Below are 57,671 nucleotides of genomic sequence, written 5' to 3'. Positions count from 1 at the left end.
CTTTGATAAAGTCCCAATGCAATGGTCTTTTTAAATTCTTCTGTCACCGTGATTTGTCTATAGTATTCTTCATCTTTTAAACTACGTCGATTCTTCCACTGAAAAATGAGTAATCCTAATAGAACCGCAATAATTAAATATTCCATATATTAACATCACCTCAATTGTAAGGATTATCACTTCAATTGAAAAATATACGGATATTAGTCAATAATTGATTTATAAAGGCAATAAATTTTAAAAGTGTTTGTCCTCCTTACATTTTATTTTTATTAGAAAACATTAAAAGGAAACTTGGGAAAACAGCTATAATAAGCGCTCTTTTTAGTATTATTTCTCATTATTATAAAACCAAATGAATGGGCGGCATGATGTAATAAGTTGCAACTAAATCTTACTTGTCTTGCCATAGGTATTAAAATTCGATCAATCAGTCTGAGTAGGTCGTGTGTTTATTATTAAGGTGAACACCACTATATCTTTCGTTTTGTCTATAGTCAGCACACCAGACACGTCGAATGTATCTCGCAGCTCATTTTAAAGAAAGGCAACTAACCCTATTGAGGTGACCCCCGAAAGTTAGAGTTTTATATTATGCAGCTAATTGGCTGGTATGGATACGGTATTGGACCGGACTCATGCCTGCCAATTTTTGCTTTATACGCCTTAGGCTTAATAAAAATAAATATAGTCAAAATTTTGCACCTTCTTTGTCAATTTAGGTTCCCTGTTTAAGGAAGCGTCACCGCTATAATAAAAGAAAGCGATTACAATTTTAGGGGTGGTGATACGGATGGAAACAAAAATTCAAACTGGACTAGTAAACAATGAAGCTCAAATTAAGTCTGTACCTAAGAAGAAAGTTAAATATAAGAGTTTATTAACGTACGCTGCTTTTGTTGGACCGGCACTTTTATTTTTCTTAGTTATTCAAATTCTTCCATTTTTAATGGGTGTCTATTATTCGTTTACCTCTTGGAATGGAGTTAGCTCAGTTGTTGAGTGGGTAGGAATCGAGAATTATAAGCAGATTTTTTCGGATGATAAGACTTTCTTTAATTCCTTCATGTTTACTACTAAGTTTATGTTTGCAGCTGTTATTATTAGTAACTTAATAGGTTTTAGCTTTGCTTTACTTTTAAATGCGGCATTAAAAACTCGTAATATCTTGCGAACGGTGTTTTTTATTCCAAACGTAATTGGCGGGTTATTACTTGGTTTTATCTGGCAGTTTATATTTGTAAAAGGATTTGCTTCAATTGGAAACATAACGGACATTGGATTTTTTAAAATGCCATGGTTAGGGGATGAAAAGACAGCATTTTGGGGCATTGTTATCGTATTTGCATGGCAGATTAGCGGATATATGATGGTCATCTACGTTGCTGCTTTACAAGGAGTAGATTCTTCGCTTCTTGAGGCTGCAAGAATAGATGGTGCTTCGAGCTGGACACTCTTAACGAAAATCATTATTCCATTAATTCTACCAGCCTTCACTATTTGTTTCTTCCTAACGATTTCTATGGCCTTTAAAATATTTGACTTAAATATTTCCTTAACAGGTGGAGGACCATTTAACTCTACGCAATCTGTAGCGATTAATATTTACCAAGAAGCCTTCCAAAACAATCGTTACGGGTTAGGAACAGCTAAGTCTATACTGTTCTTTGTAGTTGTTGCAATCTTTACAACCGTCCAAGTAAGGTTAACGAAGAAGAAAGAGGTTGAGGCGTAAATGGGCAATCAATATACAAAAAAGACGTTTGTGTTAGAGATTGTGGGAATAATTGTCGGTCTCATTTTTCTTATACCTTTTTACTTCGTGCTAATCAACTCGATCAAGCCATTTGCAGCTATTCTAATTGACGCAGCAGCCTGGCCGAAAGAATTTAAGTTTTCAAACTATGCAAAGGTATGGAATGTGATCAACTTCCCACGTGCTTTCTGGAATTCTCTCGTAATTACAGTCATGAGCAATATTGGTTTAGTCGTCATTAGTTCTATGGCTGCGTGGAAAATGGTCCGTACGCCAGGAAAGTTTAGTAAAATCTTATTCATTATCTTTGTATCAGCCATGGTCATTCCATTTCAAACGGTGATGATTCCTCTTATGAAGATTGGTGGCACGTTGGGACTAACAAATAGCCTTCCGGGTTTAATTATTATGTACTTTGGATTTGGTGTTCCAATTACCTTATTCTTATATCACGGGTTTGTAAAAACAGTTCCTGTTGAGATTGAGGAATCAGCTATGATTGATGGATGCAGTCAGTTCGGTGTGTTTTGGAGAATTGTATTCCCTCTTCTTAAACCGATAACTATAACAGTCATTATTTTAAATACACTATGGATTTGGAATGATTATCTGCTGCCACTCCTTGTTTTACAGGATCCTGAGTTACGCACGATTCCATTAGCCGCGAGCTCGTTCTTCGCTCAGTATACAAAGCAATGGGATATGGGTCTTGCCGCTTTAGTGCTTGGTATTACACCAATCATTATCTTCTTCTTATTTTTACAAAAGCATATTATTAAGGGTATTGCATCTGGATCTATTAAGTAGATATAAAGTTTCTGTATCAATTCTATTAAATGGATACAGAAACTTATATACAATTATTTATATTAAGGAGGTCAATCTTTTCATGAAACGAGTTCTTTTACTTTGTATGGCTTTCATTTTAGTTATTAGTTTTATTGCTGGTTGTTCTTCTAAAGACACTGCAAGCAATTCAGAAGGGGATTCTAAGTCAGGCGATGATGTTGTAACTCTTAATTTCTTCCAGTTCAAAGTGGAAATTGCTGACCAGCTTCAAGAGATGATTAAGGAGTTCGAAGCTGAGCATCCAAACATTAAGGTAAAGCTTGAAACAGTTGGTGGAGGTGCCGATTACGGTGCAGCACTAAAAGCAAAATTTGCTTCAGGTGAAGAGCCAGACATTTTTAACAATGGTGGTTTTAAAGAATTAGAGCTTTGGAAAGAGAAACTAGCAGATCTTTCAGAAGAGCCATGGGTAGAGCATGTACTTCCAATTGGTAAAGTTCCAATGACAGATGAAGAAGGAAAGCTTTATGGCATGCCAGTTAACTTAGAAGGATATGGCTTTGTATATAACAAAGATTTATTTGAAAAAGCGGGCATTACGGAGCCGCCAGCTACAATTGAAGAATTAAAAGCTGCATCTAAAAAGCTTAAGGATGCTGGCATCACTCCATTCTCTGCTGGTTATGGTGAGTGGTGGGTTATTGGACAGCATTTACTTAACATTCCATTTGCTCAACAGGAAGATCCAGTAGCATTTATTGAAGGACTTTATGATGGTTCTGAGAAAATTGTTGGTAATGAAAAGTTTAAACAATTTAAAGAAGTACTAGATACCGAGCTTAAATATGCAAATGATAATCCATTAACAACAGATTACAATACTCAAGTAACATTATTTGCATCTGGTGAAACAGCTATGCTTCAACAAGGTAACTGGACAGAGAATATGATTTATGAAATTAATCCTAAAATGAACATGGGCTTCCTTCCCATTCCGATTAGCAATGACGAGAGTGCAAATAGCTTACCTGTAGGTGTACCAAATAACTGGGTATTAAACAAAAATTCAGAGCACCTTGAAGAAGCGAAAACATTCTTAGAGTGGATGGTTACTTCTGAAACAGGAAAACGATATATCACTGAAGAATTTGCTTTCATTCCAGCATTCGATAACATTGAGCCGAAAGGTCTTGGTGATTTAGGGCAGTCTATTCTTGCCTACTCTAAAGAAGAGAAAACAATTCCTTGGACTTGGTTCAGATGGCCGGATGGAGCGAATAAAGAATTTGCTGCAACAATCCAAGAATACGCTGCTGGCAAGATTGACTATGACACAGTTCTTGAGCGATTCCAGCAGACGTGGGATAACTTAAAGTAAAAAGAATAATAGAAAGCATGTCCTACTAGGCATGCTTTCTATTAAATTTTGATGGAATATTTCGAAAAAAACTTTTAAGAGTGATGATTCTCATTTATTCTAATATATAAGTGAGACTGGGGAGGTCTGTCCCTTATGCTAAAGACAAGTATTCGAAATAAGCTAATTGTTTTATTGATGATCATGACGATTGTTCCATTTGGAAGTTCGATTGTTATTACATATTTGTATACGAAGAATTCGCTTGAGGATCAAGTGGTACTAGAGAGCAGCAATCTTTTGTATCAAGGAAAAGTGAATTTAGAAAGTTATATTAATGAATTGAATGGTTTAACTCTTTCACTCTATAATAATCCTGATTTTATCAATTACATGAGGTCACCAAGAAAAGAGAATAATTCCTTGACGATTGGTATTGTGAAGCACGTTGTGCAAACGCTTCTCTATACAGAAGACACCGTTAATGGAGTTCGGATCTCCTTTGCAAAGGATGATCGAGCGATTACTGCAACAAAGCGTTCCACAGTTGTTTTTTCTAATAGGATTATGGACTCAAATCGAGAAGCGTTTATGAGAGCTCAACGAAGCCCTTATAACATGTTCATAGAACCCACATATGCTCAGCAAGAGAAAAGTATTAAAAGCTCTAAAGACATTATCACCATTCACAGGGCATTCATGAATGTTCCGGAAGATGAGATACTTGCGTTTATTTCGTTAGAGATTTCACCTGATAAGATAGTAGATTTAAGCAGAAATCTATATAACAGTGAAACCGAAGAATTCTATCTTTTATCTTCAGAAGGAGAAATGATCTATAGCTCTGATATCGATGTTAACGACGATCAAAAGGATCAGAAGTGGATTTCACGAATTTTAGGAAAAAAAGAAGTTTCAGGTACGTTGGAGTGGAAAGAAGACTCCTTTAACGGTGTGATGATGTATGATCAGCTTTCTGCTTCAGCAGGTGGGTGGATTTTAGTGAAAAGGGTTCCTTTCACTAATTTGTATGAAAGTGCCTTTAGTGTTGCGAAGATCAACATCTTATTCGGAGTCATAGGATTATCACTTGTTGTGTTAGCTACTCTTTTCGTATCCTTTAAAATTACGTCACCAATTCGAATTCTGCTGCAAAATATTCAACAAGTAGAAGAAGGGAATATGAAGGTTCAAGTTGAATCCTTCGGGTCAGATGAAATCGGCATTCTTGGTTTTAGGTTTCAGCAAATGATTGAACGAATTAATCACTTGATTAACCGAGAATACAAACTTGAATTGGAAAATAAGACAAATCAATTAAAAGTGCTTCAATCGCAAATCAATCCTCACTTCTTATATAATGCATTACAATCAATCGGTACCATTGCATTAAAGAATAAAGTTCCGCAAATCTATTCATTAATTACACATCTCTCTAAAATTATGAGATATGGAATGAATATGGAAGAAGATGTAGTCACTCTAAAAAAAGAAATTAATTATACAAATGCCTATCTTTTATTACAAAAAGAGCGTTTCGGTGAGAAACTTGACTACATTGTGGAGATTGAAGACAAAGTTCAAGAAATAGAGGTCCCCAAAATGATTCTACAGCCTATTATTGAAAATTACTTTAAGCATGGATTCGATATTCGTGATGGAGTAGGGCGTATTTCCCTAAAATGCTTTCAGGAGAACGATCTATTAGTCATGATTGTGAGCGACAATGGAATAGGGGTAACAGAAAGTCGATTGAAGGATATTCATGAACATTTTCAAGCCGAAGCAAGGAACAAATCGGGAGAAGAAACGAATATTGGATTAAAAAATGTGTATGTCCGTTTGAAGCTCTATTATAATCAACGAGCTGAGATAACGTTAGAAAATCAAGAAGAGGGAGGCTTCATGGTAACCATGAGGCTGCCACTAAAAATAGAAGGAGAAGCGAATGAAAGCAATCATCATTGACGATGAAAAACATGTACGTGAAGGGTTACTTTTATTAGCAGAATGGGAAAAGCATGGAATTCACACGATTTTTGAGGCAGAAGATGGAGATGAAGCGATCGAGTTAATCATAAAGCACAGACCTGAAATTATTTTTACTGATATGAGAATGCCAAAAAGAGATGGAATCAACCTTTTAAAATGGCTTCATTCCTCAGATTTTAGAAGTAAAACCATTGTGGTAAGCGGGTACGATGATTTCGAATACATGAGAAACGCGATCTTTTATAAGAGCTTTGACTATATTCTAAAGCCCATTGAACCAGATGTATTGAATGAAACATTAGCAAAAGCCGTGAAAGAATGGAATGATCAAGCTCGTTCAAGAAAATCTCATGTTGAGGAAAACCGTGTCTTCAATGAAGTGAAGACTCTTTACTGGGATCGTTTATTTTCAAGTCTTTGTTCGAAGGAGGACATTTCAAAATCAATCGAAGAGAAAATTGATAAAGAGTTTGGAATTACCATTACAAATAAGCATAAGACGGTGGCATTACTATCAGTCAAGCCCCTTGCTATGAACTCATTTCAAGGTGATCAAGATCTTGCATTCTTTACATTGGTTAATGTAAGTAATGAATTATTAAAAAAGCAGAATGATGGAGTGTGTTTTCGAAATAGTAACAAGAAAGAAGAGCTCGTCATTCTTTTTTGGAATGATAAAAACATTTCGTATTTGTTAAGGGAAATCTCCTCGTTAATCTATCAATATAGCAAGGTTTGCTTGATTGTTGGTCTAGGGAAAAAGTCTAAGAATATAAATGAAGCGTATGAATCTGCCCTACAGGTTTTTTTAAAACATAACTTATTAAGTCAGAAAAAGATTGTCACGAATAAAGATGTGAAACCGAAACCCCTTCTACACTTACTAGATTACTCAAACGATTTAAAGTGGGCCATTCAATCAGGAAGTAATCACCAAATTGATTCTCAGCTTAATCAAATATTTACTATGTTAGAAATTGATTTCTCGCTCTCACAAGAACAAATACAAGTATGGGAAAATCAATTTGAATTACTAAGAAATAATTGGTTAAAAGAGTACCAAATTCATCATAAGACATCTTTGTATCGAGGCATGAATTATTGGAAGGAAGATGGCACCTTTTCATTTATGAAATTTAAAGAAGAAAAGGTGAGAGAGTTTAAAGAGTTAATCAATACTCTTTCAAATGTGAAGTATCAGAAAGAGAAAAATAATATGCAGCAAATTGAAGAGTATCTTCAGCAGTATTATCAAGAGGATATTAATCTTCAAGAAATAGCCGATCGATTTTTTTTGAGTAGGGAATACATTTCACGAAAATTCAAACAAGATTACCATGCTACCATAACCGATTATTTAACGAAGATTCGTATGGAAAAAGCGAAGAAATTGCTTGAAAATCCCTATTTAAAAATATATGAAGTGGCCTATGGAGTAGGCTTTCAAAATGAAAAGTATTTCAGTAAGGTGTTTAAGAAATACGTCGGATTCACACCAAACGAATTCCGGCATTCCGTATCTTCTAGATCATAATCTTTGGAGATTTTAACATCGATATCCAAAAGCTCCCCTTTACTCTTCTCCAAATAAGAACAGAATTTTCTGTTCTATTTGGAGATGGCCAGCAAGCGAAGCGCGGTAGCTATTCTTTAAATCTAATACATTAGAAAACAAGGAAAACTTTAGATTAAGACGAGTTTTTTAAAAAACGGTAACACTAAGGATATGGCAAAAAGATCAACACTTAGCTACTTAAATCGCGAATGTCAATGAAAGCGCTTGGCGCGATATTGATAACTTAAGATTGAAAAATACTCACAAAGAAACAAAAAAAGTGCTTGTCTATTCATTAAAAAAGGATGTTTTCTATTGGTCACATTGTGGTCACGAAATCAAAATAAATGGAGTATAGAAAAGGAAAAGAGAAGGAAAATAAAAAAATCGAAAACCATTATTTCAAGCGGTTTTGCGGAGGTTATGGGATAATGGAGTATAAACGCGTCCTTTCATCCTAAAAATAATATCTAAACACGACTATATTACTTTAAATAATATTATGTATTTCATTTTAAACAATACTCATATATAATATAGCTAATTGAATATAAATAACTAGGGGAGCCCAATAAGTTGGGCTGAGAAAGAAACACGATGAAGTTTCTTGACTCTTGGGACCTGATCTGGATCATACCAGCGTGGGGAAGTTAGAATAGACAATCTTCAATGCACTTATACTTCTGCATACATATTAGCCGGGTCCAACCATTTATGGTCCCGGCTTTTTGATGTACTTTTATAAGCTTTTCCACTTGTTATGTACTTTATCTCGTCCTTTATATTCAAAAAAAGGAGAGATTTATTATGTCAACGACTTCATTAAACGAACAAAATATTTCCATCATGTCTAGTTTTCCAGGAAGTAAAAAAGTATATGTAACAGGTTCGAGATCCGACATTAAAGTACCAATGCGTGAAATTGAGTTAAGCCCGACAACTGGTACGTTTGGTGAAGAGGAAAATCTTCCTGTACGCGTGTATGATACAAGCGGTCCTTATACGGATCTAAATTATTCTGTTGACATTTCAAAAGGTCTTCCTGCTATTCGAAGCACATGGATTCATGAACGATCAGATGTTGAAGAATATGAAGGTCGAGAAATTAAGCCTGTAGATAATGGGTATAAGGAAGAAAATGATCCTCGTGCCAATCATAACGTGTTTCCAGGTTTGAAGCGCAAACCATTACGTGCAAAAAAAGGGAAAAATGTCACACAGCTTCATTATGCAAAAAAGGGAATTATTACTCCTGAAATGGAATTTATCGCAATAAGGGAAAATATGAAACCTGAATTTGTGCGTAATGAAGTTGCAAAAGGTCGAGCGATTATTCCTTCTAATATCAATCATCCAGAGTCAGAACCTATGATAATAGGACGTAATTTTCATGTTAAAATTAACGCGAATATCGGTAACTCTGCTGTTTCATCATCCATCGAACAAGAGGTTGAAAAAATGACATGGGCGACACGCTGGGGTGCTGATAATATTATGGATCTATCAACAGGTAAAAACATTCATAAAACACGAGAATGGATTATTCGAAACTCAGCTGTTCCTGTCGGCACCGTCCCCATTTATCAAGCACTTGAAAAAGTAAATGGTGTTGCTGAAGATCTTACATGGGAGATTTACCGTGATACCTTGATTGAACAAGCTGAGCAGGGTGTTGATTACTTCACAATTCATGCTGGTGTTCTTTTGCGATATGTTCCATTAACTGCAAAACGGTTAACAGGTATTGTATCTCGTGGTGGATCTATCATGGCACAATGGTGTCTACACCACCATAAAGAAAGCTTTTTATATACTCACTTTAAAGAAATCTGTGAAATAATGAAATCTTATGATGTTGCATTCTCTTTAGGGGATGGTTTACGTCCTGGGTCTATTGCAGATGCGAATGATGAAGCGCAGTTTGCTGAATTAGAGACTCTTGGAGAGCTAACAAAAATTGCTTGGGAACATGATGTACAAGTGATGATCGAAGGACCTGGACACGTACCCATGCACCTAATTAAAGAAAATATGGATAAACAACTAGAAGTGTGTCAGGAAGCGCCATTCTACACACTTGGACCTCTTACGACTGATATAGCACCTGGTTATGATCACATTACATCTGCTATTGGGGCTGCCATGATTGGTTGGTATGGTACAGCTATGCTTTGTTATGTAACGCCTAAAGAACATTTAGGTTTACCGAATAGAGAGGATGTTCGTGTAGGGGTAATTACTTATAAAATTGCCGCCCATGCTGCTGATTTGGCAAAAGGACATCCAGGAGCACAAAAAAGAGATGATGCCTTATCAAAAGCTCGTTTTGAATTCCGTTGGAGAGATCAGTTTAATTTATCTTTAGATCCTGAACGAGCGATAGAATATCATGATGAAACTTTACCTGCAGAAGGTGCAAAAACAGCTCATTTCTGTTCAATGTGTGGACCAAAATTTTGTAGCATGAGAATCTCTCAAGATATTCGTAATTATGCGAAAGAAAACAAACTTGATACGAAGGAAGCTATTGAAACAGGTATGAAGGAAAAAGCTAAGGAGTTTAAGCAATCTGGAGGCGGCATATATCAGTAACTTTCTTGGGAGGTTATACGGATGAATGTTCAAAAGATTAAAGAGGAAATTACGCAAATGAAAACTAGCCTTACTTTTTTAGAGGAGAGTTTAAAGGGGATTCAGCAAAATTGTGATCATCGTTTTGATGGCGATCAATATTATGAAAAATGTTTGAAGTGTGATAAGGTAAATGTATTATATTATTAAACAAAAATCTCGACAAAAAGACACTCTCAACAAGAGGGTATTAATAAGATAGCCATGTAACCTTACCTTGATTAATAATCGGGGTAAGGTTTTTTAGTTTTTTCTATAAAAATTCCATAGTAAAAACTATTAATCACTTTTTATTATTACAAATGTAAGAGAAGGTAATTCGCCATTATTAGGATTTTTATTTCACATTCCAGAAGCAGGGCATGACTATTGTGAATATGATGAGGTTTATCTTTCAGAATGTTTTTTAGAAGGCTCTGTTAAATAGTATTGGTGATTTTCTCCTTAAATTAATAGAACGGGTTCGGTGAGAAAGCGATAACAGTCTTCGTGAAACTAGAAAACACCACTCTGAAGTGATGTTTTCTTAGAAACTATGCTTTCACTCGGAGAAGATTTACCTAATCAATGTTCTACCAGGCTTGATACAGAAACACTTTGTTTATTATTTGGTTCATCGAGAGGATGGATTGTAGTTGTTCCGTTTTGTTGATCTACATGCTCAATATAGATACGTGTTCCGTTATACGTTACATTAGCCATAGTCGGTGAATTAGTAATTTCTTGTGCTCGTTGTACGTCCATGTCACGACCTCCTTTCCGTATTAAAGCCATTTTAAGTATTTCCTCTGAACTACTTGTTATACGTTTATTTTAGAAATGATGATATTTGATTACCTTTTTTTGTATATTTCGGGCCAAATGCGACATAACAGAGAAAAAGAATTTAATCTCCTTCTTCAACTCCCTCAGTTTAATACGATTTACTCACCAATACTCGCTTATTTGGAAAATGTAGTGACCTTGCCTCAATAAAATAGACAGAAAGAATCCGTATTTCTCTTCTATTTACGTAGATTTACTATGATACCTTGTCCAACAGAAAAGGTGCTATGTATCCATTAGTAGAGTGAGTTCTCTTACAGTTGTAGAAGAGCTCAATATACTCAAATACTTTTTCTTTAGCTTCAGATCTAGTATTAAAATCATAGTCATTAAGCCATTCCATCTTAAGCTTACCCAAGAAGGACTCTATAAATCCATTACTGCTGATAGATATAGCCACCCCTCTTTGATTTGAATACGTAGTCCATATATGATACTTCCTGTTGCTCTGTTAATACCTATAACATGGTCTGCTGCAGCAATCAGTGAACTCCATGTAGGCTAAAATTATCCGACTATCAAAAAACAAAGAAAAATCAAAATTTAGTTAAGAAATATCATTAAGTATTAACTTAGTTTGAAATAATATTAAATTAGCTGGAAATTTGCAACATAACACATATTTTGAGTATTAAGGGAGGTGCATGGAGTTGCATGAAATTATTAATAAGAGAGGGGGAAAATGTATGAAGAAAAGGGGAAATTTAAAAGTTTATAAAAAAACAATTAGTTTATTTTTATCAGGCTCTTCGCTATTTAGTATTGAAAAAACTACTTACTAGTGTCTAGTAGTTTCTACCTTTTCTTGCTTGCCATCTGTATTACGTTACCTAACTAAGCTAGATTAAACCCCAGTCAGACTTTCAACTCTATTCTTTCAGCCATCATACTGTTTATGTAGTAACCCCGACAAATAAGAAAGAAGTTCTCATTCATTTAGGCAAAAATAGTAGAGAGAGGTAAAGATATGAATTTAGCAATTTTCAAGAAAACTAGTATTTTAACAGCAATTCTGCTGCTAATATTCTCCTCTCTTGCTTTTGCTGCAACAAACCCTGGAGGCCCGTCAACAAATGGAAAAACCAATCTCAGACAATCTTGTCATACCCTGAAGTGATAAAGATTCTAGGTGATATTGAACATTCCAGCAAAGGGAAAGTAGAAGTATTCACTTTAGATCAATACGGTAAATCGGAAGCAGACCGGAGCATTTATGCAGCCAAGGTTGGAACCGGTTCAAAAAAGATTTAGATTCAGGCCCAAATACATGGGAATGAAAAATTAGTGACAGAGGCCGCCCTTGACCTATTGAAAACATATGCAAGCAACAACTCCAAGGATGTTCAAAAAGTATTAGCTGAATCTACCCTATATTTTATTCCGATGTATATTCCTGACGGGGCGGAGATGAATACCCGTGGTACTAAAATCATGGCGACCGGCAAGTCCCTGGACTTGAATCGCGACTGGACTCTGAGTGGCGGCTTTGTCGCGAAAGAATCACAAGCTGTATACGCATACTGGGGAGATTTAAAGCCGACTTTGCTATAGACCTACATCAACAGGGTATCAAGCAAATGTATGGAACCAATGAAGCAACTGGAAAGCACCTTTAAAGAACATAAACAAAACCAAGGAATAGTTCAATGTCCATCTTGTGAAGGTATCATCGTAGAGAAGAAAACGAAGAAAGGGAGTAGCATTTAGGGTTGTTCCAATTATAAAGAAGGCTGCAAGGTAACTTATCCAAGTAAATTAGCAGGAAAGTCGCTCACTTATGAATGGCGCCAAACAAAGTGATTATAGTTCTTATAATCATATATTTAGTTTGAAGGAGGTAATTTAAATTGTTCAGTTACAGACCAAAAGCAAGAAAAGCAATGGTACTGTTGGTGCTAATTGCGATATTTGTTAATTTTGCGCCTTATGCTAGGGCTGCAGACAATGGAAATGGTACATACACCAATCCAATTATGTGGGGAGATTATCCGGACAATGACTTGATTAGGGTGGGAGACACATATTATATGTCATCAACGAGTATGCACCTATTTCCCGGAAGTCCAATCATGAGTTCGAAAGATTTGGTTAATTGGAAATATGAGAGCTACGCTGTTGACCGGATGGAAGGCGACATGTACGACCTAAAGAATGGGCTGAATGCTTACGACGAAGGTCCATGGGCAACCAGCTTAAGGTATCATAACGGTAAATTCTACTTGATGTACAACATTAATAGGGATGCGGCGTACGTGAGTATTGCAGATAGCGCAAAAGGTCCATGGACGATTTACAAGTTAGAAGATGAACTATACGATCCCGGACTATTTTTTGATGACAATGGAAAAGTCTACGTTGTACATGGTCAAGGTCAACTTTACCTAAGTGAGTTGGAAATTGTGAATGAAGAAACAGGTGAACTTTCTATAATTTCTAAGAGAGAGCCTGGAGCATCAAGAAATGGAAAGATGATCTACGATTATAAGGGTGGTTATTATAATGAAGGATCACATGTATATAAAATCGGTGAATACTATTACATCCTAAGTACGCCGACCTGGGATAAAGGTTCAAAGAAGGAAATAGCGATCAGAACAAAAGACTTGGCTAATGGTCCTTATGAAGTAAAGGATATCATGACAAGCTTTATGAATTTTACAGGAAATGGTATACACCAGGGTGGTATTGTAGATGTTCCTCAGGGTGAAGGAAAGGAATCAGAATGGTGGTCGGTCATATTCCAGGATCGAGGAAAGCTGGGACGTGTTCCAACATTGCAGCCCGTGTACTGGAAAGATGGATGGCCATATATGGGAGAGCTGGATGGAGAAAAAGCGGTTGTTACTTTAAAGAAACCTAATATACCAGGTTTGGGTACAACGGAGCCAAGGGCACCAGAAGCATCAGATGATTTCAGCAGCAGCGAGCTAGGTCTGCAATGGCAGTGGAATCACAATCCTGACAATGAAAAGTGGAGTCTTACGGAAAGACCAGGAAATATAAGACTTAAGACATCTAGTGTAACAAATTCTTTAGCCTATGCAAGAAATACACTTACGCAGAGAATCATTGGTCCGGACTGCATAGGAACTGTAAAGATGGATATAAGCCATATGGCTGATGGTGACCAGGCTGGATTATCTGTCATACAAAAAGATTCAAACTTCATTGGAATAAAGAATGAAGATGGAAAGAAGAGAATCGTTGTTCAGGACTTATGGACAGAAGAGGCATCCATTGATCTCCCAGAAGGAACAACTGATATTTGGTTTCGAGCTGAAACCCCAAGATTTGAGTACAGAACAGAGTTCTCATACAGCCTAGATGGAGTGAACTTTACTAGATTAGGCGGAAGATATGAGATGCGTTACGGAACATACGTCGGTATGCGTTTTGGTATTTTCAATTATGCAACAAAAGCCCTTGGCGGATATATCGATGTGGATTCGTTTGAACTGACAACGACTGAAAATCAAGGGAATTTATTTAGTGTAAATAAGAAGATTGATGCTGAACGTTATGATGATCAAAACTACGTTACAGATAAAAATCTTAATATAAACGCTAAAACGGAGTGGACAAATGATGATGTATACGACGGATATGACCAAAGTATGGCGAATATCAAAAATGGCGACTGGCTGCGTTTTGATCATATCGATTTTGGTAATGGGGAGGCAAAATGGTTTAACGCAAGAGTAGCAAGTGATAAACCAAACGGAACTATTGAGGTAAAACTAGCTGATGCAGAAGGAAACCCTGCTGAAACGATAGCCATACTACAAATTCCAAATACAAGTGATTTGAATGAGTATGTAAATGCTAAAGCAGAGCTTACAAGAGAAGTTACAGGTAAGCAAAAGATATTCTTAGTATTTAACGGCGCTGAAACGGAAATGTGCAAGCTAAACTGGCTTATGTTTGGCTCTGGTGATTATCCGGAGATTGCAGCAGTTCCTAGTAATGTTCAAGTAGATTCACCAAACAGCACGACGATTGATATCGCATGGGATGCTGTATCCGGAGCATTACAATATGATATCAAGATTGACAATAAGATTATAAGCAATGCAACAAGCACATTTTCAGAAACAGGGTTACTTGCTGGATCCACTCATACAGTACAGGTTAGGTCAAAGAACTATGCTGGTTTCAGTGAATGGAGTGAGGGTGTCAATATAACAACAGAAGCTGACCCTGAACTGATTCCTTCAAGTGGCATGACGGTAACTGCTTCAAGTGAAGAAACGCAAGCCGAAGATAATAAAGCAGCGAATGTCTTAGATGGAAACATAGATACAATATGGCATACCAAGTGGAGTGGTGGAAATACGCCTCCTCACACCTTGGATTTTAACTTAGGTGAAACATATGACGTTTATAAGCTTAAATATATTCCAAGACAGTCAGGCGGAGATAACGGTATAGTAACCAAGTTCAACATCTACACGAGCATGGATGGTGTTAACTACACCTTGGTCAAGGAAAACGGAACATTTGTAAACGATTCCATGCCAAAGACAGTAACATTTAGACCTACTCAGGCTAATTACCTAAGATTCGAGATATTGGCTGGTCATAATGGCTTCGGATCCGCTGCTGAAATTAACCTTTACCAAAATGTGGATCCGTCAGAAGAATATGAAGTAGTCGTAGAAAATGGTTCAGGTAGTGGAAATTATGCGAAAGGAGCCACTGTTGCAATAACAGCAAATGAAGCACCAGAAGACCAGGAATTTGATAAATGGATTACGGATAACAGCAGCGTTGTATTCGAAGATGCCAGTGCACAAGCTACCACATTTGTAATGCCTGGTGAAGCTGTTAAAGTAACAGCAACTTATAAGGATGTTACAGCATCAGACGAAACTGCACCAACATGGTCAGAAGATAAAGCATTAACGACTTCAAAGATTAGCAAGAATCAACTTACACTTTCATGGACAGCAGCAGCAGATGATACGGGGGTAACGAGCTATAAAGTTTACAAGAATGGAAGTGAACTAGTTACATTAGCAGGTGATATCACTAGCTATAAAGTCAAAGGCCTGTCATCTGACACGAAGTATACCTTTAAAGTTGAAGCATGCGATGCAGCAGGAAACTGGAGCGTGAATGGTCCGAGTGTAGAGGTGACGACTAAAGCTAAATCTCCGGGTGGTGGCTGGACACCATCAACAGATCCAGAACCAATACCGATCCAAAGCGCCTACACCAATACCAAAACCAGGAGATGATAATAAGAAATGAAATAACCAGAATGAATTAGTCGTTATTATCGATCGTTACTGGGTCTTGAAGTAATTTCATTGAACACAAAGGAGGTGATCCTGACTTAATGGCAATTGCACTAAAGGTTAATTAAAAGCAATTGAAAGTTAATGGATAAACCTAGAGGAGGTAAATCATGTCACTGTCAAAGATAATTAAAAACTTAGCAATTGTGGTAGCTTCTGCACAGATGATTAGCATTACAATTCCAGCATTTTCAGGAACTGCAGATGCTGCAGCTTATGATGGAATAATAGCATCAAATCAAATGAAAGTTGAAGTAGATCAGAATTTTCCAAGAGTAATAAAGTATGAGTTAAACAGCAAAGTATTAAATGGCTCAGAAGATGTATTAAACACAATAAGAATTAACGGAACAGACTATGTACCGAAAGTAACCTACACAGAAGCAGCAGATAATAAAGCTGACTATGTTCTAACCGTTGATGAGTTAAATGTAGAAATATTTCTATCCATAACAGTAGAAGAGAATACACTTGATTTTGAAGTAACAAAAGTAGAAGAAAATGGTACAACGAGAATACACACCATTGAAATTCCAAACCATAGCTTGGCATCGGTAAGAAGTACAGAAGCGGGCGCAGAATTTGCCGGTTCCAGAATGGAAACCGCTGTTTATAAAAAAGGTGATGTGTATCAACCTGTATCAGGTACTCCTACGGTAGATAGTACACCAAAAAACTATATGTACGCGTTCATTAACAATGATGAATTGGCAGCAGGTGTTTGGTCAAATGCATATGGTGATACAAATAAAGATGGAGATAATGACAACCACCGTATTGTTAAACAGACTACAGAGAAAACGGATTACTCCCGTACAGCTTTGTGGAGTGCTTCGTGGGTATATCGCGGAAATGAAATGCCTGATGATATAACGGAGCCATTACCACACGCTAAAGTAGTGATCACAGAAGATGCAAATGGTGATAGTCAAATGGACTGGCAGGATGCAGCTGTTGCATACCGTAATATTATGAACAATCCTGTTGGCAGCGACAGAATGTCCGAACTTGTTGTTCACCGTATACCAATGAACTTTGGTAGCCAGGCAACAAACCCATTCTTAAAGACATTAGATGAAACAAAAAAAATATATTTATCAACTGACGGGCTTGGACAGTTTGTGGAACTAAAGGGTTACCAAGCAGAAGGTCATGACTCGGCACATCCGGATTATGGCGGACATATAGGTGTACGTCAGGGCGGACAGAAGGATATGGATACACTTGTAAGAGAAGCACAGAGCTATAATGCTTTCATGGGTGTACATATTAGTGGTACAGGCGCTCACCCAGAAGCAAAGGCTTTTGATGATCAATTAGTTAATATCAACAAAGGCGGTTGGGACTGGCTTGACCCATCATATGACTTTGATGACCCAACATACCGTAGAGAAGTTTATACTGGCAACAGAATGAACCGTTTACAGATGTTAAAGGACGATGCACCAACACTTGACTTTATTTATGCTGATGCATGGTATGAACAGGGCTTTAATGGAAGAAGATTTGCAAGAGATGTGAATTCTTTGGGATGGACCCTTGCTACTGAGTTTCCCAATGTATTAGAAGATGAAGCCGTTTGGAATCACTGGTCAGTTGACTATGATTACGGTGGAAAACACACAAAGGGCTACAGCAGTGACATCGCAAGATTTGTAAGAAATAACCAGAAGGATACTTGGATAGTTCGTCACCCAATCCTCGGTGGTACTGAGGCAACAGATGCTGAAGGATGGCAGGGTAGAGTAAATTATGATGAAATGATCGATGTTGTATTCAAAACAAATCTACCAACCAAATATCTGCAAAGCTTCCCAATGACGAAGTACGATGTAACCAATAATGTGGGACGAGCTGAATTTGAAGGAAATGTTGTCGCCGAAAGGACAGAAGACGGAAAAAGAGTATTCACAAAAGATGGAAAGAAACTTCTTGAAGAAGATGTAACAATACAACAAGGAACAAGTGACGGTAACGTTTATGATGATGTAAGGTTCAATAACCTCCAATATTTGTTACCATGGTCCCCAAATGCCGATAAGACAGAAAGCGAATTGGCTGGTGCTGAAGAAAAACTATATCACTATAATGAAGTTGGCGGATCATCTACTTGGGAACTTCCAAATAGCTGGAACAATGTATCAACAGTTAAGTTATACACATTAACAGATACCGGTAAGAAAGATGAAAAAGTATTAAACGTAGTTGATGGCAAAATCACGATTGATGCAGAACCAAAACAAGCTTACGTTGTATACAAAGGTGATGTTTCTGTAACTGATGAAGATATGGAGTGGGGATTTGGAATGCCTACAAAGGATCCAAGCTTCAACAGCGGAACATTAGATCACTGGAAAGTAAAGAGCGGTGCTGCAACAGTAGAACGTAACAATCGTGGACAATATGAATTAGTAGTAAAAGAAAACAATAAAGAGACTGTATTAGAAACTAAATTATCAGGATTGAAGCCAGGAACATACTCAGCTTCAATATATGTTCAGGTTGGCAATACACCAAACCGTACAAATGCTAGCGATCCAAACACTGCAGGAAATGCAAAACGTAAAACGACTATTGGTGTTAAAAATTTCGGCGGAGCAAACATAACTAACTATACTGAAAGTTCACCGCTTAAAAACTATATCTCAGCTGACTCAAAGCACAGCACAAATATGCAGAGAATGAGAGTAGTATTTGATGTAGCAGAAGGACAGGAAACTGCAAAATTATACTTGCATGTAGCTCCAGGAACAGCGACTGTAACATTTGACGATGTACGCTCTGTACCTACAAAGAGAGTTGTTCCACAATCTTCAGATGTAGTATTAGCGGAAGACTTTGAAAATGTTGACCAAGGGTTGACTCCATTTGTTATAGCAGATGCTGACGGAGTAAGTGATCCACGTACTCATTTATCAGAATTACACGCTCCATACACTCAAAAAGGTTGGAATGGAAAAGCAGTTGATGACGTATTAAATGGCGAATGGTCCATTAAGTCCCATAAAACTGGTAGCGGTCTCATCATGAGAACATTACCGCAGACTTTAAGATTCGATAAAGGAACAACTTACGAAGTATCATTCAAATATGAAAGTCAGTTTGATAAGAAGATTAATTTCGTTGTTGGTAACGGTACTAAGGAAGTGATGAATGTACCAATGCCACAGGCAACCGTTCCTACACAGTTCACTGTTAAATTTACAGCAAGTACGGAAGATTTCTGGATCGGAACAAGAAATACTGCTGGAAGTTCAGCAGGAGACTTTATCCTTGATGATCTAGTGGTTAAGGAAGCAAAGGATGCTACAATTGAACCGCTGCCAATTGCACCTGTTGACTTATCTGTTATTCCTGTAGATGGTATCAAAGCAAGTGCAACTGGTTATCAAGAAGGTGATAACCCTGAAAATGTTCTTGATGGAAACACAGGTTCATTGTGGCACACAGCTTGGGATGGAAGCGATACATTACCACAATCCATTACTCTTGATTTAGGTAAAGCTTACAATGTAAACAGATTAGATGTAACTCCAAGACAGGAGACTAATAGTAGAGGAGAAGCAAGTGGTAATGGCTTCATTACAAAATATGACCTATATGTTAAGTATGCAGATGCTGAAGACTTTACTAAAGTTGTTTCAAGTGGAACATGGGAAAGAACAGTTGCTACAAAACAAGTAGCTATTGATAGTTCAAAGCCAATTACTCACGTTAAGTTAACTGCATTAGAAGGAATCAATCGATGGGCTTCTATAGCTGAGATAAGAGTTGCTCAAGAAGCTCCATCTATAACTGGACCAGATACCGTTGAGGTCAGCACATCAGTGGGAATGCACCCGGAATTGCCTTCAACAGTAAAGGCAACATTGAGCAATAACACAGAAATGGAATTGCCAGTTCAATGGCCAGCAATTGCCCCTTCAAAATATGCTGAAGAAGGATCATTTGAAGTAGTAGGACACATTAATGGCGTTGAAGCTGCAGCTATTACAGCTACTGTAACTGTAACGGCTAGTGAAGAAGTTGATATAGTAGATGCAAAAGTGATGAATGTTTACACTACAGTAGGAACTTCACCTGTTATGCCAGAAACTGCGAAGATGATCACATCAAATGGTACAGTTATAAATGTACCTGTAACTTGGGATAAAATAGCTAAAAATAGCTATAAGAATGTTGGATCATTCAGCGTAAAGGGTAGGGTAACAGGAACTAAAATAAAAGCTCAGGCTATTGTTATAGTTACAGATCCAAGGGCTACAATCACTGAAATTCCTAAGTAAAAGTAAATACAGTAATTGGTAAAATACCAATACTCCCAAGCATGCTTGAAGTAAAAAAGAGGTTTCACCGCAGGTACTTATAGATTAACTATCACTCTTGATGATGGAAAATCATATTCTGTGCAAATTAATCTCAAATAAATAATACTGTAGAGGAAAGAGGACGACTTTCTCTCTTTCAATGCTAGATTACGTGAATAAAAGGAGCCAGTGATTAAACTTGCTGGCTCTTTTCATGTCATATAGTAGCCTTGAGGAAGGCTGTTGATGAGTTTGTATCGAAGAAAAATACTGCAAATGTGACAATACTTCCTAAGACAGGCTCCTTTGCAGATACTAATATGTTAGTTGGGCTTGGACTAATCATCAGCACTATAGGCATTGGTTTATTCAGAAGAAGAAAAACTATAATGAGATAATTCTTTATAAAGAGCATTTACATTTTTCGTAGATGCTCTTTAATATTAATATTTATTACATATGCCATTTTATATTATTATTAAAATGAGGTGGTAATTAAATGATAAAGAGTAGAAGTATGTCGAAAAAGTTTATAAGCAGCTTTATTTTATTTATAGTTATACCCTTTATTGTCACTAGTGTTGTTGTTAATAAGCTTTATGAAGGAGTTTTGGTTTCTCACTACAATGAAAAGACTCATCAAAATATGGAACAGCTATCAATGGATATTGAGCTTGAGTTAAGGCGGATATACCTCAATGTAGCAAAGGTTTCAAATGAAAATGAACTATTACCCCTTGTAAATAGCTGGTATGAGGAAAAGGATTCTGTTAAAAAGCTTGAAATTTCCACAAAGATAGAATCAAAGCTTGATTATTTATTTGCCTATCAAGGGATGATAAATTCAATAGTATTTTATTCAAAGAATGGCCAGATATTTAAGTATAAGGATCCTCTATATAAAAATGATTCTGATGTAAAAGACAGTTCATTGTATAAGGACAGTATAAAAAATAAAGACAAAGTATTTAGTATAAATAATTTTAGTAGCTCTGATGATGTAAATGCTAATGGAATTGATTTTTTAGTTGGAATTAGTCCCGAATATAGTTGGTACAATACAGCTACTGAGTTTATATATTGTGAAATTAAAACAGAGGCACTAAATTCTATCTATTCAAGATTTACAAATGATTCTGTAGGAAAAATGATTATCGCTGATCCTAAGGGGAAAATTGTAATATCACCGGATAAAAGTTTGCTTGGAAAAGATGTTTCTCAAGTAGATTATCTTAAGGATATTAACAATAAGGACAATAACTCTTATCAATATAATTATAAAAAAGACACTAAGTATATATCAAAATACACCTCAGAAAAGTCAGGATGGACTGTTATCAATATAATTGACGAAAAGGCACTAACAAAGGATACAACTAACATTATGAAAATACTATTTGCCATATTTGTAGTATTCAATTTGTTTTTTATTTTATATTGTAAAACCTTCTTTAAAGATATTTTAAAGCCAATAAAAGAACTTATAAAAAAAATGAAAGGTATTAAAGATGGAAGGCTTGATGAAATCACAAATATAAATACTAATTTGGAAGAAATTAATGAGCTAGGAAGCAACTATAATAAGATGATTAATGATATTAAGAACCTTATAGTAGAGAGGGATTTGAAGGAAAGAGAACGTTCTAAGGAAGAAATGAAGGTCTTACAAGCTCAAATAAATCCCCACTTTATTTATAATACCTTAAATGTAATTAAATTAATGGCTATGATCTCAAAGGCAGAGAGCATTAGAAAGGTAACAGATTCCTTTATGAAGCTTTTATCTGCAACCTTTAGAAGTGAATCCACCTTTATTACTGTAAGAGAAGAATTGGAATATCTTGATAATTATGCAGATATAATGAAGGTTCGGTTTGGAGATGATTTCAATTTAGTGGTTAAGGTGGAGGAAGAAGTAAGAAATCTTTATATAATAAAATTGATATTACAGCCTATAGTTGAGAATGCAATCGTTCATGGAATTAATGAAATTGATGGAGAAAAAAATATCATTATAGCTGGATATGTGTCAGAGGAAAATCTTATCTTTGAAGTAGAAGACAATGGTAGAGGGATCACAGATGAAGAAATTGAACGTATTTTTACAAGTAAAGAAAAAAGCAACACAAGCTTTAATCATATTGGAATAAAAAATATTGAAAGCAGGATAAGACTGAATTGTGGACAAGGATATGGAATAAAAATAGAAAGTGAAAAGAATAAATTCACAAAAGTAAAACTTATACTTCCTATACTAATGAAAAAGGAGAGCTAAGTATGTATAAAATGCTTTTAGTTGAAGATGAGCCTATAGTAAGACTTGCTTTAAAGTCCTTGATAGATTGGAATAATTATGGTTTCGATGAGGTTTTAGAGGCATCTAATGGAAATAAAGCTTTAGAGATAATGAAAGCTAGAGGGGATATTGATATAGTAATAACAGACATTAATATGCCTGTTATGAATGGCATTGAGCTTATTGAGGAAAGTAGACAGCTTGGCATTAATACTGAGTTTTTAGTGTTAAGTGCTTATGATGATTATTCACTTGTAAGAAGTGCCTTTAAGCTCGGAATAAATGATTATATTTTAAAAACAGAAATGGAACCAGATAAAATTCTTAAAATGGTTATGGCTGCTTTAGAGAACAAAAAAAGAAAAAAAGGTAGTAAAAATCATAGTGTTAATAGAAATGAACTAGTTAGGAAATTAATTGCTGGAGATTTTACTGAGAAGGATTTGGAGAATAGTGTACTAAGATTAAAAGGAGAAAATTATATTTGCTGTTCTCTACTTATTGACAGTTTTAATATAGTTAAGAAAAGGTATGAGGATAATGATCTTAAGGAACTTATGAGTTCTGTAACAAATGCTGTTATTCAACTGTTTGAAGTAGTAAATATGGGAGAAATTCTACCAATGTCTCCAGAAGAATATGGGATTATTTTAGCCTTCGACAATTCATATGTTAACTGTTTAAAGGAAAAACTTTCAGATATTTTAAATAAAATAAGAAATGCTCTTTTAAATTTCTTAAATATTGAAGTAACTATTGGTATAAGTGAGGTTAGCAGCGATATTACAAAGATAAGCTCATTAATTGATGAAGCACAGAAAAATGCTAGATTTAGATTTATTTATGGCAAGGGAAAAAATATTTATCCTGAGAATGTAGAAGAGTTAAATAGGATTAAGAAAATTAAGAATTACAATATAACTCAACAAATAGTTATAGAAATGAGTAAGGACAATGGGCTTTTAGAAGCGTTGGATAGGTTAGATGAAGAAAAGTGTTTAGAAGAGATGAAAAGGGTTTTTCAGTTGAATGAACTATCCGGAGCAAGTGAAATTGAAAGCTTTTATATTTATTATTTAGAGATAGTATTAATGGTGATTTACTACATAATTAAGGATGAAGAAGTTAATCTTGAAGCTATTATTGGGGAAGATATGGATTTTTATAGCGAAGTAAGAAAATTTGAAACTAAATTAGAAATTGAGGAATGGATACTAATGCTTCTAACAAGAGTTATTAATTCTTTAAGAAAAATAAACCAGAGGGAGAATGCAGCAATTAAAAAGGCAAAGGATTTTATTCATAAGAATTATGGTGATAGAGTTACCCTCGATCTGGTAAGTAAATCTATAGGCTTTAGTAAGGCATATTTCAGTAAAATATTCACAGAAGAAACAGGGTATAACTTTACTACATATTTAACTAATATAAGGATAGAAAAGGCCAAGGAGTTTTTAGCTAAAACTGATATGAAGATATATGAGATATGCGATAAAATCGGTTATCCTAACATTGAACATTTCAGCAGAACCTTTAAAAAACTTGTAGGCATTAGCCCTATGCAGTATAAAAATGACAGAATGAGGGCTGTTCCAAGTGAAAGGAGGAAAAATAATGAAGGGATTATTTAACTTAGATGGACCATTGTACAAGTTTTGTGTATTAGTTTATGAAACCTTTATGTTGAATTTATTATGGTTTATAGGAAGCTTGCCAATAGTGACAATTGGAGTTTCCACTTCTGCACTATATTATGTTTATGGAAAAAAGGTAAGAGATGATAGCTATTACATATATAGTGACTTTATTAAGGGATACAAAGAAAATTTTAAACAAGCTTTACCTATAGGCGCAGTTATAACAATAATTTTATCTTTCAGTATTTATAACATATTTAAATTGAATGAAATGGGCAGTGCTTATCTATGGCTTCAGGGCTTTCAACTATTTATGATCTTTCAAATACTACTTATAAGTGTTTTTATATTCCCTTTAATAGCAAGGGTTAGTATGAAGCTTATTGATATACTTAAGAATTCACTTATATTAGCTTATAAACACATAGTTATAAGTGCTACCTCTGTGGCACTCCTTATAGCACTAATATTGTTTACCATATATAAGCCTTCCTTTGGATTATTTTTCGTTAGCTTTTATGCTCTAATTTCCACCTATTTAATTGAGAAGGTATTTAAAAGATATATTAAAATTTAAACCTAGTAATAAAAACATCTGTACTTTTGCGAGGGCACTGAAAAACCGCCATTTGTTTGAGTATCGGAAAAAACAGAATAAATGACTATTTGTGATGCGTACCGGAAAGGTGCGCTTATTTTTATAATTCGGGCTTACCTTTAATCATTTAGCAAGTTTAAATCAAGAGGATAATATAAATCAAAACAACATTAATATATATCATTCAATAAAATTGTAAAAATAATAAAATATACCTATAAAGTGTGAAGGGGGAAAAAAAGTGATTAAAAAGAAATTATTTAAAAATTTAAGGTTAGCTTTAGTAGGAGCAGCACTACTAAGCACCGTTGTTGCAGGGTGCTCAAATACAAATAGCACATCATCAACAGCTAGCGATAAAAAGGTAACCTTAAAAATGGCTCTTTGGGGAGACGACGAGTATAAGTATATGACAGAAACTAATAAGATAGCAGATGCTTATAAAAAGGTGAATCCCAATGTAACTATAGAAGTGGAAAAAATTGCAAAAACTGAATATGATAATACAATGAAGATAAGAAGCACAGCAAATCAGCTGCCAGATGTATTCCCAATTAGACAAGCAAATCTTTCACTCTATGGTGATACTATGGTACCTTTAAATGATTTAAAGGCAACTGCAAACAATATATATGCTAAGGAAACGATGATTAAAGGAAATGTAATAGGGTTACCAGAAGCAGTATTTAATGAATTTGTTTTTTACAATAAGGACATTTTCAAAGAATACAATTTAGAAATACCTAAGACTTGGGATGAGTTTATAAAGGTTTCTCAAACAATAAAAGATGGTAAGAAATATACACCACTTGCATTAGGCTTAAAGGATTCTTGGGTAAATTATCCATTAAATGAATATATGCCAATGCTTGAAGCAGGAGATGGACAATACTACAACGAGATGGCTACTAAGGATGATCCTTTTACAAAAGGACAGCCATTCTACGATGCATATACAAAGATTCAAAAATTGTATGATGCTAAGGTTTTTGGAGATGATCCACTTGGCTATGGTTGGGATCAACAAAGAGCAATGTTTGTAGCCGGAAAAGCAGCTATGTTTGCAGCTGGCTCCTGGTATAAGAGTGATTATAACCAAAATGGAGGTAAGGATGAGAATTTAGGAGTTTTCTTATTACCAACAAGGAATACTACCAGCGATCCATTCTACACTACTGCAATGACTGAATTCTTCTGGGGAGTTCCTAAAACTAGTAAAAATCAAAAGGAAGCAAAAGAATTCCTTGAATGGTTCTTTGGCGATTATTATACTCAGCTTGCAACCGCTATTAATATAAAGCCTACAATGAAGGGTGTAAGTTATAATGATAAATTCTTTACTCAAGCCTTTGATGGTGTTGATGCTAAGTCAGTAACTGTTTTCTATGATGATAAATATAACAAGGTAAAGAATGCCATGAAATTTGACGTTAATGGCATAGGTCAACAGATGATGGCAGGCAAAACTAGTTTAGATTCTATAATGAATGATTTAAATGCACAATGGAAAAAAGCAAGAGGTAACTAAAAAGTAAAATAATTAATTAAAAAGAAGAATAAAGTGCCTTTAGCTACTTTATTCTTCTTTTAATTTGCAGGCTAGGAGGCGGGTTATGCTTAAAAATAATGTAAAGATGCAGAAGAACTTAGTGCTAGTTACATTTTTATTTATTCCCACTATTTTAATAAGTTTATTTATGATATACCCATTAATCAGGCTAGTAGCATTAAGCTTTACAAGCTGGGATGGACTGAGTCTAACAAAAACCTTTGTGGGATTAACAAATTTCAAGAAAATAATATTTGATTCACCGGAGGTATGGTTATCGCTAAAAAATAACGGTATATATTTTGTGGGGCATTTGCTTTTTATACCTATTGAATTATTTTTAGCATTTTTATTAGACAACAGAGTGAGAAACAGTAAGATGTTCAAAACTATTACATTTTTACCTTATATGATTAACACAGTTGCAGTTGCATGTATGTTTATCTTTCTTTATAGCTCACAAGATGGAGTGTTAAATAGTATGCTGCAGTTTTTTCATATGGATAAAATAGGATGGCTTAGCGACCCGGAAATTGTTAATTATTCTCTTACTGGAGTTTCTCTATGGAAATTTTCTGGTATCCATATAATCCTTTTTTTAGCGGCATTTCAATCCCTTCCAAAGGACATGATTGAAGCATCTATTATTGATGGAGCAAGCACCTTTAAACAGTTTTATCACATTGTATTACCAAATATAAAGCCTGTTGTTGAAATAGTATTATTTTTGAACGTGAGAGGCGCCTTGCAGATATTTGATATTCCTTATGTTATGACTAGCGGTGGTCCAAATCATGCTAGCGAAACTTTTACAGTACAAACAATAAATACAGCCTTTCAATATCAAAATTTTGGATTAGCCTGTGCAATGGCAATTGTATTGATGATAATAATAATAATTTTCTCCATTATTCAAAAAAAATTATTTAACTTAAAGGGGTGAGAAAATGGAAGCTAACTTAGATATAAAAAAGGAAACCACTATTAATATTACAAAGAGATCTGGCAGTGGAGGTGAAGCACTAAAAGTACTATTATTTATATTTATATCAGCTATAGTAATTTTGCCAATACTAATTACAGTTTTTGCATCATTTAAAAGCTTACCTCAGATTGGTTCAGAATCAGCACTTAAACCACCTACTAGTCTTAATTTTGAAAATTATAAAGAGGTTCTTAAAAGTGCAAATGTGTTTGTTGGATTTAAAAATTCCATGATATTGGTTGTAGCTTCAGTTGTTATAAATTCTTTACTTAGCACTATGGTTGCATATTGTTTAACTAGATTTGATTTCAAGTTAAAAAAAGCATATTTTGCTATATTCCTAGTTGGATTAATAATACCAGGTATTGTTACTGAAATATCAAGATTTGGATTAATGACTAATATTGGTGTATATGACACTCTTTTAGCACCTATACTCATTTATGCCGGTGCAGATTTAATGCAAATATACATTTATAAACAGTTTTTAGAGCAGGTACCGGTTTCAGTAGATGAAAGTGCCATGATGGATGGAGCATCTTATTTTACAATTTACTGGCGAATAATTTTTCCTATGGTGATTCCTGCAACAGCTACTTTAGGAATACTTAAAGCTGTTGATGTTTTAAATGACATGTATATACCATTTTTATATATGCCAGGAGTCGAGAATAGAACTTTAAGTACATTACTTTTTAATTGTATTACTGATCCTAGAACTTCTTCTATTCCAAAGCTAAGTGCAGCAGCGGTTATAGTTATGATTCCAACTCTAGTAATCTACTTTATATTCCAGAAATATATATTTAGTGGAATAGCAGCAGGTGCTGTGAAGGAATAGTGTGTTGTAGTGAAAATCCAGTGTTCAGAGTAATAGGAGGAAAAGGAGGAAAAGGCAGTGATAGAGGATTTAAGAAAAGGTAGATTTACTTTACCGGCGGAAACAGGAATTGATAATGATGTTAAGCGAATTATAGAAAAATGGGGAGCAGATGCCATTAGAAATAGTGATGGTACTATACTATCAAAGGAATTAATAAAGGGTTTAATCATAAGGTGAAGTTAGAGGTGTAGTTGCACTTATGTTTGATAGGCAAGTGATCCTTTCCTATCGGATAAAAATTTTGGAGGAAAATCAATGATTACTTATGACCAAAAAAGCTGGAAGATTAATAATGAAAGAATCTTTATTTTATCTGCTGCTATCCACTATTTCCGCCTTCCAAGAGCGGAGTGGAGCGAAGTCTTAGATAAGGCGAAAGCAGGGGGATGCAATACAATCGAAACGTATATCCCTTGGAATTTTCATGAAATGAATGAAGGGGAATGGGATTTCTCTGGCGATAAGGATTTAGCGCTTTTTTTTGAGCTATGCGCTGAAAAAGGATTATATGTGATTGCAAGACCAGGGCCCTATATTTGTGCTGAATGGGATTTTGGTGGATTTCCTTGGTGGCTCTCTACGAAAAAGGGGATTCAATATCGTTCCGCTGAACCTATCTTTTTACAATATGTGGATAAATATTTTGATCAAGTTATACCAATCATTAATGAATTCCAGTTGACGAAAAAAGGGACCGTCATTATGGTTCAAGTAGAAAATGAATTCCAGGCATATGGTAAACCTGACAAACAGTATATGGAATACTTAAGGGACGGTATGATGGAGAGAGGGATTGAGGTACCATTTGTTACATGCTATGGAGCCGTTGATGGGGCTGTCGAGTTTCGCAATTTTTGGTCGCATGCCCAATCGGCCGCTGAGATTCTAGATGAGCGGTTTGCCGATCAGCCGAAAGGGGTTTTGGAGTTTTGGATTGGCTGGTTTGAATATTGGGGCGGAAATAAAGCGGATCAAAAAACTCCAGAGCAGCTCGAACGTGAGTGTTACCAGCTATTGAGTAATGGATTTTCTGCAATCAATTATTATATGTATTTCGGCGGCACCAATTTTGACCATTGGGGTGGTAGGACAGGTGGAGAACAGATTTTTTCCACGACATCGTATGATTATGATGTTGCCATTGATGAATACTTGCAGCCAACGAGAAAGTATGAGGTATTAACAAGATTTCATTCATTTACCAAATGGCTTGAACCGGTATTCACAAATGCAGAACAAATGGGTGCGGATTTAAAACTTCCTAGTTATTTAATATCTAAACGTGTTGTTAGTCCCCATGGTGAAGTGATATTTATCGAGAATAATAGACAGGAAAGAGTTCAATCACAGGTTTTACTTGATGGTCAAACGATTCCGTTTACGATTGAGGCGAATGCGGTTTTACCGATTGTCCGTCATGTGAACGTAGGAAACCGCTTTTCCATTGTGACACTCACAGGTCAGACGACTGGATTCGATAACGATAAGGCGGTCATTTATCATGAGGCAGGGCAGCGTTCATTTTTGAAATTACAGCTTTATAGAAAGGCAGAAGTTCATTGTCCAATGCCGAATCGCTTTGAAATCAGTGAAGATGGCATCATTACGATTCATTTATTCCATGGAAACCAGCCGCAAACCGTTCAGCTTAACTTTGAAGATGGTACCAGTTATTCGATTGAAGTGGTTTCAAGAAAATCTTTAGAAAAAGCGATTCCTCATTTGGAAAAGAGTTCAGCAAATCATCCATTAAATTGGGAAGCGGCAGATGAAAAGCTTTGTTTTTTAAGCGGAAACGTGAAAGAGGCTGACAAACCGCTTGATTTTAGTAGCTTCGGACAGTTTAGCGGGTATATTGGTTATGAAAGCGAATTTTATGCTGAGGAAACGAAGGATACAACGATTGTTTTTTCGAGAATTGAGGATCCCGTTTTAGTCTTCTGTAATGGTCAGTATGTCGGCAAGCTTAGTATGATTGGGGCTGCAGCTATTGAGGTTCCTGTTAAGAAAGGGAAAAATACATTAACCTGCCTTGTCCAAAATATGGGAAGATATAATTATTCTCAAGCCATTGGTGAACCAAAAGGGATGAGTGAAGCGCCTGCTCTTAATGGTAGGTATTTATCAATACTGGAAGGATGGCAGGTTGAAGGGTGCGGTGTACATCATCATTTAGCCAACATCCCAAAAATTGAAGGGCGTATTGGGTTTTTGAATTCCTTCTTCAATGACGGCTATGATCGTGCAATTCTTGTTGGTGAGGGAGTTTCACGAGTTCAGGTGAATGGAAGGTCAGTAAAAATGTTGATGGAAAGTCAAACGGCTTGGTCAAGAGACAGTGCTGTATACGGGGTTGCAGATATTAGCGATACCTTAAAGCAGGGAGAGAATGAATTAGAATTAGATGTTCAGAATGTTTCAAGTATAAGCAGGTTTGATCTCTATTTATTTAAGGAAGAGGAGCAAATTTGCAACTGGAAAACAAAATCATTTGCCCAGCTTGAAGAGGAAAAGGAATGGACAATTGTAGATTCGCAAATGATTTATCCACGCTGGTACAAAAGTTCTTTTGACTGGAAGCCAGAAAACGGTCCGATTGTAAAAATTCGGTTAGATGGTATGAGTAAAGGGTGTTTTTGGGTTAATGGCCAATGTTTAGGACGGTACTGGAACATAGGCCCGCAGGAGGAATATAAGATTCCTGCCTCGTTATTAAAAGAACAAAATGAAATCGTAATATTTGATGAAAAGGGCTTAAATCCAGATCAGGTCGTTATTCATTCATATATTACATTAATAGAGAAAGATAAAGAATTTGCCGTTAATTTACAAGCGCAATAATCATTAACATAATTTAGTGAATCATGGGGACGGTTCTGCTGCTTCTTTCGATTGTCGAAAGAGCACATGAATCGTCTCTTTGCTTCCGAAAATACTAGTGGATGACATGTAAGGTTAAAACGGTCGATATTCATAACCTTGGCCCAAGTAGCTTTATAGTCCCGCACAAACGTCTCATTTTTATTGTCTTAAGCATAAACTTCATAGTGTCAGGCACCTTTCGTGGACAATTTCTCAATTTTTGTCCATGGGTGGTGCATGGTGTATTAGATAATAATGTCGAAAGGTTTTTATTTTGAACAAAAACAAAAAGACCCCAGCCCACTTCATCGAGTAAGATAGAGATACCTGACAGAAAACCTCAGTCTTACAATCCAAACAGGAGGATGAAGTGATATGGGGTTAAATAAAACTAATAACAGATTTAATAATATACAAGGAAAGAAAGGTAGTCAATTTAGTTCTCAATTAAGAGGAGTATTATTGGAAAGAGTTCTAATTGTTGCGATTGATGCGGCGAAGTTTTATCAAAAGGCATTACTTTGTAATTACTATGGGGATGTTATAGAGAAACCATTTTTCTTTGGGGTAAATCGGGGCGGGTTAGATCAGCTCACTATGAAAATTGAAAAGGCGAAAAATGAGATTCAAGCTGAAAGGATTTTCATTGGTGTAGAAGCCACCGGACATTACTATGAAGACATTGTAAGAGAACTTGGTAGAAGGGGTTATGGAGTCACAATTATCAACGCAGCAACTACTCATGAGGAGCGTGCAAGTGCTTTAAATTGGAGTAAAACCGACGATTTAGACCTTTATGCCATTGCCCATGCCTTAATGCAAAACAAGGGAATGGAGAATAAGCTCCCAGAAGGTTCGTACAGGCAATTAATGACTTTAACTCGTGCTAGAAGAAATGAAGTTCGTAAAAGAGCTCTAGTAAGAGTACACATTCGAACATTAATGGATCATATCTGGATAGACTTTCAGGGGTATGAAGAAGTCATTAATAATAGACCGAAAAAAACACTAATATTTAGTGACTTCTGGGGAAAAGCTTCTTTGTTTTTCATGGAATACTATCCTCATCCTACAAGTGTTTTAGAGTTAGGAGAAGAACTACTCCTCCAAAAAGTAAAGGAAGCGAAGTTGAGAATAGGACAAACTACTATTCAAACCCTTTTAAAAGTAGCTGAACAATCGATAGTAAAACCGAAAGAAACAGTAGCACCTGAGTTATTTTTACTGCGAATGGCCATTCAAGATTTAAAAAGGTTAGATGAAAATGTGAAAATATTAGAAAAGGAGATTGAAAGAGCACTTCTCCAAACAGATGGTCGTTTACTTCTAACTGTGCCAGGGATTGGAGTAGTGACTGCAGCAGAGTTTTATAGTGAAATCGGAGATATTTCCCACTATGAACACGCAGGGCAACTGATTAAGAAAGCAGGAACAAATCCAATCATTATTCAGTCTGGTGGAACAGAAGGTTTTTATGGACGGATTTCCAAGCAAGGTAATAAAAATCTTCGATTTGTGGTGTATACAGTTGGAAAACTACTAGCTCAACATAATCAAGATTTACGACCATACTATGAAGGTTTGAAAGCACGTGGAAAGCATGCACGAAAGGCTTTTATAGCATTAGGAAATAAGTTTATAAAAATAGCCTTTTCGATGTTAAAACACAAGAAACCATTTGAGTCTAAACAAAAGGGTTATTCTATACTTCAAGAAGTTAAGAAAAAGCTTCAGCACACAAAATTAATACTTATTTAAACATTGCCTTAGCAGCATAATTAATAAAAAAATAATGAATCTCTCTTCTGGGATCAAGGGAAAATCGACTTTGGTGCCGGAGGCTATGACCTCGAGTGACAGCATGATTTACCTTGTCCTGTAAGTGCGAATTGTACGTTAATATTGACCGGTTTGAACTAACCAGGTTGCATCTCTGCAGTATTGAAGCAAGGTAGATTTCTATTCAGATCCGAGAAGAAGAGATTCATTAATAGTGTTTTCTGTCAGTTGCTTATTGTAAATTTTTTACATTTTATTGCATAAGGTGTATTTCCTATACTCAAAAATCGAAAATTCTTACTTGACATAGTACGCTGTCACTACCCGAAAAATCTTGTTTCATAAGAATGTTTCACGGAACAAATACCAGGGTAAACAAATAGTTACGGATTTTTCTTATTGATATTTGGGCCATTTCCCAAAATTGGCTCATTTTCCATAAAGTACACTTATTAATCTAGTATATTCTTCGACAAAATCTATCAAACTTCGGTTAGTGATAGGCACCGAAGTTGAGGGGAAATTAATCAGGTGAAATTGAAAATCGATAAGTTATCGTAGGAATACCGTTATTATCTACCTCAATGCGCTCAACAAAGTGATGAAGTATCTCCTCCGTTACTTCATGAAGAGGTAAAAAGAGGTTAATGGTATTCCAAAGGTTTTCAATACGTCATAAAAATTCATCATGTTGGAGTGAGACTTCAAGTCCACTCCTTTTAATATTCAATTCACTTAGAGTGAGTTCTTATGTTGAATTTTCCCTTCTAAGATGACAGCAATAGGCAATCCTTTATACTCCGTATCAATTTTTAGCAGCCTTGGTGTTACAGGGACTAGATCGACTTGAGGGAGTATAGTTATCTCTCCGTTTGGTTCGAGAATAGCATATTCGATGTCTTCAATATCGGGTATTCCCGCTGCTCGAATAGTCGATAATAATTCCATTAGTGAGTATCTTGAACGTTTCAGATTAATGGGGATTAATTTCCCGTGTTTGATTAAAATGGTAGGTTCCCCCGTAATAATATGGTTAAACCATTTATAGAGGTTTAGTTTTGAAATCAAAAAGTGCAAAACTGCAATTTCTGCAACTGATATATCAGTTCTTACCAGCAAATCCTTTACTTTATCAAGCCTAGTTTTTGTAACAAATTCATTTGGAGTAACTCCCATGGCTTCGGTAAATATTTTGTGAAATAGTTGGGGCTCAAGTTGGATATAATAGAGAGAATAAATATAAAAAGGGGGATCCAATTTTATTGGTTCCTTTTTTGTTTACTTAATCACAAAATTAAATAGATTTTTACGATATTCCCCCAACTTTTAGACAAATTATTATTATTAAAAAATAGAAAATACGACAAAACAAAAGAATTTTCGAGCAAATTACTACGCTGTTTCCTATTTAAAGATAATTTACTACATAACCACTGAAAAGAAAGATGAGTTTATGAATATACATTCAATTAAAAATTCCCCCAATTTACAATAATGGAAATCTTTTCAATAATAATAAGTGGATAAGTAATTTAAGAGATTACTATATTAAATGAAATATCCAAAATATTTAGAAAGGAGCAGTTATTTGTTAGTATTCTGAAAAGTTTATCAAATTTGGAAAGCGGGGGTCTTATGGAAATTAATTCATTAATCAAGAAAGCAGCTGCTGTGGCATTTTCAGCAGGCTTAATAATCTCACCTATTCATTCGGTACTTTCTACTGAAGCAGTAGCACAAGAACTTAAGGCAGAGGACATTCTTTTATCCTTGACAAAGGAACAACGTGAAGCATTACATCAATTGAAATTGGACGATCATTCGGGCCTGCAAGGATTTAGTGAGGCAGATCTGGAATCGAAAGAAGAACTATCCGTCATTGTCAAATTCAAATCAAAACCTGGCAAAGTGGCTGTCTTGGAAGCTGAATTCAAAGGCAAAACATTGAAAAATGAAGATGCCGAAGCACAGGTCGAAAAAGAGCATAAAATCTTTAAGGAAGACATCAAAAAGTACTTGCCTCAAGAAAACTCCAAAGCGAAGAGCAATTCAAATTCCGTCACCCAGACATTCAAAAAAGCTTATAACGGCGTAGCCATGAAATTGCCGGGCGATAAAGTCAAGCTCCTTTTGGAATCAGATGTCGTCCAAGCCGTTTACAAAGACCAGACCTTTACGGTAGATCCTATTAAGCAGGATCTTCCCAAAGATGTTGATAGAGAAATCACAACTTCTGTTGAGAGTATTCCTTATTTAAAGATTGATAAGCTACATAAGGAAGGCATAACGGGGGACGGAGTAAAGGTAGCTGTTCTTGATACGGGAATTGACTATAATCACCCCGATTTAAAGGATGCTTACAAAGGCGGATATGATTTTGTGGATAATGATAATGACCCAATGGAAACAACCTATGCAGATTGGGAGAAATCGAATCAGCCTGAGTATTCCCCTTATGGAACTGCCTATTACACGTCACATGGTACTCATGTCTCTGGAACGATTGCCGGGCAGAACAAAAATGACAGTGAAGTGTCTGTTGTGGGTGTCGCGCCAGACGCCGACCTTTATGTATACCGTGTTTTAGGACCATATGGAAGCGGAACATCTGAAGCTGTTATTGCTGGGATTGAAAAAGCAGTGGAAGACGGAATGGATGTTATGAACCTTTCATTAGGTGCATCGATAAACAATCCGTATTATCCAACGAGTACCGCGATTAATTATGCCGTATTAAATGGTGTAACAGCTGTTGTTTCTGCAGGTAATTCCGGTCCGAATTCCAACACAGTAGGCTCTCCAGGTACAGCGGCTCTGGCGCTTACAATCGGAGCAAGTGATGTCCCTGTTGCACTCACTTCGTTTACAGGAAGTATTTCAGGAAACTGGTCCACTGAGCTCATCAGCATGGGAAGAAGCTTTGCGGATGATTTCTCTGCATTAAATGGGCAATCACTTGAGCTTGTCGATGTAGGTTTAGGTTCACAAGAAGAATATGCTGGAAAAGATGTGAAAGGGAAAATTGCTTTCGTCCAGCGCGGGAATTTTGCCCTTAATGACAAAATCAAATTTGCCAAAGAACACGGTGCGAAAGCGGTTATTATGTATAACAATGCTGACGGACAGATCGGCGTTAATTTAGGGGAATCAACTGTATATGTTCCCACTTTCTCCATTACAAAAGAAGCAGGCGAGCAATTAAAGGCGAATATTGCACAAGGAAACACTGCATTCACTTTCTCTAATATGAAAGATATCGTTTCCGAAGGAGATAAATTAGCTGACTTCAGTTCAAGAGGACCGGTCAATCTTAATTATGATATGAAACCAGAAGTTGTTGCTCCCGGGGTGAGCGTGCTATCTACATTCCCTTCCTATATGATTGATCATGAAAATCAGGAAGATTACAAATATGCCTATGCACGTCTTTCAGGAACATCTATGGCAGCACCGCACACAGCTGGAATTGCCGCATTATTATTAGAGGCGAATCCTGAGCTTGATCCAGATGATATTAAAACAGTTCTGATGAATACGGCAGATCCTTTAAATGGCAGTTATAGTTTGTATGAAGCAGGTGCTGGCCGAGTAGACCCTTATCAAGCCATCCATGGACAAATGAAAATGCAAGTGACTGATGAAACCGATATTCCAGATGGGGAATATTTAGAAAAATTTAAAAATCCATCCGGAGATATTAACTTCGGGATTCATTTTGTGGCGGAAGGAAGCAATGTCAGAGCGAATGAAAACATAAGTTTTACAAACAACAGTAATAGTACCAAAAATTTCTCCGTTTCTATCGAAGAAAATGCAGCGGAAGGTACGAACAGTCTAAGTAAAAATGGCATCGCCGTCAGCACCAGTAAAAACATTAAAGTGAAAGCAAATCAAGAAGTAAAACAAAATGTGTTCTTGACAGCACCTAAAACGGCTAAAGCAGGGCGATACGAAGGGTTTGTTGTATTTACGAACAAAGCAGATTCATCTGATCAATATCGGATTCCATTTAACTTCAGAATTACAAAGGATGGAGTAGGCTCTTTAAACCTGATTATAGAGACCATTTCACCGGAATATTTAAATCAGGCACCGTTGAGGCTTGATAAAACTCAAACTGTATATTCCATTATTAATTTTAGTTCACCAGGAAAAACCATGGATGTCACTCTGCAGGATGGAGAAACCGGGAAAGACTTAGGTCTGATCGGAACGCTGGATTTAACTGGCGCGCCACTGGATAAAGACCTTTTACTAGCTGTGTTTAATGGAAAGTACTATTCATTTACAGGAGACTCCAAGCAGCCTATAGCAGAAGAAGTAAGTTATGCAAAGCCAGGGCACTATAAGCTGAATTTTTTGACAACAAGCCAGACTGGAAAAGTGACAAAAGAAACACGTGATATTTACATCAAAATTGACGATCCAACATTTACAAGCTCTTTAGATGGACCATCTCCGTTTGTTGAATATAAGCAAGGTCAAGCAACCTATCCATTTGAAGTTCAAGTATTGGATCCGCTCATGGAAGAGATGCAAAATAATGGAGTAAAACTTGATCAATCTGCGAATACAGTCATTTATACGTGGGGAAATTCGCCATTCCCATCCAGTCCTATTCGAATGGATAAAGACGGCAAATGGGCAGAGGAAGTAGCAATGGAAGAATCCATCCCAGCCTTGAAATTTACATTGTCTGGTTATGATGCTGCCGGTAATGCACCGCTAACAAAAGAATATTTCTTTGTTAAAGAAGGGACACCAGTTACCTACGCAAAAAGCGATATCAAAAAAGTAAAAACAGGCGAAACGATTAAAGCCCAATTATTTTTGGATAACGTAAGTGATGCAAAAGAAGTCATTTGGAACTTGAAAGAACAGTATGGAAATTACATGGACTTAATTGATGCCAAACTGGCTGAAGAATTTTCCGATAAAGGAACTATATTGGTAAATGGTGACGAAGTGAAGGTGGTCTTCAACGATGCGAATGTGACATTTGATCATGCGGCAGTAGTAGATGTTACGTTAAAGATAAATGATGAAACCTTCACTACAAAGGCCGGCATCATTCCAACAGCAACAGTGAAAAATAGCCAAAGTCAATCAAGCAATCTGCTTAATGCCGGTTATGCTTTTGAGATTTCGCCGCAATTCAACGCTGCATTTGGCTACGTGCTGCCGGACGGATTCCGTAATCCTGCGAACGGTCTTTATGATAGAAAGGACTGGACAAAGGTTGGCGCATCGTTAAAGTTTAAAGAATCAAGCGGGTATGTTTTTGATGCTGCTTCTCTGATAAAAGAAAGAGCAGACTACAGGGTAGAAAAGCTTCCGTTAAGCAAAGATCCATACATTTTAGAAATTAAGATACCTGGTCATTTTAAAGTGCAAAGCAAGCAAAATATTGGGTTTGAGTATAAGGGAGAACTATTAGGTAGAAATCATTATGTCACCCCAATCAAAATTAAGGCAGGTGATGTCAACCAGGACAACGTTATTGACGTCTTAGATGCTATAGACATCCAAAAAGCTTGGAAGACGGATAACCGTGCAGCTGATATTAATTTTGATGGAATGGTGGATGCAAAAGACATTGGCTTTGTCAAAGACAATTATCTACTGCAAAACAAATATGTTGATAATCCTCCAGCTCCAAAAGAAAACCATGAAGGCAAGACATTAGAAAGTATTTTGAAAGAGTTAGGGATTCAGTAAACATAAGAAGAAAACTGAATAATAATTAACAAATATAGAAAACGTACAGAAACCTATTGTTTCCCCTGCAGCTGTAATTAAAATTCTTATCTTGATAGAAAGCGGCAGGGGAACAACAAGAGGTAAATATTTCACAGTGAATAAATTTACTGACATCAATATCAATTAGAAAAAAACACAAAAATAATGATGTTGGGAGCAAAACTATGAAAAAAAGATCGATAAAATGGCTTTCAAATATTATTTTTTCTATTTTCTTTCTACTAATCGTCTATATCGGTGTAACTGTATTCCAAACTAGTAAAAATCCCGGCAGTTTGCCAAGTTTCTTTGGATTTACACCATTAACTGTACTTTCGAATAGTATGCAGCCACACCTGCAATCGGGAGATCTTATATTTATTAAAAAAGCAGAATTCGAAGATATAAAAGTGAATGATGTTATTACCTTTAAAGAATCGGATACAAAATTCATTACACATAGAGTAATAGATGTTAAAGAACAAGCTGGACAGGCTGGACAAGCTGGTTTGGTGACAAAAGGTGACAACAACAATGTTGAGGATTCCATGATTGTGACGAAGGATCATTTTGTTGGAAAACAAGTAGCTGCAATACCTAAACTCGGATATGTATCAGATTTTGCAAGCGGTCCGATTGGGTTTTTGCTGTTAATCACCATTCCTCTCACAGGCTACATCTGTCTAACGGTATTTGAACGTCTTTCCCGTAAAGAAAAACAGCATACAAATGAAGAAATTGTATCCAAATAAAAAACTATATTAAGTTGGGGGAATTATTTATGAAAATCGCTAAAGCAAAAAAAGTATTATTAGGTACAACACTTGCGGGTGCAATTGCAGTTTCAGCAAGTTATGGAACATACTCTTGGTTTACTTCTGAAACAACTGCTAAAGGTGAAATAACAAATGCACTTGTGCAGCTGAATAATGGTGAAGATATTAACGAGAGCATTGTCGCAGTCAAAAATTTTGCTCCATCACAACTAATATTTGGAGATTGGCTGACGATCGATAACACAGGGACAGTCGATACATTCTTACAAGCAAAACTGCACCAATCATTAGATAAACCACTTTCCGTAGATACATACAAAGTTGGCTATGTTGCACTGAAATACAAAGTGAAACCAACGGAAGAGGTGTTAAAAGCATCACAAATTAAACTTAAGGAATTATTCAAAGGAACAACAAATGAAGTTACTCGTTCGGTTTCGGACGAACCAGTTGAAATTGCAGAGGGGGTAGAAATTATTACAGGCTACCTAAATTCTTCTGAGCTGCGTTCTGCTGCTACTGGCGAAAAAGAATTTCTTTTGGGTGATGGTGCAGAATCAGGTAAAGGCAATAAGTTCTGGAATTTAAAGACAAATGAATACATTGATCTTTCATTTGGTGTAAAACTGGATGAGGCAGCAACTAATGAATATCAAGGCGTGACATACTCTGCGAATCTATCAGTGAAAGCGAAACAAAAAGATGATGGTGCTTTATACGAATAATGGTAATGGGTAAAACAGACGACCACTGGTCGTCTGTTTTTTCAATATTATGTAATTACCACTTCTCAATTATTGCCCTATCATTTGTTCTGACTTTTTTATAGAGTTAAGCGCAAAAGTTGTTGCTGCTGGTCGATAAGCTGTAAATCGGCTGCTAAGAATACTACAGAAAAAAAGGATTTACATATTGTTCCTATCAAATTGAATCTAAGAAGTTTAGCATTATAGCTAAAAAAACTGCCATTGAAAAGAGGTTTAATAATATACGAATGTAAGTGGATTTTTTTAATGTGAAAATCTATCAGACGATGATAAAGTAAATCTAATTTCGAAGTAGGAATACTATAGGATCCGTGAGACCAAAATAAAAGATGAATGTATTAGACAAGAGTAAAAGGGGGAGGGATATTAGTCATGTATAGTATCCCTAACCCATTATGCTTTCGAAAAAGGGTAGTTTTGCCTTACTGAAAGATTATAAAAAGTAGTTTTGAGGATTTTTTAATGCCCTTGCAATTTTCCTAATTCCTTCTTCAATTCGATGGGCGTCAACATTTGAAACATTCAACTTCAAAAACCGTTCGTGATAAAAGTCATCTAAATAATTTCTTTCAACTGAAAATAGATTACTTTATCGTGGTAGTCATCAGCAAAAAGAGGATCGTTCTTCAGATTGTATTCAAAATCTGCTAAATAAAAATACCATTCAGGACCGATTTTAGTTAAAATAAACATTGCCGATTTTCACAATAGTTTTTCTCAAATTATAAATGTCCAAATGTACTTGTGTTTGATTATAAGTTATTAAGCATGATATAAGTGTAAAAGAAGTGGAACATTTGGCTTTATATTTTTTGACCGAGAGTTTGAAGTTGTATCCATAGTGAGAGGATTTGAGTTTGAAATGATAGATAATTTTTGGCGTGATTTACCACGACCATTTTTTGTACTTGCACCAATGGAAGATGTGACAGATGTTGTTTTTCGTCACGTAGTAAGTGAAGCCGGTCGACCGGATGTATTTTTCACAGAGTTTACAAACTCGGATAGCTATTGTCATCCAGAGGGTATGAAAAGTGTGCGTGGCCGTTTGATTTTTACAGAAGATGAACAGCCAATGGTGGCACATATTTGGGGGGATAATCCCGAATATTTCCGTCAAATGAGTATTGGCATGGCAGAACTAGGATTTAAAGGCATCGATATTAATATGGGCTGCCCTGTACCGAATGTGGCATCAAGAGGGAAAGGTAGTGGCCTTATTCTGCGCCCAGACGTTGCGGCAGAACTTATTCAAGCAGCAAAAGCGGGCGGACTGCCTGTCAGCGTGAAAACACGACTTGGCGATAAGGATGTAGATGAGTGGGAGGAGTGGCTAACACATATTTTAAAACAGGATATTGCGAACCTTTCTATTCATTTACGTACAAGAAAGGAAATGAGCCAAGTAGATGCGCATTGGGAGCTAATTCCGGAAATCAAAAAATTACGTGACCGTATCGCACCAAATACGCTCCTAACAATCAATGGAGACATTCCTGACCGTCAAACAGGGCTGCAGCTTGCTGAACAATATGGTATTGATGGCGTTATGATCGGGCGAGGTATTTTTAAAAATCCTTTTGCTTTTGAAAAAGAGCCAAAAGAGCATAGCAGTAAAGAATACCTTGATCTTTTAAGATTGCAGCTTGATCTTCAAGATCAATATGCGGAAGCACTGCCACGTTCAATCACAGGGCTTCATCGCTTTTTCAAAATTTATGTCAAAGGATTCCGTGGAGCTGGTGAATTAAGAAATCAACTGATGAACACGAAATCAACAGATGAAGTGCGTGCATTGCTTGATAACTTTGGAAAAGAATGTTGATGGGACGGGGACAGTGAAATGATGTAACTCTCAAAAAGTTAGAGAAAAAATGAGTCACATCAACTCATGTGTACTCATTTTATTCAATTTCAAGTTCCTTTGCAGCCGGCAACTTTTGTTTTGTTAAAGACTGTTTTCTGAAAGAAAAAGATCTCAAGAATGTAATAAACCCACCAGCACCTTTGTGTTGCCACATACACTCTGTCAATACTGTAAACCACCAAACCATCATGTGTTGCCAAATTCAATCGGAAGCAGTTGCTAAATTAATAGTAAAAGAAAGCAATGAACGTTAAGTTACCCCTCTTAAAATAATTTTTTTATAGTCATTACACGAAAGGATGGTCTTTGAGTTCTACAAGGGTCATCCTTTTTTTATTTCACTGATACTCCTGAAAACTCACTGTTTTTTTAATGATGGTAGTTTAGTTGCAGTTCAAAAGAACTATCGTGTTTGCTAAATCATCTTCTTTTTAGTATTTCACTAGACTATATTCCTGTATTATTTAAAGGCCATTTATCGACATTTATATAAATTGGTAAGTTTGATATTTTAAGAATATTAAGAAAAGGAGGAGTGGAATAAGCGTTAAGTCATTAAAAAATAATTTCAAGGATAAGGAGTGGAATGGAATGAAGGCGTTTACAAAGTCTCTTACAATTCTTTCAGTTGCACTTGAACTAGTTGTCTCTTCTTTATTCTATAGTCATCCTGCTAATGCAGAAGTAGAAAAAGGATTTAAAGAACCAATCAATTTAGGTTCCCCGATTCAGAGTGTAGCAGTATATGACTCCGCTTATGGGATTGAAAATGGAAGGGAAATGATGTACACAACTACCAGCGGTAACCCGGCCATCTTTCAAGTAATAGACCTTAAAAGCCAGGATGTTCTTAGAACCTATCCTTTGGAAGGAACAGGGGCTGTTTGGACACATATTACTGTACCAAATGGGAATGTCTATATTGGTGGTAATGGGCATCTTTATGAATATTCTCCAGTAACAAAGGAAGTAAGGGATGTTGGCGGTATAGGAGAAAGTGTTGTATACGGTTTGTCCTATGATGAACAGGGACGTGTATATTTCGGTTCCTTCCCAAATGCAAAAGCAGGTCGATATGATCCCAAGACTGGAGAAATGGAGGACTACGGCAGTGTTGCCCCGGGCGAAAGCTACTCCCGATCCACAACGTATCTTAATGGTTACTTATATTTAGGTATCGGTGTTGATAATCGTATAGTAAAACTAAATGTAGAATCAGGGGAATATGAAACAATAAAGGTACCAGATCATGTTGTTCCTGGCAGCAGTGTTTGGCAATTGGATGCTGAAGGCAAATATATTATAGCCGGAGTTGGCGGCGGCAGTAATACACTCCTGTTTTATGATACAGAAACAGGCCAATGGAGTGATAAGTATTATACGAACAATAAAGGGTTGCGGTTGATCCATGGTCAGCCTGACAGTAACAAAGTATACTTTTTGCAAGGGAACAAATTGAAGGAAGTGGACTTGAATACGCTAGAGGCGGTTGATACAGGAGTTATGTTTGGAACCTTTTTGCGAAACACAACCTGGGTTGAATTGGATAACGATCCGGACTTCCCGGGCCAATCATTGGTTACTGTCCAATTTGGCGGCCAAGTCACCTTTATGAATTTAAAGACGAAAAAAGTAAAAACCATTCAATACCCACTTGCCGGCAATCCTATTCCTATCCAAACCTTGGAAAAGGGGCCTGATGGCAATTTATATTTAAGTGGTTACCCTGGAGGGAAAGGTGCCGTATACAATCCAGAAAAAAATGAAAACAAAAATTTCACCTTAGGTCAAGCAGAAGGTATGGTCCCGCTTGGAAATAAAATGTATTTTGGGGTTTACCCGGGTGCTACTATTTTTGAAATGGATGTTGCGAATCCAGTCCTTTCTACAAAACAAATTTACGATATACCCGATCAGGACCGCCCGTTTATTATGACCGCAGCTAAAAATAAATTATATATCGGAACAATCCCAGACTATGGGCATCTGGGAGGATCATTAACAGTACTTGACCCAGCCTCTATACAAGACACGGTTGTTTATCCTAATGTTGTTCATAATCAATCCATCGCTGGTCTGGCTGAAGTGAATGGAAGACTATTTGGTTCAACAACAGTTGCCGGGGGATTGGGAATAGACCCTACAGAGACTGCCGCCAAAATATTCGTATGGGATATGGAAAAGGGTGAAAAAATCATTGAGTTTGTACCGGATATACCGGGTGTTACAGTCCAGCCAAAAATGATTAGCGGGATGAGCTTAGGTCTGGACGGACTGTTATGGTCAGCGGCGGGCGGAACAATTTTTGCAATGGACCCGGAAACATTAGAAATTGTGAAAAGCAAAAACGTTTATCCTGAAGTTAAAGATTATGGCAGATGGCGGCCAATCCATATCCGCTGGAGTGAGGATGGTCTTATGTACACAAATCTTGCTGGTAGCTTGACAGTGATAGACCCCGATTCATTGGAGTATGAAACACTGGCTAAGACAGAGTTGATGACAATTGGGGATGACGGAAATATTTATTATGCAGATAAAGCTAATTTAATGAAAATCGAAGTATCAGAAACTTTAGAGTCAACACTGAAATTTATTCAACAACATACGGACGACGGGAATATCACAAATTCATTAAGTAAGAAACTGTCCAATTCTATAACCTCAGCCATCCATCACCGAGATATGGGCAGACAAGAAGAAGCTATGAAACATTTACAGGATGCTATAAAACATTTTGAGAATGCTAAAGAAACGGATATAGTAGCAGATTCATATATAAAATTACAGAGACTCTTTAACTCGATCGAAATATAATAAACAGAAACTATCCTGACTGCTTTAAGACATGAACATAGCAGTCAGGATAGTTTCTCTTGCTTAGGTAACTGTTACTAAGGTTATAGGGGCAATAAGTATCAATATGTCATTTATCGGAAAAACTTTAGTATGATTGAGAACGACACAGGAATGCAGGTTTGAGGGGGGAAGAGTTCAAAAGGGTTCTTTATTTACGTACAAAACGAATGCGGTTAACTCCTGTATGTTGTAGCAATTTTACTAATAAAAGGATAAATCAAGTGCCTGGGCTGCCAGTAATTTATCGATGTTCTCTCGACAAAATTTTGGCGGCATGGCATGTCTGTATTAGTTTCTCCATGAAGCGGTCTTACCGGACGTGACCATGTATTTCGAATACCAGCGTTTCCCGTGCAACCGTTGATAGTTCCAGGCAAACGCCGGTAATGGTCCTTTCTTGTGGAGCCAAAAATGGTAAGGTACTTGCTGTTTAGTAGGTGCAGGTACCACGTCACCCATAACGATGCCGGGGCCATCTAGCCTGTCACGTACCGCCAACACTTCACCTTTAGCATTCACGATCATCGCACCAGCCTCATAGTAGCCTTTGTATTTTAGAGGTATCCAAGGCATGGCACACTCAATATTCCCGCAATGGGAAGCATGGATGACCGGGTCCCCAACAAATATTGAAAATGATCGAACAGATTCCATCGCTGTCCTTGAATTTTCCATTTCCCATTTATCGGTTATTGATTTTAGCCCAAACAATTGATGGATAAATTCTTTCTAATTTTGGGCAGACTGATCCCGTAAATCAATCTGTTCTTTTTTGATCATATGCATGGCTTCTACTCCCGAAAGAATGGATGTAGCTGTGTCAAAAGACTTGAACCCTAACATAGGAAGGACTCGCCTCTTAATGAACCGATGATCCTGTTCCACAATGTTGTTAAGATATTTCACTTGCATTAGTTGGATGCCTTCTGGCATCTTTTTTTCTTTTCTTAACTCCTCAATTGCTACCGGATAAACTGGATTCTTATTTACAGTAATGACACGAGGATTGGATACATGCGAAAAAGCCAAGGCTTTTTTGAAAAAGCGCTTGGCTGATTTGGTATTCCTATTTTTACTTAAGTAAAAATCAATGGTATTCCCTTTTGAATCGACTGCACGATACAAATACATCCATTGCCCTATTACTTTTATGTATGTTTCATCTACTCTCCACGAGTCATTGCTCTGCTTGAGATGACGTCGGATTCTCTTATCCAACTCAGGACCATATTGATGGACCCAACGCATAATCGTTGTGTGAGCTATCGATAGGCCTCGTTCTTCTATTATTTCCACCAAATCACGAAAACTTAAGTTGTACCGTAGGTACCATCTCACTGTAAGAAGGATGATCTCAGGCTGATAATGTTTCCATTTGAACAAATTTTGGTTTCCCATACTGATCATGCCCCTTTTTTAGAGTAGTAGTATCAGTATGTCCAAGATTTAAAGATTAATTGCAAGTGTCTTGAAATTTTGCACCAGAACCTTGCATCCTACTAAGTAGTTCACGGGCTTGTTCGATAATTCTATTTATAAAAATTCGCTCCTTTTTATTGACAGAAAATTCAAACTTAGTATATGATTTTTGGTATTACCACTGTCTTTAACCTGTATTACCATAAATCAAAGGGGACGAGGATTTGAAAGAAAAGGAACGCTCCTCAGATAAAATTGAAAATGAATTAATTAGATCCATATTGGCTGGTGTTTATTCTATTGGAAGTACTTTACCGCCGGAAAGAGAGCTTGCAAAAGAATTTGGTGTTGGTCGTCCAACTATTCGGGAGGCACTTCAACGTTTAGGAAGGGGTGGATGGATAACAGGGAGAAAAGGAATGCCTGCGATTGTTAATGATTATTGGAGCAAGGGGAATCTAACGACACTTGTTAATATTGTTGAGAATCATCATACCATTACAGATGAATTTATCATGTACTTATTAGAATTAAGAAGTTCGTTGACTCCGACTTATATTCGTGATGCTGTTACGTTTAATCAACCTAAAGTGGTTGCTCTCCTTGCCAATTTAGAGCAGCTTGAAGATAGTGCAGAAAGCTATGCAGCATTTGATTGGGATTTGCAAAAAAGGTGTGCTGGCCTTACTACCAATCCGATCTTTCTACTCATTTTAAATAGCTTCGATTCCATTTATGTAGATATAGCGAAAAGATATTTTTCTGTAAAAGATCATCGTGGGTTGTCCTTCAACTATTACCATGACTTATTAAAAGCTGCATTAAAGGGAGATGCAATGGAAGCGGAAAGGTTGTCTAAGACAACAATGGAGAAAAGCTTGACTCTCTGGAAAGATAGAAAAAAATAAAGAAAGCTGGAGGCGTGATAAATGAGATTGAAATATTTTAAAGAATATTTTTCCTACCCTGATATATTAATCATGAGCTGTCTATTCCTCATTAGCTTTGTATTTATGATTCTACATTTAACCTCTATCGGAATTTGGGGTGCTTTTATTCTGGGAATGATTATGTATTCCTTAGCTGAGTATGCTACACACAGGTTTCTTTTTCATCTGAAACCACCAAAGAATGTATTTTTGTTAAAAATGCTTAAACGATTACATTATGACCACCATACAAATCCGAGTGAATTACATTTATTATTTTTACCCTTATGGTATAGTGTGCCAAACATTGCAATTGTAGCATCCATTTTTTATTTTCTTTCATCTAGCTTTGTAATTACAAACGCATTTATTGCAGGTATCATGCTCTTTTTATTATTTTATGAGTGGAAGCATTATATCGCTCATCGCCCCCTTCAGCCAATATCTCCATGGGGGCGTTGGATGAAAAAGGTTCATTTATGGCATCATTTCAAAAATGAAAATTACTGGTATGGTGTTACGAACCCAGCCTATGATTTTCTCATGGGTACCTTTAAAAACCAAAAGGATGTTGACCAAAGTAAAACTGCTAAAAATCTAGAAAAACGTGGCGACCAGAAAATAGAATTATAAAAAATAATCCATTGTCACTCCTAGAAGAAATCTGTTTCGTGAAGTAAAAAAATGTCCTATAACATAGGGACAACGCCTAATAAGATATTTATAGACTTTAAATAAACAAAAAAAGCTACAACCCATTCATAAAGAGGTATAGAAATATTAATTTATCAAGGAGAAGAATATGAATGAAATGTATATACTGTTGATTGGGCAAGTAATTTTATTTCTGTTCGGTACAATTTATGCAATAAGACGATCAAAACAAACAAAGAAAAATGAACCATTACCCTTATTTATACGTTTACTTCTTAGTTTTTCATTAACTGGAGCTGCAATATGGATGTGGGTACAAGACCTGGAAGCGCCTTACCGACAATGGGCTGCAATTGGTATGGCTTTATCAACAATTGGCGATTTATTTATGGCAGGCTTAATTCCATTTGGGCATCGTCTCATTGGTGGAATGGTGACATTTGCTATTGCCCACTGCTTATATGTTACAGCCTTTTTAAAAACGGGTATTTCATGGAATAGCTTATTTATTGTTTTAACGGGATACGGCCTGTTTTTAATTATTGGCTGGTTCTTTTTTATTCGAAATCATAAGCAGGATCGATTATTTACAATAGGGGCGCTTGTATACGGACTTTGGGTTGGCGGAATGGCGTGTTTTGCGTTTGCGCTTGCATATTCTTACGGTGGAATATGGTGGATTCCAGCACTTGGTGGTTTCTTGTTTGTTATTTCCGACTTTATTATTGGAATTACTGATATTGGTGGACGGAATATAAAATATGATCCTCTTTTGGTTTGGGGAACATATGTGGGAGCGCAAATGTGTATCATTTATGTTGGAATGTAATTGTTAAATGAATCGAGCACTAATGAGAAGTTTTTATAAAAAAAGAAAAGTAAACGTCGAGTAACTCCAAAATCAACTTTTATTGTATGTTATGAAGTTACTCGACGTTTACATTTAAAAAGATACAAAAAAAGAAAAAGGAGATCACAATGGGAGATATTAGCTATTTCGTATAACTAAGGGATCAATAGAAGAGCTAGAAGGTCGATCCTTAGTTATTGGAAAATCTTTACAAACGAAAATTGTTTTATCCATAACTTTTCTGCTTCTTTTTATAATCTAAATTGGATTTATTCATTAGCTTTTCTATAGCTGATTGCATAGCCTTTTCTATTTTAAAGAAGTTTATTTCGTCTTTTAAATATACTTGAAAGCATAAGTATCACAAATCTTGTAAATTAAATTCTTATTGAGAATACAATTACTGTGTTGCATTATTAGAAATTTATTGCATGTTTTAAAGCTTCATAATCGAAGTATCAAGGATAACTTCGAGGAGGATAAAAGGTTATGAGCAAGGCTTTCAATAACTTACTAAAGCATTTGAGCAATTTAAATTCCACGCAAAAAGAACAAGCATATCATTGGTTGAAACGATTTTGGTGCAAAAACTTCAGGGAAAATCGCTTTGGTAATCAATGTCATTAACTTAAGGAACTATGGATTACATTTCAGTTGGAATGTGATTCATAGTTTTTTTTCAATTGAAGGAAAAAATTTTCAAGACAGCATGAAAAGAGAGAATTTTTCTCCCTTAAATCGGATTTTAAGTTGTTTTATTTCATCTTATCCATTAAATGGCTTTCCTTTTGTTTATGTAATGCATGTTTTTCGAACGCGTTGTCAGTTCATATTTCCTTCCCTTTCGAATAGGAACTATTTCCTTGAGAATTTTGTTGTGCAATCGATTATAGAACTGCTCCCGTTCCGATGGCTCTTCCCTCAACATAATGACAATAAAGTATCGTTTTATATACCCCACCGCCATATTTATGTTGATTTTCATTTTGTGCTTATAATTCTATTGAACAATCTCTTCTTCAGCTTCATTTTGGACATTTGCAGAAGGTTAAAAACATATATCTCTCGTACCTGTCACTACCCGAAAAGTCTTGTTTCATAAGAATGTTTCACGGAACAAATACCAGGGTAAACAAATAGTTACGGATTTTTCTTATTGATATTTGGGCCATTTCCCAAAATTGGCTCATTTTCCATAAAGTACACTTATTAATCTAGTATATTCTTCGACAAAATCTATCAAACTTCGGTTAGTGACAGGCACCCAAGTTGATACCGATGGCGATATAGTCCTAATTAATTTTGTTTTATTATTTGACGATTGTGTGTCAAAATACACATCTGGTATTCTATTACTGTGTTATCCTATCTAATAAATAATTTTTGGAGGTTAAGAGCTATGCAACTTACTTTGGAAAATCCTCAAAATACCAAAAGTGACACACTACCATTCTCAAGAAACAATCCATTTCAAGCGAAGGTACTTAAAAATATTAATTTAAATGGAACAGGATCTAGTAAGGAAACAAGACATATTGAATTATCCCTAAAAGATTCGGGCCTTTCTTATGCCCCAGGTGATGCACTTGGTATTATTCCTGAAAATGATCCAGAGCTTGTAGCAACCCTTACAGAGGAAATGGAATGGGATGAGGAAGCGGTTGTAATTGTAAATAAGCAGGGTGATACGCTACTGCTAAAGGAAGCGCTAACAACCTACTTTGAAATTACACTGTTGACGAGGAAGATTTTACAACAGGCAGTAGCATATACAGATAACGAAAAGTTACAAAAACTTGTGTTGGCTGAAAATGCAAACCAACTAAAGGAATATTGCTATGGGCGTGATTTGCTTGACATGTTACGTGATTTTGGCCCATGGAAGGCATCTGAGCAAGAAATCGTCTCGTTACTAAGAAAAATGACGCCGCGTCTCTATTCTATTGCAAGCAGCCTTACAGCCAATCCTGATGAAGTGCATCTTACCATTGGTGCAGTACGCTACACGGTTCACAATCGGGACCGAAATGGTGTTTGTTCTGTATTATGTGCAGACCGTGTTAAGGAAGGGGATACACTTCCAGTCTTTGTGCAAGTTAATAAACACTTCTATTTGCCGGAATTCAAAGATAAAGATATTATTATGGTTGGTCCTGGGACAGGTATTGCACCATTCCGTTCTTTTATCCAGGAACGTGCAATATATAAAGCAACTGGACGCTCTTGGCTATTTTTTGGGGGTCAGCATGCAGCTGCGGATTTCCTTTATCAAAATGAATTGGAAAAGTATCAACAAGATGGGGTATTGACAAGGCTTGATTCTGCATTCTCCCGTGATACGGCTCATAAAGTGTATGTACAGCATAAAATGCTTGAAAATAGCAAAGAATTATTTAATTGGCTTGAAAATGGAGCTTATTTCTACATTTGTGGGGATAAGGAACATATGGCGAAGGACGTTAACGAAGCGCTTATTAGCGTAATTGAAAAAGAAGGCGGGCTGGCCCGCGATGCAGCAGAAGCGTATCTTAAAGATATGCAGCAGCAAGGGCGTTATCAACGTGATGTGTATTAAAATGAAAAGGTCATAAGTATCTTGATTTACAGTTTTATAAGAAAGAATAAAATTTGTCACTTGAATATAATGAGGATTGTGTAGAGATACCTTAAAGAAAGGGGTTTTTTGGGACATTATATTATTGAAAAGCTTGGAGAAAATACACAAGTTATTGAATTAGAGGGGGTTCCTGGGGCATCTGCCACACGTGAAAGGGGTAAGGGATTTCATAACGTAGCAGATCAAAAATTGAATGTAACTGCTAAACAAGCTGCTGATTTTGATCGTACAAAAGGATTAACTGTAATGGAAAATCTTCTACAAGCAAATCCTGATATTAAAGCTGTATTTGCTCATAATGATGAAATGGCATTGGGGGCTATTGAGGCAATTAATAGCTCTGGTAAGGAAGTTATGGTCATTGGATTTGATGGAAATGACGACGCACTAAATGCGATTTAATCAGGAGATATGGAAGCGACAGTAGCCCAACAGCCAGAGCTAATTGGTAAGCTCGCTGTGGACGCTGCAAGAGACGTTTTGCAGGGTAAAAAGGTTGAGAAAATAATAGCAGCTCCGCTAAAATTAGTAACTAAAGATAATTAAATTTAGGTGCCTGTCACTCCCAAAAATATGTCGGTTAATGTTCGACGAAAATAGGGGATTGACAGGCACTTTATATTTATTTTCTATGCTGCTTCCGTTTCTTTGGAGTGAACTTTTTTCATAAAGTCGTTTACATCGGCAGGCACTCTGCGATCAAGCTTTGAGACGATATAGACAGATAGGAATCCAATTGGCACTGTAATTAATCCTGGTACATTGAACTGTAGGAATTCAGGAAGAGTCGTCTTAAAGAAAATCATGTACATTGAAGCAAGAAGGCCAGTAACGAGCCCGGCAATTGCTCCTTTCTCTGTCATTCCTCTCCACCAAATGCCCAAGATAAAGATTGGAGTAAACGTACTGGCAGCAACGGTGAACGCTAGTGCGACCAGATGGCCGATGGAAGCTCCTTTTACCATGAGACCGAGGACGCCGTATAAAACACCAAGGATTACAATTGCAACTTTACCTGCGATTACGCGCTCCTTCTCTGTGATGTTCTTACGGAAGAAAGTTGCATACAAGTCATGGGCTAAGGCGCCAGAACTTGCGATGAATAATCCTGAAAGGTTCGAGAAGACGGCTGCAAATGCGCCCGCGATAACAAGACCAAGCAGCCATTCTCCACCTAGCGCCTGTGCAGTAGATGGAACAACCATATTGTTTCCGCCTGCGATAAGGTCCTTCATAACTCCTGAATCTATATTGCCGCTTAGAAAAATGGAGCGGCCAACTACTCCAAGATACACAGCGAAGAAAAAGAACACGCTTGCAATACCAATCGCCATAAGAGCGGACTTACGCGCTGCTTTTGCACTTGGATTTGTATAGAAGCGAAGCAGGATGTGAGGAAGTCCAATTGTACCGAGTGAAAGCCCGATTGTCATCGATATTGTTTGCCAGAAAGATGGGAAGTAGTTACCGGTACCGGTCCAAACAGACCCATCAAATGGTATATCTTTTCCGTCAACCGTAAACGCTGAAGTACCAGTAATACTACCTTTAAATTCATTAATAGCTGCTAGAATTTCCTGATAATGAAGTCCGCCATAGATGGCAGCGCCAACCATGAGGAGAAAGGCGCCGAGACGAATCCATAATTCGAGCGCTTGGTTTAGAGTAGTACCCTTCATTCCACCGATACCAACATAAAAAATCATGACCGAGCATGTAAAGATGATTCCAAATTCATAGCTCGTACCAAAGAACATGCTTAAAATTTGTGCAGCACCAAGTAACTGTGGAGCTGCATAGAAACCTGAAATAGCAAGTACTACAGCGACAGCAGCGAGGCGTGCACGTTTGCTGTGAAAACGATAGGCTAAAAAGTCTGCTACTGTGTAGGCTCCAAATCGGCGAAGTGGTCCTGCAACGAAAATAGCAAGAAGAGTCAGACCAATAGAGAAGCAAAAGGCATAGTAAGCACCATCATAACCAAGCTGATACGTTAGACCGGCAATACCAAGAAAGGTCGCAGCACTTAAATAATCTCCGCCAATGGCTGAACCATTTGTAAACCAGCCGAAGCTTCGTCCGCCAACGAAATAATCAGAAGCAGTAGCACTTCTTTTTGATAAATAGGTGATATAAACAATCGTTCCCATAAGGAGGATTGTTAAAAGCATTTTAGGTTCTAATAACATTGCCATCAAATAATTCTCCTTTCTTCAGAGGGACCAGAATTTTTTTGATAGTTCTTTAAACGTTTTTCATAAAGAGTAGTATGAGCGAAAGCAATGATAAAGGCCATTGCCATTGCTATAACACTAGTCAAAAACCAACTATATGTCATGCCGCCCCACATACGGGAAAACATAAAATCACCTGCGAACCAATTTAATACCGGAATTGCCAGGATAAAAATATAATAAAAGATCGTAAGTTTAAGACCAGTACTAAATTCACCTTTCATGATTTTCCTAGTTTCGGGATCGAGCGGCTTAAGTTCGCTCACGTCGATCGTACCTGCCGCAACATAGTCGTATTCAGAATACTCTCCAGCCATATGATACTCCTCCTTAATATTATTTAGGCTTCCGCCGTTTTCTAGTACCCTTCCTTAGCCCGGCCAAGATACTATAAAAATGATTTTACGTCATAAGCAGGACATATACCTTACAATAAATTATCAGAAATATACAAATATTTATTATAGTCTAATTTTTGTACTATAATTTGTATAAGAATATAACTTTTCAATGCCGCATCATAGATAGGAAGGGGGGAAGATAGAGTGTATTCAATTAGTCTAGCAGTAGAAGATGAACTGGAATATGAAAAGCTGGCAGACTGGATTAAAGAAGAATTTGTGGAAAACTGTGTACTGGCAGAAGCTGAAACTGAGTTTAATCAACATGATGTACATATAGCTGTTATCGAAGTAAGAAAATGGCATGATTGGGTTAAAATTCACCGATTTCGCAAAAGGAATAAAGAATGCAGGATTATTCCATTACTAGACCCATCCTTATTGTATACTTCACCGCTTGCCATTGAGTTCAAGCTAAAGTACTTGCTAGTGAAATCCGTGAAAAAACATATATTTCTTCGTACCTTGAAACGGGCCATTAGTGAGCTGTCAATTACGAATACTAAATCTATTGATTATGATGAATTATTTTTTCAGATCCATCAGGAACGTAAAACGGAACGCAATACGTTACCATTTCAAGAGGCATTTTTGCGCCGGCTGCTGACTGGAGATATAACAACTGAAGAGGATTTAATTCAATCTCGTTTTTTTCTTCCAGGTGAGGCGATGCCAAATGTGGTTTGTTTTATTCAGGGATTTGTCCGATGCCCTGGCAGCAGGGGACAGGAAGGTTTGGCACCGAGGAGGATTCAGGAATTTTTTAGAAACCGCTTTCAAGGATATCAGCTTACTTTTCTTTCCTACAGAAAACATTTACTTATGCTTATCCAGGTGCCTCCCGAGTACGTTTCCTTAATGCACTGGAAAGAAGGGGAGAATAGGATCCTTGATACTATTCAAGCGTTGGAAAAGGAATTTGGAATTTATCTATATATAGGTGTAGGCTCCATCTACCGTGAACCACTGCTCCTGCACCATTCCTATCGAGAGGCATGTAAGGCTAGGCGTACCACGCCGTATGAGAGGCCTTCGCTGCGTTATTTTGAAGAGATTACAAAGGATGTTCAGATTCAGAAATGTACAGACTATATTGCTCGGTATTGTATCGAAGATCTATCGATAAAACGGGTAGCCGATCAAATTAATCTTAGTGTACCGTACTTCTGTCGGATTTTTAAACAAGAAACAGGACGCAATTTTGTTGAATATGTCACCTTTGTCCGTATGCAGCGTGCTGTGTGGCTTTTGCGTCATACGAATCATACGATTGAGTGGATAGCTGAAGAACTTGGTTTCAATACGCCAAATTATTTCAGTTGTACATTTAAAAAGTATGTTGGCCTTTCTCCAAGGGAGTACAGAGCGACAGAAGAAATTATCTTTGTATAATAAAGGAGAAAGTGGAAAAGATCAATATTTTGTGGAGGTCATTTAAAATAATAGGGCAATGAAAAGTGCATAAATCTAAAAATTTCACCAACATCTCATATGATGTCACATACACTTTGAACATGTTGAGACAGTTGCGTTGATAGAGTTGAAATAGTTTGGTATCAGTAGTTTTAGCGGATTTTAGATGAAAATTGAAGTGTGTTTTATGTTCCCTCAAACTAAGAGTTTGGGGGATTTTTGTTATGGTGACCATAAAATTGCCTAATGGTAAATTATACCTATAAAAACTCGTTAATTAGGCTTATTTTTCCATATTTAGAAAATATTTAAATAATTCGAATTATTCATGTTATTTGATTTTTACTAATCTATAATAAACTCTATGGAAATAAATAGGAGGTATCATTGATGAAGAAAAAGTTTATTTTACCAGTAGCTCTGTCGTCAGCGATGTTGGTAGGTTCTATCCCAGTTAGCAGTGTATTTGCGCAGCCGGCTGATTCGAAGGTCGTTAGTAGTGTACAAGCTTCTAAGGAGTGGAATGAAAAAGCAAGTGTTCCATTATTTGTGAAGGAGCGATTTGCAGAGAAATTCACATCTAGCACTTCTTCCGAAGCATTAAATTATTTGAAGAAAAACGAAGGTAAAACCGGAATTAATAATCCGGATAAGAGCTTAAAAGTGAAGAGTGTACAAAAAGATAAACTCGGTATGACTCACGTCCGCTTTAATCAGTCAGTAAATGGAGTGAACGTAGAAGGATCTGAGGTTGTTGTTCATTTTAATAAGAATAATGAAGTCGTATCCGTCAACGGAAGGATAAATAAAACGATTGACGATGTTGCAGTGGACACGATTGCCTCTTTAAGTAGTGATGCTGCACTAAAGGCGGCATTATCCTCTGTCAATGCTCCTGAAGAGCTGACCTATGATCCTACTACTGAGCTTGTTGTCCTTCCTTTTGAAGGGGAAAATTATACAGCCTATAAAGTGAATGTTAACTTCATGGGGGATGAGCCTGGAAACTGGTTTGTCTTTGTGGATGCAAACACAGGTAAAGTCATCGACAAGTATAATGGCTTAATGCATGCTGATGAAATGAAAACACAAAAAGGTGCTGGAAAAGGTGTACATGGTGAGCATAGGGAATTACATATTACTCAAGTAAAGGAACCGAATTCTGGAACTAAGTTTGCGTTAGCAGATTACTCTCATGAGAACCTTGGAGGAATCGTAACGTACGATGCTAAAAATGATAACACTTCTAGTAATGATACTATCTATGTGGGGAATTCTGCTGCATTTATCGGTGACTACGATCGAGCACTTGTGGATGCACACTATAATTCTGAAAAGGTATATGAGTATTACCTAAATGAGCATGGCCGCAATTCCCTTGATGGGGAAGGAATGGCAATCATTTCTAGAGTTCACTATGGTAACAATTATAACAATGCTTCCTGGAATGGGCGCTGGATGACTTATGGTGATGGTGACGGTGTGTTCATGACTTCTCTATCAGCTGGTCTTGATGTTGCTGCCCACGAAATGACTCATGGTGTGATCACTCATTCTGCAAATTTAGTATACCGCAATCAGTCTGGAGCACTAAACGAATCGTTTGCAGACGTCTTTGGCGCACTCGTTGATGATAGTGATTGGGAAATGGGCGAGGATATTATGGCACCAGCCGCTAAAGCTGATGGTGTAACCGTATTGCGTAGCTTAAGTAATCCAAACAGTGTTGTCGTCAGCAACGAGCAAAGAAGGGCGTATAGTACAAATGGCGGAGTTTATCCAGACCATATGGATGAGTTTTATAATATGCCAACTTCTGTTGATGGCGGTGGTGTTCACGTTAACTCCTCCATTACAAACCATGCTGCATACTTGATTGGTCAAGAAATTGGAAGAGAAAAATTAGGGCAAATCTACTATCGTGCTTTAACGGTTTATTTAACCTCTAATTCCGATTTCAGCGACGCCCGTCAGGCTATTGTTCAGTCTGCTATCGATCTTTATGGTGGAGGCAGCGAGGAAGTGGCTGCAGCAAATTCTGGATTTGA

General features: G+C 36.6%; 40 protein-coding genes, 2 pseudogenes and 1 riboswitch (2 of these 43 cut by a window edge). Of the genes and pseudogenes, 33 read left to right on the top strand and 9 right to left on the bottom strand.

Features of this window, described 5'->3' with window-relative positions; genetic code table 11:
• Window positions 1-146 carry the beginning of a restriction endonuclease gene (locus tag TR08_RS23965; protein ID WP_045522506.1) on the bottom strand. It extends 454 nt beyond the left edge of the window, so the window shows 146 of its 600 coding nt (coding positions 1-146); its start codon is at window positions 144-146; the stop codon falls past the left edge of the window.
• Between the two features lie 446 nt (window positions 147-592).
• Window positions 593-667, bottom strand: a pseudogene (locus TR08_RS34085) (IS3 family transposase); the annotation flags it as partial.
• Between the two features lie 126 nt (window positions 668-793).
• Between TR08_RS34085 and TR08_RS23960 the strand changes: the two are divergent.
• The 7 genes from TR08_RS23960 to TR08_RS23930 all read left to right on the top strand — a co-directional run bounded on the left by TR08_RS23960 (window position 794) and on the right by TR08_RS23930 (window position 10,230).
• On the top strand, window positions 794-1,735 hold the full coding sequence (locus tag TR08_RS23960) for a carbohydrate ABC transporter permease (RefSeq protein WP_045522504.1): 942 nt from the start codon (window positions 794-796) through the stop codon (window positions 1,733-1,735).
• Entirely contained in the window at window positions 1,736-2,563 is an 828-nt protein-coding gene (locus TR08_RS23955) for a carbohydrate ABC transporter permease (RefSeq protein WP_045522502.1), read from the top strand.
• A gap of 82 nt (window positions 2,564-2,645) precedes the next feature.
• Window positions 2,646-3,923: an ABC transporter substrate-binding protein gene (locus tag TR08_RS23950; protein ID WP_045522501.1), complete on the top strand. Its 1,278-nt coding sequence runs from the start codon at window positions 2,646-2,648 to the stop codon at window positions 3,921-3,923.
• 135 nt (window positions 3,924-4,058) lie between these two features.
• Entirely contained in the window at window positions 4,059-5,870 is a 1,812-nt protein-coding gene (locus TR08_RS23945) for a sensor histidine kinase (protein WP_045522499.1), read from the top strand.
• Window positions 5,851-7,428, top strand: coding sequence for a response regulator transcription factor (locus TR08_RS23940; protein ID WP_045522498.1), 1,578 nt, complete (start codon window positions 5,851-5,853; stop codon window positions 7,426-7,428). Before TR08_RS23945 ends, TR08_RS23940 begins: the two co-directional genes overlap by 20 nt.
• A gap of 571 nt (window positions 7,429-7,999) precedes the next feature.
• A riboswitch (TPP riboswitch) is annotated at window positions 8,000-8,114 on the top strand.
• Window positions 8,115-8,256: 142 nt separating this feature from the next.
• Window positions 8,257-10,041, top strand: a complete 1,785-nt coding sequence (gene thiC, locus TR08_RS23935) for a phosphomethylpyrimidine synthase ThiC (protein ID WP_045522497.1) — start codon at window positions 8,257-8,259, stop codon at window positions 10,039-10,041.
• A 21-nt stretch (window positions 10,042-10,062) separates the two neighbouring features.
• Window positions 10,063-10,230 carry a hypothetical protein gene (locus TR08_RS23930; protein ID WP_045522496.1) on the top strand — a complete coding sequence of 56 codons (168 nt, stop codon included), beginning with the start codon at window positions 10,063-10,065 and terminating at the stop codon, window positions 10,228-10,230.
• Between the two features lie 414 nt (window positions 10,231-10,644).
• Here the strand turns inward: TR08_RS23930 and TR08_RS23925 are convergent, their stop codons facing one another.
• Window positions 10,645-10,824 carry a small acid-soluble spore protein H gene (locus TR08_RS23925; protein ID WP_045522495.1) on the bottom strand — a complete coding sequence of 60 codons (180 nt, stop codon included), beginning with the start codon at window positions 10,822-10,824 and terminating at the stop codon, window positions 10,645-10,647.
• A 277-nt stretch (window positions 10,825-11,101) separates the two neighbouring features.
• Window positions 11,102-11,305 carry an IS3 family transposase gene (locus TR08_RS31465; protein ID WP_081954639.1) on the bottom strand — a complete coding sequence of 68 codons (204 nt, stop codon included), beginning with the start codon at window positions 11,303-11,305 and terminating at the stop codon, window positions 11,102-11,104.
• Window positions 11,306-12,189: 884 nt separating this feature from the next.
• Here TR08_RS31465 and TR08_RS33405 point away from each other — a divergent pair.
• From TR08_RS33405 to TR08_RS23870, 13 genes are all read left to right on the top strand, one after another.
• Window positions 12,190-12,456, top strand: a complete 267-nt coding sequence (locus TR08_RS33405; protein ID WP_238579231.1) for a M14 family zinc carboxypeptidase — start codon at window positions 12,190-12,192, stop codon at window positions 12,454-12,456.
• 296 nt (window positions 12,457-12,752) lie between these two features.
• Complete coding sequence (locus tag TR08_RS30530) at window positions 12,753-16,142, top strand: family 43 glycosylhydrolase (RefSeq protein WP_052427613.1); 3,390 nt, start codon at window positions 12,753-12,755, stop codon at window positions 16,140-16,142.
• 170 nt (window positions 16,143-16,312) lie between these two features.
• Window positions 16,313-20,488: an endo-alpha-N-acetylgalactosaminidase family protein gene (locus tag TR08_RS23910; RefSeq protein ID WP_052427612.1), complete on the top strand. Its 4,176-nt coding sequence runs from the start codon at window positions 16,313-16,315 to the stop codon at window positions 20,486-20,488.
• Between the two features lie 299 nt (window positions 20,489-20,787).
• Window positions 20,788-20,907: an LPXTG cell wall anchor domain-containing protein gene (locus TR08_RS34080; RefSeq protein WP_370576400.1), complete on the top strand. Its 120-nt coding sequence runs from the start codon at window positions 20,788-20,790 to the stop codon at window positions 20,905-20,907.
• A gap of 101 nt (window positions 20,908-21,008) precedes the next feature.
• A complete protein-coding gene (locus TR08_RS23905) occupies window positions 21,009-22,784 on the top strand; it encodes a sensor histidine kinase (RefSeq protein ID WP_045522494.1) in 1,776 nt (591 codons plus the stop codon).
• Window positions 22,785-22,786: 2 nt separating this feature from the next.
• The gene (locus TR08_RS23900) at window positions 22,787-24,436 is read left to right on the top strand and encodes a response regulator (RefSeq protein WP_045522493.1); all 1,650 of its coding nucleotides are present in this window, start codon (window positions 22,787-22,789) and stop codon (window positions 24,434-24,436) included.
• Entirely contained in the window at window positions 24,420-25,019 is a 600-nt protein-coding gene (locus TR08_RS23895) for a YesL family protein (protein ID WP_045522492.1), read from the top strand. Before TR08_RS23900 ends, TR08_RS23895 begins: the two co-directional genes overlap by 17 nt.
• 262 nt (window positions 25,020-25,281) lie before the next feature.
• Window positions 25,282-26,568: an ABC transporter substrate-binding protein gene (locus tag TR08_RS30525; RefSeq protein WP_052427611.1), complete on the top strand. Its 1,287-nt coding sequence runs from the start codon at window positions 25,282-25,284 to the stop codon at window positions 26,566-26,568.
• An 85-nt stretch (window positions 26,569-26,653) separates the two neighbouring features.
• The gene (locus TR08_RS23885; RefSeq protein ID WP_045522491.1) at window positions 26,654-27,532 is read left to right on the top strand and encodes a carbohydrate ABC transporter permease; all 879 of its coding nucleotides are present in this window, start codon (window positions 26,654-26,656) and stop codon (window positions 27,530-27,532) included.
• A 4-nt stretch (window positions 27,533-27,536) separates the two neighbouring features.
• Window positions 27,537-28,415, top strand: coding sequence for a carbohydrate ABC transporter permease (locus TR08_RS23880; protein ID WP_152597510.1), 879 nt, complete (start codon window positions 27,537-27,539; stop codon window positions 28,413-28,415).
• 57 nt (window positions 28,416-28,472) lie between these two features.
• A complete protein-coding gene (locus TR08_RS32210) occupies window positions 28,473-28,634 on the top strand; it encodes a 1,3-beta-galactosyl-N-acetylhexosamine phosphorylase N-terminal domain-containing protein (protein ID WP_202964982.1) in 162 nt (53 codons plus the stop codon).
• 78 nt (window positions 28,635-28,712) lie between these two features.
• Window positions 28,713-31,298 (top strand): beta-galactosidase, encoded by a 2,586-nt coding sequence (locus tag TR08_RS23875; protein ID WP_045522490.1) that lies wholly within the window; start codon window positions 28,713-28,715, stop codon window positions 31,296-31,298.
• 396 nt (window positions 31,299-31,694) lie between these two features.
• Complete coding sequence (locus tag TR08_RS23870) at window positions 31,695-33,077, top strand: IS110 family transposase (protein ID WP_045522489.1); 1,383 nt, start codon at window positions 31,695-31,697, stop codon at window positions 33,075-33,077.
• Window positions 33,078-33,833: 756 nt separating this feature from the next.
• Here the strand turns inward: TR08_RS23870 and TR08_RS30520 are convergent.
• Window positions 33,834-34,355 carry a YetF domain-containing protein gene (locus TR08_RS30520; RefSeq protein WP_052427610.1) on the bottom strand — a complete coding sequence of 174 codons (522 nt, stop codon included), beginning with the start codon at window positions 34,353-34,355 and terminating at the stop codon, window positions 33,834-33,836.
• Between the two features lie 378 nt (window positions 34,356-34,733).
• On the opposite strand from TR08_RS30520, the gene TR08_RS23860 reads away from it, so the two are divergent.
• The 5 genes from TR08_RS23860 (at window position 34,734) to TR08_RS23840 (ending at window position 45,064) form a co-directional block, all read left to right on the top strand.
• Entirely contained in the window at window positions 34,734-38,816 is a 4,083-nt protein-coding gene (locus TR08_RS23860) for a S8 family serine peptidase (RefSeq protein WP_045522488.1), read from the top strand.
• A 206-nt stretch (window positions 38,817-39,022) separates the two neighbouring features.
• Window positions 39,023-39,589, top strand: coding sequence for a signal peptidase I (locus tag TR08_RS23855; protein ID WP_045522487.1), 567 nt, complete (start codon window positions 39,023-39,025; stop codon window positions 39,587-39,589).
• Between the two features lie 29 nt (window positions 39,590-39,618).
• On the top strand, window positions 39,619-40,338 hold the full coding sequence (locus TR08_RS23850) for a hypothetical protein (RefSeq protein ID WP_045522486.1): 720 nt from the start codon (window positions 39,619-39,621) through the stop codon (window positions 40,336-40,338).
• 904 nt (window positions 40,339-41,242) lie between these two features.
• A complete protein-coding gene (locus tag TR08_RS23845) occupies window positions 41,243-42,205 on the top strand; it encodes a tRNA dihydrouridine synthase (RefSeq protein WP_045522485.1) in 963 nt (320 codons plus the stop codon).
• A gap of 633 nt (window positions 42,206-42,838) precedes the next feature.
• Window positions 42,839-45,064, top strand: coding sequence for an FIMAH domain-containing protein (locus tag TR08_RS23840; RefSeq protein WP_045522484.1), 2,226 nt, complete (start codon window positions 42,839-42,841; stop codon window positions 45,062-45,064).
• 330 nt (window positions 45,065-45,394) lie between these two features.
• Here the strand turns inward: TR08_RS23840 and TR08_RS23835 are convergent, their stop codons facing one another.
• Complete coding sequence (locus TR08_RS23835) at window positions 45,395-45,631, bottom strand: hypothetical protein (protein ID WP_152597509.1); 237 nt, start codon at window positions 45,629-45,631, stop codon at window positions 45,395-45,397.
• Between the two features lie 46 nt (window positions 45,632-45,677).
• Here TR08_RS23835 and TR08_RS32790 point away from each other — a divergent pair, with 46 nt between their 5' ends.
• Entirely contained in the window at window positions 45,678-45,821 is a 144-nt protein-coding gene (locus tag TR08_RS32790) for a hypothetical protein (RefSeq protein ID WP_193747837.1), read from the top strand.
• A gap of 14 nt (window positions 45,822-45,835) precedes the next feature.
• On the opposite strand, the gene TR08_RS23830 is transcribed toward TR08_RS32790, so the two are convergent.
• The gene (locus tag TR08_RS23830) at window positions 45,836-46,504 is read right to left on the bottom strand and encodes an IS6 family transposase (protein WP_045522483.1); all 669 of its coding nucleotides are present in this window, start codon (window positions 46,502-46,504) and stop codon (window positions 45,836-45,838) included.
• Window positions 46,505-46,749: 245 nt separating this feature from the next.
• On the opposite strand from TR08_RS23830, the gene TR08_RS23825 reads away from it, so the two are divergent.
• From TR08_RS23825 to TR08_RS23805, 5 genes and pseudogenes are all read left to right on the top strand, one after another.
• The gene (locus TR08_RS23825) at window positions 46,750-47,433 is read left to right on the top strand and encodes a GntR family transcriptional regulator (protein ID WP_045522479.1); all 684 of its coding nucleotides are present in this window, start codon (window positions 46,750-46,752) and stop codon (window positions 47,431-47,433) included.
• 21 nt (window positions 47,434-47,454) lie between these two features.
• Window positions 47,455-48,087: a sterol desaturase family protein gene (locus tag TR08_RS23820; RefSeq protein ID WP_045522477.1), complete on the top strand. Its 633-nt coding sequence runs from the start codon at window positions 47,455-47,457 to the stop codon at window positions 48,085-48,087.
• Between the two features lie 169 nt (window positions 48,088-48,256).
• Window positions 48,257-48,937, top strand: a complete 681-nt coding sequence (locus TR08_RS23815; protein ID WP_045522475.1) for a lysoplasmalogenase — start codon at window positions 48,257-48,259, stop codon at window positions 48,935-48,937.
• 1,420 nt (window positions 48,938-50,357) lie between these two features.
• The gene (locus TR08_RS23810; protein WP_052427608.1) at window positions 50,358-51,533 is read left to right on the top strand and encodes a sulfite reductase subunit alpha; all 1,176 of its coding nucleotides are present in this window, start codon (window positions 50,358-50,360) and stop codon (window positions 51,531-51,533) included.
• A 117-nt stretch (window positions 51,534-51,650) separates the two neighbouring features.
• Window positions 51,651-52,121, top strand: a pseudogene (locus TR08_RS23805) (substrate-binding domain-containing protein); the annotation flags it as partial.
• A gap of 83 nt (window positions 52,122-52,204) precedes the next feature.
• On the opposite strand, the gene TR08_RS23800 reads toward TR08_RS23805, so the two are convergent.
• Both TR08_RS23800 and TR08_RS23795 read right to left on the bottom strand, forming a co-directional pair.
• On the bottom strand, window positions 52,205-53,773 hold the full coding sequence (locus TR08_RS23800) for a sodium/solute symporter (RefSeq protein WP_045522473.1): 1,569 nt from the start codon (window positions 53,771-53,773) through the stop codon (window positions 52,205-52,207).
• Window positions 53,770-54,126, bottom strand: a complete 357-nt coding sequence (locus TR08_RS23795) for a hypothetical protein (protein WP_045522471.1) — start codon at window positions 54,124-54,126, stop codon at window positions 53,770-53,772. The genes TR08_RS23800 and TR08_RS23795 overlap by 4 nt, the downstream gene beginning before the upstream one ends.
• Window positions 54,127-54,354: 228 nt before the next feature.
• Here TR08_RS23795 and TR08_RS23790 point away from each other — a divergent pair, with 228 nt between their 5' ends.
• Window positions 54,355-55,602: a helix-turn-helix transcriptional regulator gene (locus TR08_RS23790; RefSeq protein ID WP_052427607.1), complete on the top strand. Its 1,248-nt coding sequence runs from the start codon at window positions 54,355-54,357 to the stop codon at window positions 55,600-55,602.
• Window positions 55,603-56,013: 411 nt separating this feature from the next.
• Window positions 56,014-57,671, top strand: partial view of a M4 family metallopeptidase gene (locus TR08_RS23785; protein ID WP_045522469.1) — the 5' portion only. 19 nt of this gene lie beyond the right edge of the window; the window shows 1,658 of its 1,677 coding nt (coding positions 1-1,658); its start codon is at window positions 56,014-56,016; its stop codon lies beyond the right edge, outside the window.

Origin of the sequence: Neobacillus niacini (assembly GCF_000759675.1) — a bacterium.
Taxonomy (GTDB): domain Bacteria; phylum Bacillota; class Bacilli; order Bacillales; family Cytobacillaceae; genus Neobacillus; species Neobacillus niacini_A.
Note: the sequence above shows the minus strand (reverse complement) of the source record. Positions and strands in the feature narration are given on the sequence as shown.

Coding starts and splice junctions, on each gene's coding strand:
- TR08_RS23960 (WP_045522504.1), top strand. CDS start 794: ATGGAAACAAAAATTCAAACTGGACTAGTAAACAATGAAGCTCAAATT.
- TR08_RS23955 (WP_045522502.1), top strand. CDS start 1,736: ATGGGCAATCAATATACAAAAAAGACGTTTGTGTTAGAGATTGTGGGA.
- TR08_RS23950 (WP_045522501.1), top strand. CDS start 2,646: ATGAAACGAGTTCTTTTACTTTGTATGGCTTTCATTTTAGTTATTAGT.
- TR08_RS23945 (WP_045522499.1), top strand. CDS start 4,059: ATGCTAAAGACAAGTATTCGAAATAAGCTAATTGTTTTATTGATGATC.
- TR08_RS23940 (WP_045522498.1), top strand. CDS start 5,851: ATGAAAGCAATCATCATTGACGATGAAAAACATGTACGTGAAGGGTTA.
- thiC (WP_045522497.1), top strand. CDS start 8,257: ATGTCAACGACTTCATTAAACGAACAAAATATTTCCATCATGTCTAGT.
- TR08_RS23930 (WP_045522496.1), top strand. CDS start 10,063: ATGAATGTTCAAAAGATTAAAGAGGAAATTACGCAAATGAAAACTAGC.
- TR08_RS23925 (WP_045522495.1), bottom strand. CDS start 10,824: ATGGACGTACAACGAGCACAAGAAATTACTAATTCACCGACTATGGCT.
- TR08_RS23910 (WP_052427612.1), top strand. CDS start 16,313: ATGTCACTGTCAAAGATAATTAAAAACTTAGCAATTGTGGTAGCTTCT.
- TR08_RS23905 (WP_045522494.1), top strand. CDS start 21,009: ATGATAAAGAGTAGAAGTATGTCGAAAAAGTTTATAAGCAGCTTTATT.
- TR08_RS23900 (WP_045522493.1), top strand. CDS start 22,787: ATGTATAAAATGCTTTTAGTTGAAGATGAGCCTATAGTAAGACTTGCT.
- TR08_RS23895 (WP_045522492.1), top strand. CDS start 24,420: ATGAAGGGATTATTTAACTTAGATGGACCATTGTACAAGTTTTGTGTA.
- TR08_RS23885 (WP_045522491.1), top strand. CDS start 26,654: ATGCTTAAAAATAATGTAAAGATGCAGAAGAACTTAGTGCTAGTTACA.
- TR08_RS23880 (WP_152597510.1), top strand. CDS start 27,537: ATGGAAGCTAACTTAGATATAAAAAAGGAAACCACTATTAATATTACA.
- TR08_RS23875 (WP_045522490.1), top strand. CDS start 28,713: ATGATTACTTATGACCAAAAAAGCTGGAAGATTAATAATGAAAGAATC.
- TR08_RS23870 (WP_045522489.1), top strand. CDS start 31,695: ATGGGGTTAAATAAAACTAATAACAGATTTAATAATATACAAGGAAAG.
- TR08_RS23860 (WP_045522488.1), top strand. CDS start 34,734: ATGGAAATTAATTCATTAATCAAGAAAGCAGCTGCTGTGGCATTTTCA.
- TR08_RS23855 (WP_045522487.1), top strand. CDS start 39,023: ATGAAAAAAAGATCGATAAAATGGCTTTCAAATATTATTTTTTCTATT.
- TR08_RS23850 (WP_045522486.1), top strand. CDS start 39,619: ATGAAAATCGCTAAAGCAAAAAAAGTATTATTAGGTACAACACTTGCG.
- TR08_RS23845 (WP_045522485.1), top strand. CDS start 41,243: ATGATAGATAATTTTTGGCGTGATTTACCACGACCATTTTTTGTACTT.
- TR08_RS23840 (WP_045522484.1), top strand. CDS start 42,839: ATGAAGGCGTTTACAAAGTCTCTTACAATTCTTTCAGTTGCACTTGAA.
- TR08_RS23835 (WP_152597509.1), bottom strand. CDS start 45,631: ATGATCGTGAATGCTAAAGGTGAAGTGTTGGCGGTACGTGACAGGCTA.
- TR08_RS32790 (WP_193747837.1), top strand. CDS start 45,678: ATGGCACACTCAATATTCCCGCAATGGGAAGCATGGATGACCGGGTCC.
- TR08_RS23830 (WP_045522483.1), bottom strand. CDS start 46,504: ATGGGAAACCAAAATTTGTTCAAATGGAAACATTATCAGCCTGAGATC.
- TR08_RS23820 (WP_045522477.1), top strand. CDS start 47,455: ATGAGATTGAAATATTTTAAAGAATATTTTTCCTACCCTGATATATTA.
- TR08_RS23815 (WP_045522475.1), top strand. CDS start 48,257: ATGAATGAAATGTATATACTGTTGATTGGGCAAGTAATTTTATTTCTG.
- TR08_RS23810 (WP_052427608.1), top strand. CDS start 50,358: ATGCAACTTACTTTGGAAAATCCTCAAAATACCAAAAGTGACACACTA.
- TR08_RS23795 (WP_045522471.1), bottom strand. CDS start 54,126: ATGGCTGGAGAGTATTCTGAATACGACTATGTTGCGGCAGGTACGATC.